The 57,671-nt window shown below is 70.6% G+C and carries 37 protein-coding genes, 3 rRNA genes and 1 pseudogene (2 of these 41 only partly in view); 12 read left to right on the top strand and 29 right to left on the bottom strand.

Annotation, left to right across the window (positions count from 1 at the left end):
* From P3T34_RS26600 to P3T34_RS26590, 3 genes are all read left to right on the top strand, one after another.
* Nucleotides 1-106, top strand: the 3' end of a protein-coding gene (locus P3T34_RS26600; RefSeq protein ID WP_280668557.1) for an amino acid ABC transporter permease. The gene continues 545 nt to the left of window position 1, outside the view; 106 of the gene's 651 nt are visible here — the last part of the coding sequence; the start codon falls outside the window, past its left edge; it ends in the stop codon at nt 104-106.
* Complete coding sequence (locus tag P3T34_RS26595; protein WP_280668556.1) at nt 103-936, top strand: ABC transporter permease subunit; 834 nt, start codon at nt 103-105, stop codon at nt 934-936. The genes P3T34_RS26600 and P3T34_RS26595 overlap by 4 nt, the downstream gene beginning before the upstream one ends.
* A 116-nt stretch (nt 937-1,052) precedes the next feature.
* Complete coding sequence (locus tag P3T34_RS26590) at nt 1,053-2,747, top strand: FAD-dependent monooxygenase (RefSeq protein ID WP_280668555.1); 1,695 nt, start codon at nt 1,053-1,055, stop codon at nt 2,745-2,747.
* Nucleotides 2,748-2,755: 8 nt separating this feature from the next.
* Here the strand turns inward: P3T34_RS26590 and rny are convergent, their stop codons facing one another.
* From rny to P3T34_RS26565, 5 genes are all read right to left on the bottom strand, one after another.
* Nucleotides 2,756-4,231 (bottom strand): ribonuclease Y, encoded by a 1,476-nt coding sequence (gene rny, locus P3T34_RS26585; RefSeq protein WP_280668554.1) that lies wholly within the window; start codon nt 4,229-4,231, stop codon nt 2,756-2,758.
* A 197-nt stretch (nt 4,232-4,428) separates the two neighbouring features.
* Nucleotides 4,429-5,370, bottom strand: coding sequence for a recombination regulator RecX (gene recX / locus P3T34_RS26580; protein ID WP_280668553.1), 942 nt, complete (start codon nt 5,368-5,370; stop codon nt 4,429-4,431).
* Nucleotides 5,371-5,377: 7 nt separating this feature from the next.
* Nucleotides 5,378-6,499, bottom strand: a complete 1,122-nt coding sequence (gene recA / locus P3T34_RS26575) for a recombinase RecA (protein ID WP_280668552.1) — start codon at nt 6,497-6,499, stop codon at nt 5,378-5,380.
* A gap of 345 nt (nt 6,500-6,844) precedes the next feature.
* Entirely contained in the window at nt 6,845-7,039 is a 195-nt protein-coding gene (locus P3T34_RS26570) for a DUF3046 domain-containing protein (RefSeq protein WP_280668551.1), read from the bottom strand.
* Nucleotides 7,040-7,096: 57 nt separating this feature from the next.
* The gene (locus P3T34_RS26565) at nt 7,097-8,641 is read right to left on the bottom strand and encodes a S8 family serine peptidase (RefSeq protein ID WP_280668550.1); all 1,545 of its coding nucleotides are present in this window, start codon (nt 8,639-8,641) and stop codon (nt 7,097-7,099) included.
* Nucleotides 8,642-8,780: 139 nt separating this feature from the next.
* On the opposite strand from P3T34_RS26565, the gene P3T34_RS26560 reads away from it, so the two are divergent.
* Complete coding sequence (locus tag P3T34_RS26560; protein ID WP_280668549.1) at nt 8,781-13,463, top strand: ATP-dependent helicase; 4,683 nt, start codon at nt 8,781-8,783, stop codon at nt 13,461-13,463.
* A gap of 290 nt (nt 13,464-13,753) precedes the next feature.
* On the opposite strand, the gene P3T34_RS26555 is transcribed toward P3T34_RS26560, so the two are convergent.
* The 8 genes from P3T34_RS26555 to P3T34_RS26520 form a co-directional block, all read right to left on the bottom strand.
* Complete coding sequence (locus P3T34_RS26555; protein ID WP_280668548.1) at nt 13,754-14,116, bottom strand: helix-turn-helix transcriptional regulator; 363 nt, start codon at nt 14,114-14,116, stop codon at nt 13,754-13,756.
* 264 nt (nt 14,117-14,380) lie between these two features.
* A complete protein-coding gene (locus tag P3T34_RS26550) occupies nt 14,381-14,893 on the bottom strand; it encodes a CinA family protein (protein WP_280668547.1) in 513 nt (170 codons plus the stop codon).
* On the bottom strand, nt 14,890-15,528 hold the full coding sequence (gene pgsA, locus P3T34_RS26545; protein WP_280668546.1) for a CDP-diacylglycerol--glycerol-3-phosphate 3-phosphatidyltransferase: 639 nt from the start codon (nt 15,526-15,528) through the stop codon (nt 14,890-14,892). Before pgsA ends, P3T34_RS26550 begins: the two co-directional genes overlap by 4 nt.
* The gene (gene rimO, locus P3T34_RS26540) at nt 15,525-16,985 is read right to left on the bottom strand and encodes a 30S ribosomal protein S12 methylthiotransferase RimO (RefSeq protein WP_280668545.1); all 1,461 of its coding nucleotides are present in this window, start codon (nt 16,983-16,985) and stop codon (nt 15,525-15,527) included. Before rimO ends, pgsA begins: the two co-directional genes overlap by 4 nt.
* 86 nt (nt 16,986-17,071) lie before the next feature.
* A complete protein-coding gene (locus tag P3T34_RS26535) occupies nt 17,072-17,938 on the bottom strand; it encodes a RodZ domain-containing protein (protein WP_280668544.1) in 867 nt (288 codons plus the stop codon).
* A 120-nt stretch (nt 17,939-18,058) separates the two neighbouring features.
* Entirely contained in the window at nt 18,059-20,800 is a 2,742-nt protein-coding gene (locus P3T34_RS26530; RefSeq protein WP_280668543.1) for a DNA translocase FtsK, read from the bottom strand.
* 136 nt (nt 20,801-20,936) lie between these two features.
* Nucleotides 20,937-21,578, bottom strand: coding sequence for a response regulator (locus P3T34_RS26525; protein WP_280668542.1), 642 nt, complete (start codon nt 21,576-21,578; stop codon nt 20,937-20,939).
* A 282-nt stretch (nt 21,579-21,860) separates the two neighbouring features.
* The gene (locus tag P3T34_RS26520; RefSeq protein WP_280672409.1) at nt 21,861-26,387 is read right to left on the bottom strand and encodes a hybrid sensor histidine kinase/response regulator; all 4,527 of its coding nucleotides are present in this window, start codon (nt 26,385-26,387) and stop codon (nt 21,861-21,863) included.
* 496 nt (nt 26,388-26,883) lie between these two features.
* On the opposite strand from P3T34_RS26520, the gene P3T34_RS26515 reads away from it, so the two are divergent.
* Together P3T34_RS26515 and P3T34_RS26510 are read left to right on the top strand one after the other, a co-directional pair.
* Nucleotides 26,884-29,436 carry a SpoIIE family protein phosphatase gene (locus P3T34_RS26515; protein WP_348534688.1) on the top strand — a complete coding sequence of 851 codons (2,553 nt, stop codon included), beginning with the start codon at nt 26,884-26,886 and terminating at the stop codon, nt 29,434-29,436.
* Between the two features lie 353 nt (nt 29,437-29,789).
* On the top strand, nt 29,790-30,359 hold the full coding sequence (locus tag P3T34_RS26510; RefSeq protein ID WP_280668540.1) for an acetate uptake transporter: 570 nt from the start codon (nt 29,790-29,792) through the stop codon (nt 30,357-30,359).
* 63 nt (nt 30,360-30,422) lie between these two features.
* On the opposite strand, the gene P3T34_RS26505 is transcribed toward P3T34_RS26510, so the two are convergent.
* The 7 genes from P3T34_RS26505 to P3T34_RS26475 all read right to left on the bottom strand — a co-directional run bounded on the left by P3T34_RS26505 (nt 30,423) and on the right by P3T34_RS26475 (nt 40,988).
* Nucleotides 30,423-31,274, bottom strand: a complete 852-nt coding sequence (locus tag P3T34_RS26505) for a phosphatase PAP2 family protein (RefSeq protein ID WP_280668539.1) — start codon at nt 31,272-31,274, stop codon at nt 30,423-30,425.
* A 116-nt stretch (nt 31,275-31,390) separates the two neighbouring features.
* A 5S ribosomal RNA gene (rrf, locus tag P3T34_RS26500) occupies nt 31,391-31,507 on the bottom strand.
* Nucleotides 31,508-31,591: 84 nt separating this feature from the next.
* Nucleotides 31,592-34,712: ribosomal RNA gene (locus tag P3T34_RS26495) — 23S ribosomal RNA — on the bottom strand.
* Between the two features lie 283 nt (nt 34,713-34,995).
* Nucleotides 34,996-36,517, bottom strand: a 16S ribosomal RNA gene (locus tag P3T34_RS26490).
* The 16S, 23S and 5S rRNA genes sit together here, the layout of an rRNA operon.
* Before the next feature lie 704 nt (nt 36,518-37,221).
* A complete protein-coding gene (locus tag P3T34_RS26485) occupies nt 37,222-38,730 on the bottom strand; it encodes a CoA-acylating methylmalonate-semialdehyde dehydrogenase (RefSeq protein WP_280672407.1) in 1,509 nt (502 codons plus the stop codon).
* Between the two features lie 163 nt (nt 38,731-38,893).
* Nucleotides 38,894-39,355, bottom strand: coding sequence for a hypothetical protein (locus P3T34_RS26480; RefSeq protein WP_280668538.1), 462 nt, complete (start codon nt 39,353-39,355; stop codon nt 38,894-38,896).
* Nucleotides 39,356-39,467: 112 nt separating this feature from the next.
* Nucleotides 39,468-40,988 (bottom strand): gamma-aminobutyraldehyde dehydrogenase, encoded by a 1,521-nt coding sequence (locus tag P3T34_RS26475; protein ID WP_280668537.1) that lies wholly within the window; start codon nt 40,986-40,988, stop codon nt 39,468-39,470.
* Nucleotides 40,989-41,203: 215 nt separating this feature from the next.
* On the opposite strand from P3T34_RS26475, the gene P3T34_RS26470 reads away from it, so the two are divergent.
* Nucleotides 41,204-42,880, top strand: coding sequence for a PucR family transcriptional regulator ligand-binding domain-containing protein (locus P3T34_RS26470; protein WP_280668536.1), 1,677 nt, complete (start codon nt 41,204-41,206; stop codon nt 42,878-42,880).
* A 13-nt stretch (nt 42,881-42,893) separates the two neighbouring features.
* Here P3T34_RS26470 and P3T34_RS26465 read toward each other — a convergent pair whose 3' ends face one another.
* Both P3T34_RS26465 and P3T34_RS26460 read right to left on the bottom strand, forming a co-directional pair.
* Nucleotides 42,894-44,252 carry an aspartate aminotransferase family protein gene (locus P3T34_RS26465; protein ID WP_280668535.1) on the bottom strand — a complete coding sequence of 453 codons (1,359 nt, stop codon included), beginning with the start codon at nt 44,250-44,252 and terminating at the stop codon, nt 42,894-42,896.
* A gap of 150 nt (nt 44,253-44,402) precedes the next feature.
* The gene (locus P3T34_RS26460) at nt 44,403-45,848 is read right to left on the bottom strand and encodes a gamma-aminobutyraldehyde dehydrogenase (RefSeq protein WP_280668534.1); all 1,446 of its coding nucleotides are present in this window, start codon (nt 45,846-45,848) and stop codon (nt 44,403-44,405) included.
* Between the two features lie 318 nt (nt 45,849-46,166).
* Between P3T34_RS26460 and P3T34_RS26455 the strand changes: the two genes are divergently transcribed.
* The 4 genes from P3T34_RS26455 to P3T34_RS26440 all read left to right on the top strand — a co-directional run bounded on the left by P3T34_RS26455 (nt 46,167) and on the right by P3T34_RS26440 (nt 50,177).
* Nucleotides 46,167-46,640, top strand: coding sequence for an Lrp/AsnC family transcriptional regulator (locus P3T34_RS26455; protein ID WP_280668533.1), 474 nt, complete (start codon nt 46,167-46,169; stop codon nt 46,638-46,640).
* Entirely contained in the window at nt 46,637-48,031 is a 1,395-nt protein-coding gene (locus P3T34_RS26450) for an aspartate aminotransferase family protein (RefSeq protein WP_280668532.1), read from the top strand. The genes P3T34_RS26455 and P3T34_RS26450 overlap by 4 nt, the downstream gene beginning before the upstream one ends.
* 243 nt (nt 48,032-48,274) lie before the next feature.
* Nucleotides 48,275-49,000 carry an ATP-binding cassette domain-containing protein gene (locus P3T34_RS26445; RefSeq protein WP_280668531.1) on the top strand — a complete coding sequence of 242 codons (726 nt, stop codon included), beginning with the start codon at nt 48,275-48,277 and terminating at the stop codon, nt 48,998-49,000.
* 19 nt (nt 49,001-49,019) lie between these two features.
* A complete protein-coding gene (locus tag P3T34_RS26440) occupies nt 49,020-50,177 on the top strand; it encodes a hypothetical protein (protein ID WP_280668530.1) in 1,158 nt (385 codons plus the stop codon).
* Nucleotides 50,178-50,196: 19 nt separating this feature from the next.
* Here P3T34_RS26440 and rlmN read toward each other — a convergent pair whose 3' ends face one another.
* The 6 genes from rlmN to rpsB form a co-directional block, all read right to left on the bottom strand.
* Entirely contained in the window at nt 50,197-51,297 is a 1,101-nt protein-coding gene (rlmN, locus tag P3T34_RS26435) for a 23S rRNA (adenine(2503)-C(2))-methyltransferase RlmN (protein WP_280668529.1), read from the bottom strand.
* An 84-nt stretch (nt 51,298-51,381) separates the two neighbouring features.
* Nucleotides 51,382-52,425: a phosphatidate cytidylyltransferase gene (locus tag P3T34_RS26430; protein WP_280668528.1), complete on the bottom strand. Its 1,044-nt coding sequence runs from the start codon at nt 52,423-52,425 to the stop codon at nt 51,382-51,384.
* A 152-nt stretch (nt 52,426-52,577) separates the two neighbouring features.
* Complete coding sequence (gene frr / locus P3T34_RS26425) at nt 52,578-53,135, bottom strand: ribosome recycling factor (RefSeq protein WP_280668527.1); 558 nt, start codon at nt 53,133-53,135, stop codon at nt 52,578-52,580.
* 70 nt (nt 53,136-53,205) lie between these two features.
* The gene (pyrH, locus tag P3T34_RS26420) at nt 53,206-53,961 is read right to left on the bottom strand and encodes a UMP kinase (protein ID WP_280668526.1); all 756 of its coding nucleotides are present in this window, start codon (nt 53,959-53,961) and stop codon (nt 53,206-53,208) included.
* A gap of 203 nt (nt 53,962-54,164) precedes the next feature.
* Complete coding sequence (tsf, locus tag P3T34_RS26415; RefSeq protein WP_280668525.1) at nt 54,165-55,004, bottom strand: translation elongation factor Ts; 840 nt, start codon at nt 55,002-55,004, stop codon at nt 54,165-54,167.
* Between the two features lie 129 nt (nt 55,005-55,133).
* On the bottom strand, nt 55,134-56,024 hold the full coding sequence (rpsB, locus tag P3T34_RS26410; RefSeq protein WP_280668524.1) for a 30S ribosomal protein S2: 891 nt from the start codon (nt 56,022-56,024) through the stop codon (nt 55,134-55,136).
* A 436-nt stretch (nt 56,025-56,460) separates the two neighbouring features.
* Here rpsB and P3T34_RS26405 point away from each other — a divergent pair.
* A pseudogene (locus P3T34_RS26405) lies at nt 56,461-57,048 on the top strand (M23 family metallopeptidase); the annotation flags it as partial.
* Nucleotides 57,049-57,176: 128 nt separating this feature from the next.
* On the opposite strand, the gene P3T34_RS26400 reads toward P3T34_RS26405, so the two are convergent.
* A protein-coding gene (locus P3T34_RS26400) for a helix-turn-helix domain-containing protein (RefSeq protein WP_280672404.1) crosses the window boundary here: on the bottom strand, nt 57,177-57,671 show its 3' portion. 78 nt of this gene lie beyond the right edge of the window; 495 of the gene's 573 nt are visible here — the last part of the coding sequence; its start codon lies beyond the right edge, outside the window; the stop codon is at nt 57,177-57,179.

Below are 57,671 nucleotides of genomic sequence, written 5' to 3'. Positions count from 1 at the left end.
CATCTTCGCCGTCTTCTTCTGGGTCGCGCTCGCCTATCTCTTCCTCAGCGCGCTGGTCGGGCTGGCCTTCCGCGGTCTCGAGCGCCGGCCGGCGGTGGCCCGATGAGCGCCCGCGCGAGCGTGCTGTACGACGTGCCGGGCCCGCGCGCCCGGGCCCGCTACCGGGCGTTCGGCCTGCTCGGGGCGGCGGGCATCGCCGCGCTGCTCTGGTTCGTCTACCGCCAGCTCGCCGCGCACGGCCAGTTCGACCCGGCAATGTGGGCCCCGTTCGAGTACACCGCGGTGCAGCAGCGGATCCTGGACGGTGTGCGGGACACCCTGACCGCGTTCGGGCTGGCCGCCGCCCTGTCGCTGCTGCTCGGCGGGCTGCTGGCGGCCGGGCGGCTGTCCGAGCACCGGCCGCTGCGCTGGGCGGCGTCCGCGGTGGTCGAGTTCTTCCGCGCGATGCCGCTGCTGATCATGATCTTCGCGCTCTACCAGGCGGTCTTCAGCGCCCAGCCGCTCTGGGCCCTGGTGCTCGGCCTCGGCCTCTACAACGGCGCCGTGCAGGCCGAGATCATCCGCAGCGGGGTCGAGGCGGTGCCGCTCGGGCAGCGCGAGGCGGCCTCCGCGCTGGGCCTGCGCAAGACCCAGCTGATGGTGACCGTCCTGGTGCCGCAGGCCGTCCGGGCGATGCTGCCCGCGATGATCGGCCAGCTGGTGGTCACCCTCAAGGACACCTCGCTGGGCTTCGTGATCACCTACACCGAACTGCTCTACGCGGGGAAGCTGATCGCCGGCAACACCAGTACCCCGCAGGGCTACCCCTACATCCCGGTGGTGCTGGTGATCGCGCCGATCTACATCGCGCTCTGCCTTGCGCTGACGGCGCTGGCGAAGTGGATCGAGTCCCGCGGGCGCCGCGGCGCGAACCGGCGCACACCTGCCCCTGCTTGACGGACACCCAGGTGATCTGTTGCATTGCTCTTCGTGACACCACCCGGGACCTCCCTCGCTCCACCTGACACGGGATCGCCCTCGGCCTGCCCGGATACCCGCGACGGGGGCCGATCATGGACCCGGTGATCGTGGTGGGGGCCGGCCCGGTGGGTCTGGCGCTGGCACTGGCACTGGCCCGGCACGAGGTGCCGAGCATCGTCCTGGACCAGGGCAACGGGGTCTGCCCCGAAGGCCCGCGCAGCGCCGTGCTCGGCTCGGAGAGCATCGCCTTCCTGACCCGGCTCGGCTACCTGCGGGCCGCCTCGGACGCCGCGCGCTGGGAGCAACTGACCGTCTGGCGCCGCCGCCAGGAGGTGCTGCGGCTCGAGCTGACGGATCATCCGGTGCTGCACCTGCCGCAGCACCGGCTGCAGCGCGGGCTGCGCGACGCGGTGACCGCCACGCCGCTGATCCAGCTGGTGCCGCTCTCCCGGGTGGAGGAGGTCAACCAGGACCGGGACGGCGTGAGCGTACGCAGCCGGCACCCGCAGGACGGTTCGCAGACCTGGTGGCGGGCCAGCCACCTGGTCGGCTGCGACGGGGCCCGCTCGACCGTGCGCAAGCTGCTGAAGATCCGCTTCCCGGGCCGACCGGCGGTGGACCGGCACGCCATCGCCACCGTCCGGGTCGACCTGCCGTTCGCCGGCGAGGCCCGGCTGCACCGCGAGCCGCCGTGGCGCGGGGACCGCGAGGCCTCGGCCCGCCCGCTGCCGGACGGCCTGTGGCGGCTGGACTGGCGGCTGCCCCCCGGGCGGCCCGCACCCACCGAACCGGTCGATCCGCACGCCACCTGGCCGGGCATCGTCACCGGGGACACCCTGCTCACCCGGGTGAAATCCACCCTGACCGGCTGGTGCGGGGAACTGCCCCACTACGACCTGCTCGCCGCCGCCGACCACACCGCCCAGCAGCGGCTGGCCGCCCGCTTCCGCACCGGACGCTGCTTCCTGGCCGGCGACGCCGCCCACCTGCACGGCGCGCTCGGCATGCAGAACCTCGCGGACGGCCTGCGGGACGCCGACAACCTCGCCTGGCGGCTCGCCGTCGCCTGGCACCTTCACGCGGGCGGCCCGCAGCCCGGCGGCTCACTGCTGGACGGCTACGAGGCGGAGCGGCGCGGCGCGGTCGGCGCCCGGTTGCGCGCGGTGGACCAGACGATGCCGCTGCTGCGCCCGCTGCGCGGCTGGCAGCAGACCCGCCGCTCGCTGCTCACCGGCTCGTTCCGCAAGCACGCGCCGCTCCTGGCGGACGGGCTGCTGGGCACCGGCCGGTTCGGCGGCGCGCCGGCCTACCCGGCCGCGCCCTCCGGGGTTCCGGCCGGCGTGCCGGTGCAGCGCAGCACGCCGCGCGGCCCGGCCCGGGCGACGACGCTCACCGAGAACCTGCCGGCCACCGCGCCCGGGGTGCTGGTCCCGGACCTCCCGGTGGTCACCACCGAGGGCGCCCCCGACCAGCTCTACGCCCGGCTGGGCGCCACCTTCCTGCTGCTGCTGGTCGCGCCCGGCACGGCGGTCTGGTCCTCGGAGCACTGGATGGGCGCCGGGCTGATGCCCCAGCTGGCCGAGGTGGCGGCCGCGCTGCCGGTGCCGGCCGAGGTGCTGGTCACCGAGCAATACCCCGGCGCCAGCCCGCACACCGTGCTGCTGGTACGGCCGGACGGCCACCTGGTCGGGATCACCCAGGGCTGCCGGGCCGAGGACCTCCAGGCGCTGGCCGAGCGGGCGCGGGGCGGACCCGCCTCGCTGACCGGGGCGGAGCAGACCGCCTGACCTCAGGTTCAGCGCGCGAACTCGGTCGCGCGGCTCTCGCGGACCACGGTGATCCGGATCTGGCCGGGGTAGGTGAGCTCCTCGGCCACCTGCTTGGCGACCTCGCGGGCGATCACCTGCGCCCGCAGGTCGTCCACCAGCTCGGGCTGCACCATCACCCGCACCTCGCGGCCGGCCTGCATCGCGAAGACCTTCGCCACCCCCTCGTGCGCGGAGGCTATCTCCTCCAGCCGCTCCAGCCGGCGGACGTACGCCTCCAGTGACTCCCGCCGGGCCCCGGGTCGGCCGCCCGAGCAGGCGTCGGCCGCCTGGGTCAGCACGGCCTCCACCGTGCGCGGTTCCACCTCGCCGTGGTGCGCCTCGATCGCGTGCACCACCTCGGGCGACTCCCCGTGCCGGCGGGCGAACTCCGCACCGATCGCCGCGTGGCTGCCCTCCACCTCGTGGGTCAGCGCCTTGCCGATGTCGTGCAGCAGCGAGCAGCGCTTCACCAGCACCGGATCGACGCCCAGTTCGGCCGCCATCATGCCGGCGATCTGCGCCGACTCCACCAGGTGGCCGAGCACGTTCTGCCCGTACGAGGTGCGGTAGCGCAACCGGCCCAGGGTGCGGACCAGTTCAGGGTGCATGTCGGTGAGCCGCACCGCCAGCAGCGCGTCCTCCCCCGCCCGCACGCAGAGCCGCTCCACCTCGGCCCGGCTGCGGTCGTGCACCTCCTCGATCCGCTGCGGATGGATCCGGCCGTCGGAGAGCAGCGCGGTCAGGGTCAGCCGGGCCGTCTCGCGGCGCACCGGATCGAAGCAGGAGAGCTGGACGGACTCCGGGGTGTCGTCGACGATCAGGTTGACCCCGGTGGCCGCCTCGAACGCCCGGATGTTGCGGCCCTCCCGCCCGATGATCCGGCCCTTGAGGTCGTCGCCGGGCAGCTGGATGACGCTGACCACGGACTCCGCGGTCTGCTCGCCGGCCAGCCGCTGGATCGTGTGGGCGATGATGTCGCGGGCCCGCCCCTCGCCCTCCTGCCTGGCCTGGCGTTCGATCTCCCGCACCGTCAGCGCGGCCTCGTGCTTGGCCTCTTCCTCGACGGCGCGCAGCAGTTCGGTGCGAGCCTGCTCGGCGCTCAGGCCGGCCGCGCGCTCCAGCACCCGGCGGCGCTCGGCCGCCACCTCGGCCAGCTCGACCCGGGTCTGCCGCAGCGCGCCGCTGCGGGCCGCCAACTCCTCGCTCTCGGCCCGCAGTCGGGCCTGCTCGGCGTCCAGCCGGGCCTCCCGCTCGACCAGTCGCTCCTCGCGGCGCTCCACGTCGGCCCGCAGTCTGGCGGCCTCCGCCGCGTGCCGCAGCTCGGCCGCGCCCGCCTCGGCGCGCAAGCGGCGCCGCGCGGAGTGGTACTGACGGATCGCCAGGCCGAAGCCGGCGGCCAGCAGGCAGAGCAGACCGACCAGCAGCAGGGGGCCTACCGATCCGGCACTCAGTGCGATCTTCATCCGGCCCCACATCCGTTCCCGCGCAGCTCGACCGGCGCTGACCGGGTACGGCAACGTCAAGATCGAAATGATCGCTCGCTGCTTGTGAGGCTAGGCGCGGGTTACGAAACGGTCAAGATGTGATCGAATCCTGACCATTGACCGTCACTGACAGGTCATCACCACGACTGGCCGGCATACGCACCGTCAGCATCCGGTCAGCCGTCGCCGAGCGACCAGTCCTCCAGCTCCTGGGTCGACTCGCCCTCCGCGTCCAGGGCTTCGCGCACCGCTCGGAAGGCCAGGCCCTCGGCATAGCCGCGGCGGGCCAGCATCCCGACCAGCCGCCGCATCCGCACCTGGCGGTCCAGGCCCGCCGTCGAGCGCAGCTTGCGGTCCACCAGTGCCCGGGCGGTGGCCACCTCCTCGTCGGGGTCGAGCCCGGCGACCGCCTCCTCGACCACCGCGCCGGCCACCCCGCGAGTGCGCAGCTCCTGGGCCAGCGCCCGGCGGGCCAGCCCGCGCCCGGCGTGCCGGGTCTCGACCCAGGCCGCGGCGAAGGCGGCGTCGTCGATCAGTCCGACGTCCTCGAAGCGAGCCAGTACCTCCTCGGCCACCTCGTCCGGGATCTCCCGCTTGCGCAGGGCGTCGGCGAGTTGCTTGCGGGTCTTGGCGGTGCCGGTGAGCAGGCGCAGGCAGATGTCACGGGCCCGGGCCGCCGGATCGGCCTCCGCGTCGGACGGCCCGGCGCTGCGCGGTGCGCGAGCCCCCCCGGACCCACGCTCCCCGCTGTCACGCCGGCCCGATTCACCGCGACCCGACTCACCGCGACCCGAGCGACGCCCCCCGCGTCGGCCGCCGCGGCCCCCCGTTCGAACCCGCTCGTCCCAGGACCTTTGCTCACCGGCCTGCGCGTCGGGCTCCGCCCCGGCCCCCCCGGCCGCCGCGCGGCGCCCCCCGGCGCCCGTCTGCGAACCGGAGCCCGACTCGGCGGTGTGCCCGTGGTCCGTGAGGTCGAAACTCGCGCCGCCGACGCCGCTGGCACACCAGTCGCGCGGCCCCCACTCGCCCGACTCGTCCTGCCCACCCGGCTCCGGGTCACGCCACGACGGCGCGCCGGAGCCGGAGCCGGCGCCCGCTCGCCTCGACTCGCTCCTCATCAGCTGCTCAGGCCTTGGCCGCTGCGGCTGCCTTCTTCGCGGTGGCCGGCTTGGCCGCCGTGGCGGTGATCGGCTTGGCCGCGCCGTCGACCTCCGGCGTGGCGGCCGGCTCGCCGTCGACCGGGGCGTTCGGGTCGACACCGATCCCCAGCTTCACCTTGATCTTCTTCTCGATCTCCTCGGCCAGCGCCGGGTTGTCGCGCAGGAAGTTGCGGGCGTTCTCCTTGCCCTGGCCCAGCTGGTCGCCCTCGTACGTGTACCAGGCGCCGGCCTTGCGGATGAAGCCGTTCTCGACGCCCATGTCGATCAGGCCGCCCTCCCAGCTGATGCCGTGGCCGTAGAGGATGTCGAACTCGGCCTGCTTGAACGGCGCCGCGACCTTGTTCTTGACGACCTTCACGCGGGTGCGGTTGCCGACCGCCTCGGTGCCGTCCTTCAGGGTCTCGATGCGGCGGATGTCCAGGCGTACCGAGGCGTAGAACTTCAGCGCGCGGCCACCGGTGGTGGTCTCCGGCGAGCCGAACATCACGCCGATCTTCTCGCGCAGCTGGTTGATGAAGATCGCCGTGGTGTTCGACTGGTTCAGCGCACCGGCGATCTTCCGCAGCGCCTGGCTCATCAGCCGGGCCTGCAGACCGACGTGCGAGTCACCCATCTCACCCTCGATCTCGGCGCGCGGCACCAGCGCGGCCACCGAGTCGATGATGATCAGGTCGACCGCGCCGGAGCGGATCAGCATGTCGGTGATCTCCAGCGCCTGCTCACCGGTGTCCGGCTGGGAGACCAGCAGGGCATCGGTGTCGACACCGAGCTTGCGGGCGTACTCGGGGTCGAGCGCGTGCTCCGCGTCGATGAAGGCGACCGTGCCGCCGAGCTTCTGGGCGCTGGCCGCGGCGTGCAGGGTCAGGGTGGTCTTGCCGGAGGACTCGGGGCCGTAGATCTCGATCACCCGGCCACGCGGCAGGCCGCCGACGCCGAGGGCGACGTCCAGCGCGGTGGATCCGGTCGGGATCACGTCGATCGGGGCACGCGACTGGTCGCCCAGGCGCATCACCGAGCCCTTGCCGAACTGCCGCTCGATCTGGGCGAGCGCGTTCTCAAGTGCCTTCTCGCGGTCCGTACCTGCCATGGCTTCCACCCTCGGTTTCTGTGCTGTGCTCTTCATCGTCCTCGACGCTAGCGCCTGCCACCGACAATCAGCCAAGGACCGGCTCCTCCTGTGGAAAACTCCGCAGGGAATTCAGACCGACCGGCGAATGGAGGGCGGCGTCGCGGCCCGATGACTCTCGCCCAGACGGCTTCTCCTCAGTCGCCAGGGCTCCGCCATGGCTCCTTCGTCGGCACCGCCTGGACTCGGCCCTCGACCCGCTCCTTCTCCCACCCTCCATTCGCCCGTCGGTCTCAGTATAGGGAACACCAGTTCGATTAAGCGCCCACGCCTGCCCGCCGCGCTCTGTGCAGCAGCAGGACCGGATCAGCGCAGCAGCGCCGGCACGCCCATCACCTGGCAGACCACCCGCCACACGTCCTTGGCCTCCCAGCCCGCCTCCAGCGCCTGGTGAACCGTCCGGCCGCCGAGCTCGGCCATCACATGGTCACGCGCGAAGGACTCCGCATACCCCGCGCCGAAGTGCTCGTCCATCCGTCGCCAGAACTCGGTCAGCCTCATGGACCCAAGTATCCGACAGGCCGCGCGGACCCCGGTCAGGGCCTTAGACCGCCGGTCTCAATGCGGCAGGGTGACGATCCCGGCGCCGTAGGCCCGCCGGTCCGGGCAGTGGCCGACACCGGGGCCGACACCGGGGCCGGATCCGGGGCCGAGCCCCGGCGGGCAGTCGGTCCTGGCCTGCGCCAGCAGCAGCTCGCGCAGCCGGTCCGGACCCCAGCCCGGGTGGTCGGCCGCCGCGACGGCGATCGCGCCGGTGACATGGGCGGCGCTCATCGAGGTACCGGCCAGCGCCGCGAACCGCCCGCCCGGCCAGTCCGAGACGATCGCCTCCCCAGGGCCGCCGTCCGGATCCCCGCCGGGCGCCGCCAGGGCGATCCGCCCGTCGCCGACGTTCGAATAGCTCGCGATCGCGCCGCTGCGGTCCACCGCGCTGATCGCCAGCACCCCGGGCAGCTCACCGGGCAGCCGGATGCACTCGGTGCCCAACCAGCGGTTCTGCGCCGGCCCGGAGAGCCGGTCGTTGGGACTGCGCTCGTCGGTGCGGAAGGCGGTCAGGTCCTGCGCGTCGTTGCCGGCCGAGGCGACCACCAGCGCGCCGCGCTGCTGGGCGTAGGCGACCGCCCGGCCGACGGCCAGGATGATCGCGGCCTGGTCCGGGTCCTCGGGGCAGTTGTACTTCCACGGGTCGGCGAAGTAGCTGTCGTTGATCGCCGAGGCGCCGTGGTCGGCGGCCCAGAGCAGGCCGCAGACGATGTTCTCCGGGTAGTACTGGCCGAGCGGCCCGAGCAGTCGCACCGCCGCGATCCGCACGCCGGGCGCGACCCCGATGACACCGCGGGCGGCGCCGATGATGCCGGCCACGTGCGTGCCGTGGCCGCTCTCGGTGACGCCGGGGTCCGGCCGCCAGGCGCCGAACCGGGGGTCGGGGCGGCCGTCGGCGCAGGAGGCCGACGCCGCGGGGTTCACGGCGTCGCGCAGGTCGGGGTGGGTGTCGTCGACCCCGGAGTCGAGCACCGCGACGGTCACCCGGCGCAGCGCCGCGGCCGACGGACCGGACCGGCCTGTGGCGACCGCCGTCGGCAGCACGCCGCGGGCCGGCTGCGCGGCGGGCGCGCCCATCATGGCGAGGTTCCAGGCGCCGTGCTCCCCCGGGTCGGGCACCGTCGGCGTGTCGTCCGACTCCAGCCCCTGGACGGCCTCCGACGCCGTGCTGCGGCCGAAGTCCCCGGCGCCGCCGAGCGCCCCCGGCGGATCGGGCACCGGCGCCGTCCGGGTGGCCCCGACGGCGGCGATCCCGGGCCGGCCGCGCAGCCGTCCGGCGAAGGCGCCGTCGGCGGCGTACGCGAGCACGGCGCCGATCTGCGGATACCCCTGGACCACCTGCCCGCCGGCGGCCCGGACGGCGTCGGCGGCGACGGCCTCCCCCGGCGCGTCCAGCCGCTCGGCCAGCACCAGATAGCTGAGGTAGGAGCGCTGCGCCCCGGCGACGTACGGCAGGGCGCCGGCCAGCAGCAGCACGACCGCCAGCAGCGCCGGCGACCCGCGCAGCAGCAACGAGCGGCGTCCGCCGCAGCGACGGGACACCATGCGCACCTCTGCCATGGTGTTCCCTTCACTCATGGGTGATCTGAATCATCACCATATGAGCGGAAAATCCCTATTACGTACATTTACTACTCCTCCTGGTCGCTCCCCGCCCCGCCCGCAACGGCTTGTCAGTGCCAGCGGGCACCATGGGGACATGGCGGACCAGCAGCTCACCTCCGACCCCCTGGACGGCTTCGCCCCGGCCACCAGGGCCTGGTTCGACGCCGCCTTCGACGGCCCGACCAGCGCGCAGGCCGGCGCCTGGGCCGCGATCCGCCGGCAGGCCGACGTCCTGGTGGTCGCCCCCACCGGCTCCGGCAAGACGCTGGCCGCCTTCCTCTCCGCGCTGGACCGGCTCAGCAGCACCCCGCCGCCCGCCGATCCGCGCCGCCGCTGCCGGGTGCTCTACATCTCGCCGCTGAAGGCCCTGGCGGTCGATGTCGAGCGCAATCTGCGCGCCCCGCTGGTCGGCCTGCGGCAAGCCGCCGTGCGTCTTGGCCTGCCCGAGCCGGAGGTCCAGGTCGGCATCCGCTCCGGCGACACCCCGGCCGCCGACCGGCGCCGCTTCCAGAGCCACCCGCCGGACATCCTGATCACCACCCCCGAGTCGCTCTTCCTGCTGCTCACCTCCGCCTCCCGCGAGGCGCTGCGCGGTGTGGACACGGTGATCCTGGACGAGGTGCACGCCGTCGCCGGCACCAAGCGCGGCGCGCATCTGGCGCTCAGCCTGGAGCGGCTGGACGAGCTGCTCGAGCACCCGGCCCGGCGGATCGGCCTGTCCGCCACCGTCCGCCCGGTCGAGGAGGTGGCCCGCTACCTGAGCCCGAGCCGGGACGCGATCATCGTGCAGCCGCCGTCCACCAAGCGCTTCGACCTCTCCGTCGTCGTCCCGGTGGCCGACCTCGCCGAGCTCTCCCCCAGCCCCGCCACCGACGGCGACCCGGTGAAGAAGGCCTCGATCTGGCCCCATGTCGAGGAGCGGATCGTCGACCTGGTCCAGGCGCACCGGTCGACCATCGTCTTCGCCAACTCGCGGCGGCTGGCCGAGCGGCTGTGCAACCGGCTGAACGAGATCGCCCACGAGCGGGCCACCGGCGAGGCGCTGCCCGAGTCGCACGCCCCCGCGCAGCTGATGGCCGAGTCCGGCACCGCCCGGGGAGCGGCCCCGGTGCTGGCCCGGGCCCACCACGGCTCGGTCTCCAAGGAGCAGCGCGCCCTGGTGGAGGAGGAGCTCAAGGCCGGCGTGCTGCCCGCGGTGGTGGCCACCTCCAGCCTGGAGCTGGGCATCGACATGGGCGCGGTCGACCTGGTCGTCCAGGTCGAGTCACCGCCCTCGGTGGCCTCCGGGCTGCAGCGGGTCGGCCGGGCCGGCCACCAGGTGGGCGCGGTCTCCACCGGCGTGGTGTTCCCCAAGTTCCGAGCCGACCTGGTGCAGTCCGCGGTGGTCACCGAGCGGATGCGGGCCGGCCAGATCGAGGCGCTGCGGATCCCCCGCAACCCGCTGGACGTGCTGGCCCAGCAGCTGGTGGCGATCACCGCGCTGGACACCTGGGACGTCGACGAGCTGCTCGCCCTGGTCCGCCGGGCCGCGCCGTTCGCCGCCCTGCCGCAGTCCGCCTTCGACTCGGTGCTCGACATGCTGGCCGGCCGCTACCCCTCGGACGCCTTCGCCGAGCTGCGCCCGCGCCTGGTCTGGGACCGCGTCGCGCGGACGGTCACCGGCCGCCCCGGCGCCCAGCGGCTCGCGGTCACCTCCGGCGGCACCATCCCCGACCGCGGCCTGTTCGGCGTCTTCATCGTCGGCTCGGACCCGAAGAAGGGGGGCGGAAAAGGGGAGGGGCAGCGCGAAGCGCTTCCTCAGAAGGGTGGCGGCGGGCGACGGGTGGGAGAACTGGACGAGGAGATGGTCTACGAGTCCCGGGTGGGCGACGTCTTCACCCTGGGCACCAGCTCCTGGCGGATCCAGGAGATCACCCACGACAAGGTGCTGGTCACCCCCGCGCCGGGGGTCCCCGGCCGACTGCCCTTCTGGAAGGGGGACACGCTCGGGCGCCCGCTGGAGCTGGGCCGCGCCCTGGGCGCCTTCGTCCGCGAGCTGGGCGCGCTGCCCGAGCCGCAGGCCCGGGCCCGCCTGCGGACCGCCGGTCTCGACGACTGGGCCGCCGACAACCTGCTCGGCTACCTCGCCGAGCAGCGCCAGGCCGCCGGCCATCTGCCCGACGACCGGACGATCGTGGTCGAGCGCTTCCGCGACGAGCTGGGCGACTGGCGGATCGTCATCCACTCCCCCTTCGGCGCCCAGGTGCACGCGCCGTGGGCGCTGGCGCTGGGCGCCCGGCTGCGCGAGCAGCACGGCCTGGACCCGCAGGTGATGCACGGCGACGACGGCATCGTGCTGCGCCTGCCGGACGCCGACCTGCTCGACTTCCCCGCCCCGGACGCCCCCACCGCCGACGAGGCTCCGGTCGGGGCCGACACCGCGCTCTTCGACCCTGCCGAGATCGAACAGCTGGTCACCGACCAGGTCGGCGGCTCCGCGCTGTTCGCCTCCCGCTTCCGCGAGTGCGCCGGCCGCGCCCTGCTGCTGCCGCGGCGCAGCCCGGGCCGGCGCACCCCGCTCTGGCAGCAGCGCCAGCGCGCCTCCCAGCTGCTGGCGGTGGCGAGCGAGTTCGGCTCCTTCCCGATCGTCCTGGAGGCCGTCCGGGAGTGCCTGCAGGACGTCTTCGACGTGCCCGGCCTGGTCGAGCTGATGCGCGACCTGGAGTCGCGCGCCGTGCGGCTGGTGGAGGTCACCACCCCCGAGCCCTCGCCGTTCGCCCGCTCGCTGCTCTTCGGCTACGTCGCCCAGTACCTCTACGAGGGCGACTCCCCGCTCGCCGAGCGCCGCGCCGCCGCCCTCGCGCTGGACTCCCGGCTGCTCGCCGAGCTGCTCGGCCAGGCCGAGCTGCGCGAGCTGATCGACCCGGCGGTGCTGGCCGAGCTGGAGGCCGAGCTCCAGCGGCGCACCCCCGAGCGGCGGATCAAGGACGCCGAGGGCGTCGCCGACGCGCTGCGCCTGCTCGGCCCGCTAAGTGCCCAGGAGCTGGCGGACCGCGGCGCCGAGGCCGGCTGGGGCGGCGAGCTGCAGGCCGCCCGGCGGGCCATCCTGGTGCGGATCGCCGGCCAGGACCGCTGGGCGGCGATCGAGGACGCCGGCCGGCTGGCCGACGCGCTGGGCACCCCGCTCCCGGTCGGCATCCCGGAGGCCTTCACCGAGCCGGTGAAGGACCCGCTCGGCGATCTGCTGGCCCGGCACGCCCGCACCCACGGCCCGTTCACCGCCCAGCAGGCCGCCGCCCGGTTCGGGCTCGGCAGCGCCGTGGTCAGCGGCGTCCTGCACCGGCTGACGGCCGCCGGGCGGCTCGTCCAGGGCGAGTTCCGCCCGGTCGAGGCGGGCGGCGGCGGCGAGGCCGAGTGGTGCGACGCCGACGTGCTGCGCCGGTTGCGCCGCCGTTCGCTGGCCGCGCTGCGCCAGGAGGTGGAGGCCGTCCCGCCGCGGGCGCTGGCCGCCTTCCTGCCGCAGTGGCAGCACCTGGGCGGCCACCAGCTGCGCGGCCCGGACGGCCTGCTCCGGGTGGTCGAGCAGCTCCAGGGCGCCGCGCTGCCCGCCTCCGCCCTGGAGAAGCTGGTGCTGCCCGCCCGCCTGACGGACTACCAGCCGGGTCTGCTGGACGAGTTGATGGCGGCCGGCGAGATCGGCTGGTCGGGGGTCGGTGCGCTGCCCGGCAAGGACGGCTGGGTCAGCCTGCAGCTGGCCGACGCCGCCCAGCTGCTGCGCCCGGAGCCCGTCCCGCTCACCCTGACGCCGCTGCACCAGGCCCTGCTGGACGCGCTGGCGGGCGGCTACGGCCTGTTCTTCCGCCAGCTGATGGAGCGGGTCGCGCCCAGCCCTGAGCCCGAGGTGGTCGCCGCCCTCTGGGATCTGGCCTGGTCGGGCCGGGTCACCAATGACACGCTGGCCCCGCTGCGCGCGCTGCTCGGCTCGGGCCGGACACCCGGCTCCACCGCGCACCGCTCGCCGCGGGCCGTCCCGCGCGGCCGGTACGGCGGGCTGGGCCGCAGCACCGGTGCCCGGCAGAGTGACCCGACGGTGGTCGGCCGCTGGTCGCTGCTGGCCGAGCCCGCCGCGGATCCGACCCTGCGGGCCACCGCCCAGGCCCAGCTGCTGCTCGACCGGCACGGGGTGCTCACCCGCGGCGCGGTCCAGGCCGAGCGGATCCAGGGCGGCTTCGCGGGCGTCTACCGGGTGCTCTCGGCGATGGAGGAGCGCGGCCGGGCCCGCCGGGGCTACCTGGTGGAGGGCCTGGGCGGCGCTCAGTTCGCGATGGACGGCGCGGCCGACCGGCTGCGCTCGGTGCACGGCCTGCTGGAGCGGGCGAGCAGCGCCGACTGGTCCCAGGCGCCCCGCGATCGGGGCCGGGAGCCGCAGGTGCAGCTGCTGGCGGCCGCCGATCCGGCCAACGCGTACGGCGCCGCGCTGCCGTGGCCCGAGCCGCCGGGCGAGCAGGCCACCGCGCATCGGCCCGGCCGCAAGGCGGGAGCTCTGGTGGTGCTGGTGGACGGCGCGCTGGTGCTCTATGTGGAGCGCGGCGGCAAGTCGCTGCTGGCCTGGGCCGAGGATCCGGAGCTCCTGGCGGCCGCGACGGGGGCGCTGGTCGGAGCGGTCGAGAAGGGCGCGCTGAGCAGCGTGACGGTGGAGCGGGCGAACGGCGAGGCCGCGCTCACCTCACCGCTGGGCGCTGTCCTGGAGGCCGCCGGCTTCCACCCCACCACTCGGGGCCTGCGCCTGCGCAAGTAGTCGGCGCCTGGGTGCGGTGAGGGTGCGATCGCTGTGCACCGGCAGTACACCGAGACTCCAGCCGCCGAGCGTGAGCAGACCGAGCACCGTGCCGCCGGCACCGGGCGACGGTCCGCCGGTCAGCAGCAGCCACCAGCACAACGCACTGAGCGGTACGGCGACGGCCCACCGCAGCGGGCCGTGCCTGGTCAGATGACGGAGTCGGGCGCCCGGACCTATTCGACCCGGACGCCGCTCGCTGGAACGGCGCACCCGCGGCTCCTTCTCTCGATCCCCCGATCAGGGCGAGGTCAGGCTGCGACGACGTCCACGGCCTTGGAGCTGATCGAACTCATCCGGTCTCCCGGGGCCGGGAGTTGCACCGGTTCGAGCACCGGACGCAGCAGGTCGCCCTCGGAGAGCGCGGCCATCGCGGCGAGCTCGGCCAGCGACAGCTCGTCGCTCACCTCTCGCATGACCTCGGACATCCGGACGTCGAGTGCGTCGCAGATTGCGGAGAGCAGCTCGGAGGAGGCCTCCTTCTGCCCGCGCTCGACCTCGGAGAGGTATCCGAGCGAGACTCGTGCGGCGGCCGACACCTCGCGAAGTGTGCGGCCCTGGCGCTGGCGCTGCCGACGCAGCACGTCACCCAAGAGGCGACGGAGCAGGATCATCGGTGGCTCCCTCCTCGGACTGCGGATCGAGATGTCACGTCCCCACCGTACCGCCTTGCCCGCATCGTGTGCGGGGACCGTGGTCGTGTTCACTCTGGGCTGCAAGTGTTCCCCCACCCCTGTTTGTTCCCGCCCCCGCACTGCGGCACTCCCCGCGCCGGGGGGCATGGGACGAGGGGCGAGCGGCCCGTCCGTTGCCTGAGTTCTTCCCAGCCGCCCCGCGGTTCTCACACCTGCCCCCGATTCTGCCTGTTCAACAAAGATTCAACCGGAGATCATGGTGTCCACCTGGTCCCCGTTCGCCGGGGCACTGGCCAGGAAGAGCTCCAGCGCACCGGTCACCGCCATCCGTCGGATTGTGGCACGGTCCCCCGACAGCCGGGGCGATCTCACGACACTTCCGCCCGGACCGGCGAACCCGAGGTGTACGGTGCCGGCGGGTGCGCCGTCCTGCGGCCCGGGACCGGCCACGCCGGTGGTGGCGAGCCCGAAGGTGGCGCCGAGCAGCCGCCGCACGCCCTCGGCCATCTGCCGGGCCACCAGCGGATGCACCGGGCCGTGCACCGCGAGCAGTCCCTCGTCGACCCCCAGCAGCGAGGCCTTGAGCTCGGTGGCGTACGCCGTGACCGAACCGCGGAAGGTCACCGAGGCGCCGGGCACCTCCACCAGCTGTGCGGCCAGCAGCCCGCCGGTCAGCGACTCGGCGACGGCCAGCGTGCCGCCCAGCGCGCGCAGCTCCTGGTGCACCTGCTCGGCGAGCGGGTAGTACTCGGTCATTCGCTCCTCCTGGCCTTCGCCAGTCCCTCCCGTCGCAGCTGGACGGCCTGGCGCACGTAGTCGGCGCCGGTGGCGACCGTGAGCAGCACCGCTGCGATCATCAGCAGCAGGCGCCCGGTGGCCAGCCAGCCGGTCAGCGGCAACACGTACATGCCGACCGCAATGCCCTGGGTGAGCGTCTTGAGCTTCCCGCCCCGACTGGCCGGGATCACGCTGTAGCGGATCACCCAGAACCGCATCAAGGTGATGCCCAGCTCGCGGGCCAGAATCACCACCGTGATCCACCAGGGCAGGTCGCCCAGGATCGAGAGGCCGATCAGTGCGGCGCCCATGATCGCCTTGTCGGCGATCGGGTCGACGATCTTGCCGAAGTCGGTGACCAGTCCCTTGCGGCGGGCGATCTCGCCATCGAACAGATCGGTGATCATGGCGATCGCGAAGGACGCCCAGGCCACCGCCCGCCACTTGGGGTTGTGCCCGCCGTCGGCGAAGAGCAGGACGACGAAGACCGGCACCAGCGCGAGGCGGAGCATCGTCAGCAGGTTGGCGATGTTCCAGATCGACGGCTCCGCGGGCCGCGCAGCCCCGCTCCGGGCCGGGCGGGCCGCTGCCGGGCTGCCCGGCCCGCCGGTCATTCCGCCGCCGCCTGACGGCAGAGCTCGATCGCCTCGGCGACCAGGTCAACGCCCTCGGAGGCCACCACGCGGGCCCGGTAGAACTGGCCGACCTGCGCGTCCGGCGCGCCGAGCAGCGTGGTCAGGCCGTCCGTCTCGGGTGCCTGGTGGGCGGCCCGGCCCTCGACCACGCCGTCCTCCACCGACTCGACCAGCACCTCGACCAGGGTGTCGATCCGCTGCTCGGCCCGCTGGGCGGTCAGCTCCTCGGCCAGCTTGGAGAGCCTGGCGAGCCGGTCGGACACCACGTCCTCGGGCAGCTTGCCGTCGAAGCCGGCCGCCTCGGTGCCGTCCTCGTCCGAGTAGCCGAAGACGCCGATCGCGTCCAGGCCCGCGTTCGTGATGAAGCGCTCCAGCTCCGCGAAGTCCTCCTCGGTCTCGCCGGGGAAGCCGACGATGAAGTTGGAGCGGGCGCCGGCCTGCGGCGCCTTGTCGCGGATCGTCTTCAGCAGGTCGAGGAACTGGTCGGTGTTGCCGAAGCGCCGCATCCGGCGCAGCACGGCCGGGGCCGAGTGCTGGAAGGACAGGTCGAAGTACGGCACCACGCCGGGCGTGCCGGTCATCACGTCGATCAGCCCGGGCCGCATCTCGGCGGGCTGCAGGTAGCTGACCCGGACCCGCTCGATGCCCTCGACCGCGGCGATCTCGGTCAGCAGCGTCTCCAGCAGGCGGATGTCCCCGAGGTCCTTGCCGTACGAGGTGTTGTTCTCGCTGACCAGGACCACCTCGCGGACGTCCTGCTCGGCCAGCCACTGCGACTCGTGCAGCACGTCGGAGGGGCGGCGGGAGATGAACGAGCCACGGAAGGCCGGGATCGCGCAGAACGAGCAGCGGCGGTCGCAGCCGGAGGCCAGCTTGACCGAGGCCACCGGGCTGTCGTCCAGCCGGCGGCGCAGGGTACGCGGGCCGGAGGCGGGGGCCACCCCGTCCGGCAGGTCGGCGGGGGCGCCGTGGCCCGGCAGGGCGACCTCGGCGGCGGCCGCCTGGCGCGCGACGGGGGTGAGCGGGAGGAGCTTGCGGCGGTCGCGGGGGAGGTGGGCGGCGTGGTGGCCGCCGGCGAGGATGGTCTGCAGGCGGTCGGTGATGTTGGCGTAGTCGTCGAAGCCCAGCACGGCGTCCGCCTCGGGGAGCGCGTCCTGCAGCTCCTTGCCGTAGCGCTCGGCCATGCAGCCGACCGCCACAACCGCCTGGGTGCGGCCGTGACCCTTCAGGTCGTTGGCCTCCAGGAGGGCGTCCACGGAGTCCTTCTTGGCGGCCTCCACGAAGCCGCAGGTGTTCACCACGGCGACATCGGCATCGGCTGCGTCGTCGACCAGCAGCCAACCATCGGCCTCCAGTCGCCCGGCGAGTTCCTCGGAGTCCACCTCGTTGCGGGCGCATCCGAGCGTGACAAGGGCGACAGTACGGCGTTCAGGCATAGGGCCAAGATTAACGCGCGCCCTCCGGTGCCGTTCCCCCCGGAGGCCGTGCCGTGGCGATTCGAAGATCGTCGCAGGTCCGGGGCTCAACCGGTCTGCGGGTCGCCCGGGGTGAAGGTGAGGTGCACCACCTGGCCGTCCTTGCCCGCGGAGCCGAGGTCCTTGCCGTTGACGTACAGGTGCACGGCGGCGGCGTTCCCGATCACCAGCTTGATCTGCTTGGGGTCGGTGAAGGTCTGGTCGGCACCCTGGTCGAGGTCGTTCTGGAAGAGCGACGTGCCGTCGCCGTTCGCGGCCGAGACCCAGCTGGCACCGCCGTCGGCGACCACCTTGACGGTGACCTTGTCCGCCGGGGCCGCCGCGATCGGCGCCACGCTGGGCACCGGGGCGGGCGGCTGGACGGCCGAGGGCGAGGCGCCGATCGAGGCCGCGACGCTGGGCAGCGGCTCGCTGGCCGCCCCGGCGGAGAGCTTGCCGGGCCTGCCGGTGACGAGGTTGTAGCCGATCAGCGCGACCACGGCGAGGATCGCCATGACCATCGCGGCCGTCCAGTTCGGCCGGCCGCCGCGGTCCGCGCGGATCCGCCGGGCGTCGATCGAGGGCGGCGCGGGCAGCTCCACCGGGGCGTTGCCGTGGATCTCGTCGTAGCGGGCCACCAGCGAGTCGCCGTCGGCGCCGACCGCCCGGGCGATGGCCCGGACGTGGCCGCGGGCGTAGAAGGACCCGCCGCACCGGCCGAAGTCGTCCTCCTCGATGGCGTGCACGATCGGCACCCGCACCCGGGTGGAGCCGCTCACCTGGTCGACCGTGAGGCCGGCGCGCCGGCGCGCCTCGGCGAGGACCCGGCCGATGCTCGGACTGCCGTCCTCGGGTCCGGGAGGAGCCCCGACGGGCTCGGCATCGGACGGGGAGGATCGGCGCTGGTCGCGGTGGGAAGACTTGCCGACAGTCACTGGGCGCGCCTTTCGGACGGAGGCCACCTGCTGGAGCAACAGTCTAGGGGTGCAAGAGAATCGTTTCTCAACCGGAGTTCGACCGAACGCGCACCGCCGCTGACCCCTCGTAAGGGGGCGTCAACCGCGGATCACGGCCAGGACCCCGTCCAGTTCGTCCGGCGTGACCAGCACATCGCGCGCCTTGGAGCCCTCGCTGGGGCCCACGATGCCGCGCGACTCCATCAGGTCCATCAGGCGCCCGGCCTTGGCGAAGCCGACCCGCAGCTTGCGCTGCAGCATCGAGGTCGAGCCGAACTGGGTGGAGACCACCAGCTCGGCGGCCTGGATCAGCAGGTCGAGGTCGTCGCCGATCTCCTCGTCGATCTCCTTCTTGGGGCCGCCGCCCACCGTGACGTCGTCCCGGTAGGAGGCCGTCAGCTGGTCCTTGCAGTGCTGGACGACCGCCGCGATCTCGGCCTCGGTGACAAAGGCGCCCTGCATCCGGACCGGCTTGCTGGCGCCCATCGGCAGGAAGAGCGCGTCGCCCTTGCCGATCAGCTTCTCCGCGCCGGGCTGGTCCAGGATGACCCGGGAGTCGGTCATCGCGGAGGTCGCGAAAGCGAGCCGGGACGGCACATTGGCCTTGATCAGACCGGTCACCACGTCCACCGAGGGCCGCTGGGTGGCGAGCACCAGGTGGATGCCGGCCGCGCGGGCCAGCTGGGTGATCCGGACCACCGAGTCCTCGACGTCCCGGGGGGCGACCATCATCAGGTCGGCCAGCTCGTCGACGATCACCAGCAGGTACGGATACGGCGTCAGGACCCGCTCGCTGCCCAGCGGCGGGGTGATCCGGCCGGCCTTGACCGCCGCGTTGAAGTCGTCCACGTGCCGGAAGCCGAACGCCGCCAGGTCGTCGTAGCGCTGGTCCATCTCGCGGACCACCCACTGCAGCGCCTCGGCCGCCTTCTTCGGGTTGGTGATGATCGGGGTGATCAGGTGCGGGATGCCCTCATAGGCCGTCAACTCGACCCGCTTGGGGTCCACCAGCACCATCTTGACCTCCTCCGGGGTGGCCCGGGCCAGGATGGAGGTGATCAGGCAGTTGATGCAGGAGGACTTGCCGGCGCCGGTGGCTCCGGCGACCAGGATGTGCGGCATCTTGGCCAGGTTGGCGAGCACCGTGTGGCCCTCGACGTCCTTGCCCATGCCGACCACCATCGGGTGGGTGTCCTCGGCGGCCGAGCGCGAGCGCAGCAGGTCGCCGAGGTTGACCATCTCGCGGTCCAGGTTGGGGATCTCGATGCCGACCGCCGACTTGCCGGGGATCGGGCTGATGATCCGGACGTCCGCGCTGGCCACCGCGTAGGCGATGTTCTTCGCCAGCGCGGTGATCCGCTCGACCTTGACGGCCGGGCCGAGCTCGACCTCGTAGCGGGTGACCGTCGGGCCGCGGGTGAAGCCGGTGACCCTGGCGTCCACCTTGAACTCGCCGAAGACGCCGGTCAGCTGGGCCACCACGTCGTCGTTGAGCTTGCTGCGGGTCTTGCCCGGGGCGCCGCGCTCCAGCAGGTCGAGCGAGGGCAGCCGGTAGCCGTTGACCGCCTCGGCCGGGAACTGGAGCTGCTCCATCCGGTCGGCGGCCGGGGTGTGCTCCGGCGGCTCGGCGGCCGCGGGGGTGCGGGCGGGCGGCACCGCGGGCTCCTCCGGCGGCGCGGTCCGGTCCTGCACCTGGTGCATCATGCTGGCCACCGCGGGCGAGGCGGGCACGCCGTACTGCAGGGCGCCCTGCAGGTCGGCGGCGACCCCGGCGGCGATGTCGCGGGTCTGGAACGGGTCCTTGACGAACATGTCGGGGACGGCCGGCTCCAACTCGGGCTCGTCCACCTGCTTGCGGCGGCCGCGGCGGCGACGGCGGGCGCCGACCTCGTCCTCGGTGTCCTCCACCGTGTACGGCAGGGCGTCGGGGTCGGCGTCCTCCGGCGGCTCGGTGGAGTACTCCTGCTCTCCGGTGCCGTACCCCTCGTCCAGCCCGTCCAGGTCGTCCGGCTCGGCGCCTTCGACGATGCCCAGCCGCTCGCCGGCCTGGCGCAGCCGCTCGGGGATCCGGTTGACGGGCGTGGCGGTGACCACCAGCACGCCGAAGAAGGCCAGCAGCAGCAGCAGCGGGACGGCCAGCGGCGGACCGGCGGCGGCCATCATCGGGGTGGAGACCGCCCAGCCGAGGATGCCGCCGGCGTGCCGGATCCGGGTGGCGCCGCTCTGCATCCCCGGCGCGCCGCAGCCGATGTGCACCAGGCCGAGGATGCCGAGCACCAGGGTGGTCAGGCCGATGGCAACCCGTCCGTTGGCCTCCGGCAGTTCCGGATGGCGCATCAGGCGCACCGCGACGGCGGCGAACAGCAGCGGGACCAGCACGTCCAGACGCCCGAACAGGCCGCTGACCACGCTGGTGGCGACGGCGCCCAGCCAGCCCTGCGGGCTGAACCAGGTGCCGGCCGCGGTCACCAGGGCGAGCGCCAGCAGCAGCAGCGCCTGCCCGTCCTTGCGGTGCACCGGGTGCAGCCCCTTGGCGCCGTCGCCGAAGCCACGGAAGACCGCGCCGACGCTGTGCGCCAGGCCCAGCCAGCAGGCCCGGGCGGCCCGGAAGAGTATCGGTGGCCGATGGGCGGGCGCCGGCGCGGCCGGCGGCTTGGCAGCAGCCGGCCTCCTGGCGGCGGGTTTCGGGGTCGCAGCCTTCTTCGCCGGGGCCTTGGCCGGCGCCTTCGCCGGGGCCTTGGCGGCGGGCTTCTTCGCCGTCGTCCTCTTCGCTGGGGCGGCCTTCTTCGACGGTCCCGGACTCGGGGTGCGTGCCGCGCTGCCGGGCGTACGTGTGGCCATGGCACCAGAGCCTACCGGCGGCCTCCGGCGCTGGACATGTGACCGACCGCAATGCCCCTGGCGTGTCGCTCCGGCAGGTCGACACACCGTCAGCGGCGCGCGATATCACCCGTCAGGAGGAACGGATGAAGATCGATCAGTTCCCGGCGGCACCCGGGCGCAGCGCCTCCAGCACGGCCCGCACGGCGGTCAGCTTGCGCTCCAACTGCCCGGCGGCGACGGCGGCAGCGGCCTCCGGCGAGTCGTCCAGCTGCTTGGTGAGCGCCTCGGCCTGGTCCTCGACCGCGGCGAGGCGCGCGGAGAGCTCGGCGAGCAGCGGCTCGGCCGACTCGCGGCCCTGCCGGCCGTCCTCGAGCTGCAGGCGCAGCAGCGCGGCCTGCTCCTTCAGCTGGCAGTTCTTCACATAGAGGTCGACGAAGACCGAGACCTTGGCGCGCAGCACCCACGGGTCGAAGGGCTTGGAGATGTAGTCCACCGCGCCGGCCGCGTAGCCGCGGAAGGTGTGGTGCGGCCCGTGGTTGATCGCGGTCAGGAAGATGATCGGGATGTCCCGGGTGCGCTCGCGGCGCTTGATGTGGGCGGCCGTCTCGAAGCCGTCCATCCCGGGCATCTGAACGTCCAGCAGGATCACCGCGAACTCGTCGGTGAGCAGCGCCTTGAGCGCCTCCTCACCGGAGACGGCGCGGACCAGCGTCTGGTCGAGCGCGGAGAGGATGGCCTCCAGGGCCAGCAGGTTCTCCGGCCGGTCATCGACCAGGAGGATCTTCGCTTTCTGCACTCCGACCCGCCCTCCTGTCGCGTATCCGCCCTGTTTGCCGAGCGGAAGCACCCGTGCACCGCCCACCACTGACCCGGTCATGCTAGCCGCACCCCCTTGCCCAGCCCTATCGCACGCATCACTGTCACCGATCACGGCACACCCCACCGGAACCCTGCGGCCCCGGTAACGCCGCCGCGAACCTGCGGACCGTCGCCACCCGGTTACTGTTCGCAACGATGAGTGACCCTAGCGGGTTCCCGGCCGGGCCCGCCAGTGAGGCCGGGATCCGGCGCGCTCCCCCTAACGCTCCCCCAGCCACTGGCGCATCACCCCGAGCAGATGGTCGGTGTCCACCGGCTTGGTCACATGGTCCGAGGCGCCGGCCTCGATGCTCTTCTCCCGGTCGCCCTTCATCGCCTTGGCCGTCAGCGCGATGATCGGCAGGCCGGCGAACTGCGGCATCCGCCGGATCGCCTCGGTGGTCGCGTAGCCGTCCATCTCCGGCATCATGATGTCCATCAGCACCAGCGCGACCTCCTCGTGCTGCTCCAGCACCTCGATGCCCTCGCGGCCGTTCTCGGCGTACAGCACCGTCAGCCCGTACTGCTCCAGCACGCTGGTCAGCGCGAAGACGTTGCGGATGTCGTCGTCGACGATCAGCACCTGCTCGCCGTCGAAGCGGCCCTGGAACTGCGGGCCGACCCCCGCCCTGGGCACCCGCACCTCGTCGGTACGGACCCGCGGCGCCGGGTCGGCGGCCGCCCGCCGGCGCTCGGCGGCGTCCCGGCGGCGCTCCTGGGCGAGTTCGCGGACCTCCTGGGCCCAGTGGTCGGCCGGGTTGGTGCCGACCGGCACCGGCAGGCCGGTGGGCGTCACCCCGACCGAGGCGCGGATCGTACCGGGCGCAGCGGGCAGCGCGGGCAGCGCCGGCGAGGGCGTCCGCTCCAGCGAGATGCCCGGCGCCTCGGAGCGCAGCGGGAGGTAGAGCGTGAAGGTGCTGCCCACGCCCAGCTCGCTCTCGGCGTGGATCTCGCCGCCGAGCAGGCGGGCGATCTCCCGGCTGATCGAGAGCCCCAGGCCGGTACCGGCGTACTTGCGGCTGATGCCGCCGTCCGCCTGCTTGAAGGCCTCGAAGATCTCCCGCAGCTTGTTGCCGGGGACGCCGATCCCGGTGTCGGTCACCGAGAAGGCCACCAGCGCGGCATCCGGGTCGTTGATCTGACCGGACTCCAGCAGCTGCTCGCGCACATGCTGCGGCACGTCCGGACCGGCCGGCTCGATCACCAGGTCGACGGCGCCGGTGTCGGTGAACTTCACCGCGTTGGAGAGCAGGTTGCGCAGCACCTGCTGGAGCCGCTGCTCGTCGGTGTGCAGGGTGGCCGGGAGTTGGGGCGAGACGGTGACCGTGAAGTCCAGGCTCTTGTCCGCGGTCATCGGCCGGAACGCGGCCTCGACGTAGTCGGTCAGCTGGACGAGCGCGATCTTCGCCGGGCGGACGTCCATCTTGCCGGCCTCGACCTTGGAGAGGTCGAGGATGTCGTTGATCAGCTGGAGCAGGTCGGAGCCGGCGCCGTGGATGGTGTCGGCGAACTCGACCTGCTTGGGCGAGAGGTTGCCCTCGTTGTTGTCGGAGAGCAACTTGGCCAGGATCAGCAGCGAGTTGAGCGGGGTGCGCAGCTCGTGCGACATGTTGGCGAGGAACTCGCTCTTGTAGCGCGAGGCGAGCGCGAGCTGCTCGGCACGCTCCTCCAGGACCTTGCGCGCCTCCTCGATCTCGCTGTTCTTGATCTCAATGTCGCGGTTCTGCTGGGCGAGTTGCTCGGCCTTCTCCTGGAGCTCCTCGTTGGTGCGCTCCAGCTCCTCCTGACGGGCCTCCAACTCGGCCGACCGCATCGAGAGTTCGGCGGTCAGCCGCTGCGACTCCAGGAGCAGGCCCTCGGTCTTGGTGTTGACGCTGATGGTGTTCACCGTGACGCCGATCAGGTCGGCGATCTGGTTCAGGAAGTCCATCACCACGGTGGTGAACGAGGCGAAGGTGGCCAGCTCGATCACGCCGAGCAGCCGTCCCTCGAAGAGCACCGGGAGCACCACCACATGCGCGGGCGCGGCCTCGCCGAGCCCGGAGGCGATCCGCAGGTAGCCGGGCGGCGTCTCGGTCAGGCTGATCGGACGCTTCTCCACCGCCGCCTGGCCCACCAGCGACTCGCCCGGCCGGAAGGTGGTCGGCATGGCGCGCCGCTGGTAGCCGTAACTACCGATCAGACGAAGGATGGTGTCGCTCTCGTCGTCGTCCTCGGTGATCATCTCGGCGGTCCGGCCGGCCGGTTGGGCGAGGAAGAAGGCGCCGTGCTGGGCGGAGACCACCGGCGTCAGCTCGGTCATGATCAGCGAGGCGACCGCCTCCAGATCACGCCGGCCCTGCAACAGGCCGGAGAACCGGGCCATGTTGGTCTTGTGCCAGTCCTGCTCCTGGTTGGTCCGCGTGGTCTCGCGCAGGTTGGCGATCATCTGGTTGATGTTGTCCTTGAGCTCGTCGAGCTCGCCGGACGCGTCCACGTCGATCCGCAGGGACAGGTCGCCGCGGGTCACCGCGGTGGCGACCTGGGCGATCGCGCGGACCTGCCTGGTCAGGTTGTTGGCCAGTTCGTTGACCGACTCGGTCAGGTCCTGCCAGGTGCCGTCCACCCCCGGAACCCGGGCCTGGCCGCCGAGCCGCCCGTCGGTGCCCACCTCGCGGGCGACGCGGGTGACCTCGTCCGCGAAGGCGCTCAGCTGGTCGACCATGGTGTTGATGCTGGTCTTGAGCTCCAGGATCTCGCCGCGCGCGTCGACGTCGATCTTCTGCGAGAGGTCGCCGCGGGCCACCGCCGTGATCACCAGGGCGATGTTGCGGACCTGCCCGGTCAGGTTGTTGGCCATCTGGTTGACGTTGTCGGTCAGGTCCTTCCAGATGCCGGCCACGCCCGGAACGCCGGCCTGGCCGCCCAGGATGCCGTCGGTGCCGACCTCGCGGGCGACGCGCGTCACCTCGACGGCGAAGGCGTTCAGCTGGTCGACCATCGTGTTGAGGGTGCCGGCCAGCGCCGCGACCTCGCCCTGCGCCTCGATGGTGATCTTCTTGGAGAGGTCGCCGCGGGCCACCGCGGTCGCCACCTCGGCGATGTTGCGGACCTGGCTGGTCAGATTGGACGCCATGAAGTTGACGTTGTCGGTCAGGTCCTTCCAGATGCCCGACACCCCGCGCACCCGGGCCTGACCGCCGAGGATGCCCTCGGTACCGACCTCGCGGGCGACCCGGGTGACCTCGTCCGCGAAGGCGCTCAGCTGGTCGACCATCGTGTTGACGGTGGTCACCAGCTCCAGGATCTCGCCGCGCGCGTCGACGGTGATCTTCTTGGAGACGTCCCCGAGCGCCACCGCCGTGGTCACCTCGGCGATGTTGCGGACCTGGCTGGTCAGGTTGTTGGCCATCAGGTTGACGCTGTTGGTCAGGTCCTTCCAGGTGCCGGAGACCCCCGGCACGCTGGCCTGACCGCCGAGGATGCCCTCGGTGCCGACGTCCCGGGCGACCCGGGTGACCTCGTCCGCGAAGGCGGAGAGCTGGTCGACCATGGTGTTCATGGTGTTCTTGAGTTCGAGGATCTCGCCCCGGGCGTCCACCTGGATCTTCTGCGACAGGTCACCGCGGGCCACCGCCGTCGTCACCTGCGCGATATTGCGCACCTGATCGGTCAGGTTGTTGGCCATGAAGTTCACCGAGTCGGTCAGATCACGCCACACCCCCGCGACCCCGGGCACCTGCGCCTGACCACCGAGCCGACCCTCGGTCCCCACATCCCGCGCCACCCGCGTCACCTGCGCGGCAAAGGCCGAGAGCTGGTCGACCATGGTGTTGATGGTGTTCTTGAGTTCGAGGATCTCGCCCCGGGCGTCCACCTCGATCTTCTGCGACAGGTCACCGCGGGCCACCGCCGTCGTCACCTGCGCGATATTGCGCACCTGATCGGTCAGGTTGTTGGCCATGAAGTTCACCGAGTCGGTCAGATCACGCCACACCCCCGCGACCCCGGGCACCTGCGCCTGACCACCGAGCCGACCCTCGGTCCCCACATCCCGCGCCACCCGCGTCACCTGCGCGGCAAAGGAGTTCAGCTGGTCCACCATCGTGTTGACGGTGTTCTTCAGCTCCAGCATCTCGCCGGCGACATCGACGGTGACCTTGTGCGACAGGTCGCCCTTGGCGACCGCGGTGGTCACCTCGGCGATGTTGCGGACCTGCGCGGTCAGCCGGCCGGCCATCGTGTTGACCGAGTCGGCGAGGTCCTTCCAGCTACCGGACATGCTGCGCACCCGGGCCTGACCGCCGAGCTTGCCCTCGGTGCCCACCTCGATGGCCACCCGGGTCACCTCGTCGGTGAACTCGGAGAGTTGGTCCACCAGGCCGTTGACGGTCCGGCCGACCTTGAGGAACTCACCGCGCAGCGGGTGGCTGCCACCGTCCGGATGGATCGAGCGCAACTCCATCCGCTGGTCGAGGTCGCCCTCGGCGATCGAGGCCAGCACCCGGCCGACCTCGGCCATCGGGCGGGCCAGGTCGTCGATCAGCGCGTTGCCGTTGTCCACCGCCGAGGCCCAGGCGCCCTCGCCCGCGCCGTTCTCCAGCCGAGCCGTCAACCGCCCCTCGCGGCCGACCGCGCGCCGTACCCGGGCCAACTCACCGGTCAGGTGCTGGTTGCGCTCGGCCACCTCGTTGAACATCGCGGCGATCTCGGCCATCGGGCCGTCACCCGGCACCGTGAGCCGGCGCCGGAAGTTGCCGTCCCGCATCGCGGTCAGCGCGCCCAGCAGCTTGCGCAGTTCGGCGGGCTCCGCGCCCCGGTTGTGGGCAGGGCGGCGGCCCGCCCCGCTTCGCGGCGCCGGTGTCGACCGGCCGCCGCGCACCGCCGGGGGCTTCTGGCCCGTGGTGGTGCCCTGCCCGGCAGCGTCCTTGGTGGCCGAACTCAACTGGACCCTCCCACACACATCGCGACTGGCTCCCGCACGCCTGCGCAGCGGCACGGAGTACTGCGGATCCCCCAGTCTGACAGCACCGACCGACCGTGTAAGGCCGGTTACCCAGGCTTGACACGGGTGCGGGTACCCCGAGGTGGGCAGAATCACCCTCTGGAGCCTGTTTCGGCGCCCCTGGCCCCCGGGGAAACCTCGCGGAAAGTAGGGTGGAGCGCTGCACCTCGCCCTGGCCTGACCCACCGGGACCCGAAATCCCGCGCCGGTGAACCCCAGGTGCCCGGCAGCCGTACCCCGACAAGAGGAGAAGTCGCCCGTGGTCACCGCGCGCGCAGCCGCCACCTTCGACCCGGACGGCCGGTCGGCCTCCGCCGCGCGCCGGTTCGTCCGCGACGCGCTGCTGGGCTGGGGGCTGCCCGAGGTCGTCGACGACGCGGTCGTCCTGGTCAGCGAACTGGTCACCAACGCGGTCGTCCACGCCGGGACAGCCGCCGAGGTGAGCTGCCTGCGCGAGGAGGACTCGGTGCAGATCGGGGTCACCGACCGGCACCCCGAACGCGGTCTGCCCTCCTTCTCCGGCTCACCGAGCGACGACGCGGTCTCCGAGCACTTCGCCGACGCCGAGGGCGAGGGCGGGCGCGGCCTGCTGATGTGCTCGGCACTCTCCAGCCGGTGGGGCGTGGAGTACACCGCCGGGCAGAAGACCGTGTGGTTCCGGCTCCCGCTGCAGCGCAGCTCGCCCGGCACCCGGTACGCGCTGCCGCAGGCGCCCGGCGAGGTGCTGCCGAGCACCGACGGGCCGGTGCTGGTGGCGGTGGTCCAGGTCGACAGCGACGGGATCGTCCGCGCCTGGAACGCCGACGCCGAGGGCCTCTTCCAGCACCCGGCCGACCAGGTGCTCGGCGCGCCCTGGGCGGAGCGGGTGGTCTGGCCGCAGAGCGCGGGGACGGCGAGCGGGCTCGCCGACACCCTGCGGCTGGCCCGCTGGGAGGGCACCTTCGCGGTCCGCCGAGCCGACCAGCGAGCCATCGAGGTCTACGGCTCGCAGGTCCGCGTGCTGGACGCCACCGGCACTCCGTCCACGCTCTGCCTGATGGTCCGCGAGCGCGACCGCGCGGTGCTCTGCGCGCCGCAGCGGCCCACCGCACCCGGGCCCGCCGCGGCGGCCGTCGAGCCGCTGGACCTGCTCGCGGACGGCGTGCGGGCGGACGACCTGGCCGCGCTGCTGCAGCGCACCGTCGAGCGCACCCGCGACCTGCTGGACGGCGACGCCGCCTACCTGCTGCTGACCACCGAGGACGAGAGCGAGTTCGAGGTCCGCGCCTCCACCGGGCTGCCGGCCAACCGCCAGCGCTTCGCCAAGATCCCGGTCGACGGCGGCCACGGCCGCTACGACTCGGCCCGGCTGCCCGCCGTCCACGAGGACCTGGACATCCGGCCCGGCTCCGTCCCGCTGCTCAGCGGCACCGGACTGCGCTCGCTGATCACCGTGCCGCTCAAGGTCGAGGGCCGGCTGACCGGCTCGCTGGGCGTCGCCTCCAGCCGCCCCCACCACTACGACAACGACCAGGCGCTGCGCCTGCAGTTCGCCGCCGACCGGATCGCGCTCTCCGTGGAGAACGCCCGGCTGGCCGAGTTGGAGCGGCTGCGGCGCGGCTCGCTCTCCTTCCTGGTCGAGGCCTCCGACCTGCTGGCCGGCACCCTGGAGCACGAGCAGACGCTCGCCCTGATGGCCCAGATGGCGGTGCCGACGCTGGCCGCCTGGTGCGCGGTCTACACCACGGCCGAGCAGAGCCGCACGGCCCAACTCGCCTTCGTCCTGCACGAGGACGAGGAGCGGATCGACCCGCTGCGAGCGCTGCTGAAGCGCACCACCAAGCCCGAGGCGGTCGCCACGCCGGGCGCCACCAGCTGGGCCGGCCCGGCCTCGGCGCTGACCGCCGCCGAGCCGCCCGGGCTGATCGGCGAGACCGTCGTGCTGCCGCTCTCCGCCCGCAACCGGGTGATCGGACTGCTGGTGCTCGGCACCTCGGCCGGGGTGCGGTTCCGCCAGGAGATCCTGGAACTCGCCGAGGACCTGTCCCGCCGGGCGGCCCTGGCGCTGGACAACTCGCGGCTCTACTCGGAGCGCAACGCCACCAGCCAGGCGCTGCAGCGCAGCCTGCTGCCGCCCGAGCTGCCGAAGATCCCCGGCGTCGAGGTGGAGGTCTACTACCAGGCGGCGGGCGAGGGCAACGAGGTCGGCGGCGACTTCTACGACCTCTTCTCGATCCGCGAGGGAACGTACGGCTTCGCGATCGGCGACGTCTGCGGCACCGGACCGGAGGCCGCCTCGGTCACCGGCCTGGCCCGCCACTCGCTGCGCCTGCTCGCCCGCGAGGGCCTGGACGCCCCGCAGGTGCTCACCCGGCTCAACGCGGCGATCCTCGACGAGGGCAGCCGCAGCCGCTTCCTCACCCTGCTGTACGGCGAGTTGACGCCCCGCCCGGACGGCTGCACCGAGCTCAGCCTGGTCTGCGCCGGGCACCCGCTGCCGCTGCGGCTCCAGGTCGACGGGCAGGTCAGCAGCGCCGCGACCCCGCAGCCGCTGCTCGGGGTGCTCGACGACCTGGAGCTGACCGCCGAGAAGGTGGTGCTGCTGCCGGGCGAGGTCCTGCTCTGCGTCACCGACGGCGTGACGGAGCGCCGCGAGGGCCAGCGGATGCTGGGCGAGGACGGCCTCGCCCAGGTGCTGAGCGGCTGTACCGGGCTGACGGCCGGCGCGGTGGCTGCACGGGTGCAGCGGGCCGTGGAGCGGTTCGCACCCGAGCCGCCGTCCGACGATATGGCGATCATCGCCCTGCGCGTACCGATCCAGCGACAGGGCTGATCAGCAGCCGGTCAGGACTGATCGCAACTCAGCTGACAAACCAACAAATTCAGCGATTCACAAGGGTACAAGCGACTCCAGGCCGGGTAGAACCCAGCTGACCGGGGAGTCCCCCGGCGAACCCCCGTCCCGGCGGCTCTGAGCTGCGGGGACGCCTTCAGGCCGCTGCCGCCTACGCCCTGGGTCCACCAGGCCGCACCGGCGCGGCACAGCGGCGGTTGTCGAAACCCGCCGACGCTGTCAGCACCGTCTCCCCCCTCACACACGCGAATCCTCGCGCCCTCGCCAGGGCCGCTTTCCCTGCGCGGGCGCTCACCTCGTCATGACCTCACACAGCGTGAAAGGAGCCTCCGGTGAGCAATGAAGCTACCGGGGCCGACGCCCGATCCGCGGCACTGGACGCGGGTCCACTCGGTTACCTCGCACTCGGCCTGACCCTTCTCTCCTACGGGGTGCTGCAGACCGGCGTCCTCAGCGGCACCAGCACAGCCCACGCGGCCGGCCTCGCGCACTTCGTCGGCGGGATCGCCCTGTTCATCGCCGGCCTCTGGCAGTTCCGCTCCGGCGACACCTTCGGCGGCACGGCCTTCGCGGGCCTGGGCGCCTTCTGGCTCACCTGGGCGGCCGGAGTCGGCGCCGGCGGGGGCGGAAAGCACGCGGCCGGCCTGTTCCTGCTGGTCTGGACCCTGCTGGCGCTCACTCTCGCAGCGGCGAGCTGGCACTCCGGGCTGTTCAGCCGGGGCGTCTACGGTCTGCTGACGATCTCCCTGCTGCTCGCCGCGATCGGCACCTTCGCGGGCTCGGACGGTCTGGTGAAGGCCGCCGGCTGGGTCGCGGCCGTCTCGGGTCTGATCAGCTGGTACTGGGCCACGGCGGCCCTGACCAACAGTGGCTGGGGACGCGCGGCACTGCCGGTGAAGTGATCAGCTGACCGCACCACGGTTGGGTGGGCGGCACCTCGGCGGAGGTGCCGCTCACCCAACCGGTTAGCGACGGGTGGCGGGCTGGTCCCCCCACGGCCGCGCCGTCGCCTCTGCCCGCCCGGCGGACCCGGCGCGCGCCCGCGCGCGCTGCCAGCCGTACTGCGCGGCGTACGCCAGCAGCAGCAGCCAGACGGCGACCAGGCCATCGGCCCAGAAGTGGTTGGCCGTCACCACGACGACGGCGATGGTCAGCAACGGGTGCAGCAGGATCAGCCAGCGCCAGGGCGACCGAGCGATCCTGATCACCGCGACCGCCACCAGCACGCACCAGGCGACATGGACGGACGGCATCGCGGACAGCTCGTCCGCTCGCACCCCGCCGAACCCCGCGGTGTAGACGGACTGGCCGTACTCCGCGGCGACATCGACGAAGCCGCTGTCAGGCAGCAGGCGGGGCGGGGCAACCGGGATGAACTGGATCAGCAGGCAGGCCGCTGTCACCAGCACCACGGTGGTCCGCACCCACGCGTACCGCGCGCGGTGCCGGAGGAAGACCCAGGCCAGCAGCGCGATCATCGCGGCGAAATGCATGCTCGCGTAGTAGTAGTTGGCCAGCCGCACCAGCAGCGGGTACGGGGTGATCGCCTGCTGCCAGGACGCCTCGTCCGGCAGGCCGAGTCTCAGCTCGGTGTGATGGATCCACTCGGCGCGGTCCAGCGCGTGATTCGTGCTCATCAGGGAGAGCTGACCGACCAGTTGCCAGAGCCCGAACAGCGCCAGGAGCGTGCCGGCCTCCCGCAGGACGGCCACCACGGAGGTACGACGGGGCGCGGCCCGGTGGACGACGTAGGCGGCGGCCAGCAGCGCGGCGCCGGTGCCGCCGGCGCTCTGCCACGAAAGGGTCAGATTCTGCAACGCCCTGTGCCTCTCCGCCGAGCCGAACTGCTGGATGAGAGGGTAACGCCTCGGTGGCAAACGCAGATAACCCCCGTCCGACGAATCGGATGGGGGTTATCTGGTATTCAAAGATTGTTCGGCGGCGTCCTACTCTCCCACAGGGTCCCCCCTGCAGTACCATCGGCGCTGTGAGGCTTAGCTTCCGGGTTCGGAATGTAACCGGGCGTTTCCCTCACGCTATGACCACCGAAACACTATGAAACTGTCAACCGCACCGCCCCATGGCCATGGGACGGGGTCGTTGTTTCAGAACAACACAGTGGACGCGAGCAACTGAGGACAAGCCCTCGGCCTATTAGTACCGGTCAGCTCCACCCATTACTGGGCTTCCACATCCGGCCTATCAACCCAGTCGTCTACTGGGAGCCTTACCCTCTCAAGGAGGTGGGAATACTCATCTCGAAGCAGGCTTCCCGCTTAGATGCTTTCAGCGGTTATCCCTCCCGAACGTAGCCAACCAGCCATGCCCTTGGCAGGACAACTGGCACACCAGAGGTTCGTCCGTCCCGGTCCTCTCGTACTAGGGACAGCCCTTCTCAATATTCCTACGCGCACAGCGGATAGGGACCGAACTGTCTCACGACGTTCTAAACCCAGCTCGCGTACCGCTTTAATGGGCGAACAGCCCAACCCTTGGGACCTACTCCAGCCCCAGGATGCGACGAGCCGACATCGAGGTGCCAAACCATCCCGTCGATATGGACTCTTGGGGAAGATCAGCCTGTTATCCCCGGGGTACCTTTTATCCGTTGAGCGACGGCGCTTCCACAAGCCACCGCCGGATCACTAGTCCCTGCTTTCGCACCTGCTCGACCCGTCGGTCTCACAGTCAAGCTCCCTTGTGCACTTACACTCAACACCTGATTGCCAACCAGGCTGAGGGAACCTTTGGGCGCCTCCGTTACTCTTTAGGAGGCAACCGCCCCAGTTAAACTACCCACCAGACACTGTCCCTGATCCGGATCACGGACCCAGGTTAGACATCCAGCACGACCAGAGTGGTATTTCAACGTCGACTCCACGACAACTGGCGTTGCCGCTTCAAAGTCTCCCACCTATCCTACACAAGCCGAACCGAACACCAATATCAAGCTATAGTAAAGGTCCCGGGGTCTTTCCGTCCTGCTGCGCGAAACGAGCATCTTTACTCGTAATGCAATTTCACCGGGCCTATGGTTGAGACAGTCGAGAAGTCGTTACGCCATTCGTGCAGGTCGGAACTTACCCGACAAGGAATTTCGCTACCTTAGGATGGTTATAGTTACCACCGCCGTTTACTGGCGCTTAAGTTCTCAGCTTCGCCCGACCGAAGTCGGACTAACCGGTCCCCTTAACGTTCCAGCACCGGGCAGGCGTCAGTCCGTATACATCGCCTTACGGCTTCGCACGGACCTGTGTTTTTAGTAAACAGTCGCTTCTCGCTGGTCTCTGCGGCCACCCCCAGCTCACGGAGTAAATCCGATCACCAGGAATGGCCCCCCTTCTCCCGAAGTTACGGGGGCATTTTGCCGAGTTCCTTAACCATAGTTCACCCGAACGCCTCGGTATTCTCTACCTGACCACCTGAGTCGGTTTGGGGTACGGGCCGCCATGAAACTCGCTAGAGGCTTTTCTCGACAGCATAGGATCATCCACTTCACCACAATCGGCTCGGCATCAGGTCTCAGCCTTAATGAGTGACGGATTTGCCTATCACTCGGCCTACACCCTTACCCCGGGACAACCACCGCCCGGGCTGGACTACCTTCCTGCGTCACCCCATCGCTCACCTACTACAGACTTGGGTCACCGGCTCCACCACGTCCTTTTGTCCGAAGACTCCAGGCCGGCTTCGCGGGCTTAGCATCATCTGGTTCGACGTTGGCGCTTCAAAGCGGGTACGGGAATATCAACCCGTTGTCCATCGACTACGCCTGTCGGCCTCGCCTTAGGTCCCGACTTACCCTGGGCAGATCAGCTTGACCCAGGAACCCTTGGTCAATCGGCGCAAGAGTTTCCCACTCTTGTATCGCTACTCATGCCTGCATTCTCACTCGTGAACCGTCCACAACTGGATTCCTCCGCTGCTTCACCCGGCACACGACGCTCCCCTACCCATCACAGCAGGCGTTGGCCCTATTGCTGCAATGACACGACTTCGGTGGTGTGCTTGAGCCCCGCTACATTGTCGGCGCGGAATCACTTGACCAGTGAGCTATTACGCACTCTTTCAAGGATGGCTGCTTCTAAGCCAACCTCCTGGTTGTCTGTGCGACTCCACATCCTTTCCCACTTAGCACACGCTTAGGGACCTTAGTCGGTGTTCTGGGCTGTTTCCCTCTCGACCATGGAGCTTATCCCCCACAGTCTCACTGCCACGCTCTCACTTACCGGCATTCGGAGTTTGGCTAAGGTCAGTAACCCGGTGAGGCCCATCGCCTATCCAGTGCTCTACCTCCGGCAAGAAACACGTGACGCTGCACCTAAATGCATTTCGGGGAGAACCAGCTATCACGGAGTTTGATTGGCCTTTCACCCCTAACCACAGGTCATCCCCCAGGTTTTCAACCCTGGTGGGTTCGGTCCTCCACGAAGTCTTACCTCCGCTTCAACCTGCCCATGGCTAGATCACTCCGCTTCGGGTCTTGGGCGTGCAACTCAAACGCCCTATTCGGACTCGCTTTCGCTACGGCTACCCCACACGGGTTAACCTCGCTACACACCGCAAACTCGCAGGCTCATTCTTCAAAAGGCACGCAGTCACGAGACACACAGCAAGCTGGTGTCCGACGCTCCCACGGCTTGTAGGCACACAGTTTCAGGTACTATTTCACTCCGCTCCCGCGGTACTTTTCACCATTCCCTCACGGTACTATCCGCTATCGGTCACTAGGGAATATTTAGGCTTAGCGGGTGGTCCCGCCAGATTCACACGGAATTTCTCGGGCTCCGTGCTACTTGGGAGAAGCTCAAGTGAGCCGCACAGATTTCGTCTACGGGGGTCTTACCCTCTACGCCGGACCTTTCGCATGTCCTTCGACTATCCATACGGTTTCTGACTCACCCAGCCGCCGGCAGACGACTGAAGAACTTTCCCACGACCCCGCATTGGCAACCCCTGCCGGGTATCACACCAATACGGTTTAGCCTCATCCGGTTTCGCTCGCCACTACTCCCGGAATCACGGTTGTTTTCTCTTCCTGAGGGTACTGAGATGTTTCACTTCCCCTCGTTCCCTCCACATACCCTATATATTCAGGTACGGGTGACAGCCCATGACGACTGCCGGGTTTCCCCATTCGGAAACCCCCGGATCAAAGCCTGGTTGACGGCTCCCCGGGGACTATCGTGGCCTCCCACGTCCTTCATCGGTTCCTAGTGCCAAGGCATCCACCGTGCGCCCTTAAAAACTTGGCCACAGATGCTCGCGTCCACTGTGCAGTTCTCAAACAACGACCAGACACCCACCTACAAAACCCCTTGACAGGGCAGTGTCCGTGGGACCGGCACTGAAGCAACGACCATGACAGCCGTTCCCTCAGGACCCAACAACGTGCCCGACACACCCGACCCGCCGATACGTTCCACGCACCGAAGTGCAGTACTGGTATCAACCAACCGTGTGTGCCGAATAGTCAACGTTCCACCCATGAGCTGACCGTGCGAGACATTTGCTCACAATCGGCCGTGTGCTCCTTAGAAAGGAGGTGATCCAGCCGCACCTTCCGGTACGGCTACCTTGTTACGACTTCGTCCCAATCGCTGGTCCCACCTTCGACGGCTCCTCCCCTTACGGGTTAGGCCACCGGCTTCGGGTGTTACCGACTTTCGTGACGTGACGGGCGGTGTGTACAAGGCCCGGGAACGTATTCACCGCAGCATGCTGATCTGCGATTACTAGCAACTCCAACTTCATGGGGTCGAGTTGCAGACCCCAATCCGAACTGAGGCCGGCTTTTTGGGATTCGCTCCGCCTCGCGGCATCGCAGCCCTTTGTACCGACCATTGTAGCACGTGTGCAGCCCAAGACATAAGGGGCATGATGATTTGACGTCGTCCCCACCTTCCTCCGAGTTGACCCCGGCAGTCTCCTGTGAGTCCCCATCACCCCGAAAGGCATGCTGGCAACACAGAACAAGGGTTGCGCTCGTTGCGGGACTTAACCCAACATCTCACGACACGAGCTGACGACAACCATGCACCACCTGTATACCGACCACAAGGGGGCGACCATCTCTGGCCGTTTCCGGCATATGTCAAGCCTTGGTAAGGTTCTTCGCGTTGCGTCGAATTAAGCCACATGCTCCGCTGCTTGTGCGGGCCCCCGTCAATTCCTTTGAGTTTTAGCCTTGCGGCCGTACTCCCCAGGCGGGGAACTTAATGCGTTAGCTGCGGCACCGACGACGTGGAATGTCGCCAACACCTAGTTCCCACCGTTTACGGCGTGGACTACCAGGGTATCTAATCCTGTTCGCTCCCCACGCTTTCGCTCCTCAGCGTCAGTAATGGCCCAGAGATCCGCCTTCGCCACCGGTGTTCCTCCTGATATCTGCGCATTTCACCGCTACACCAGGAATTCCGATCTCCCCTACCACACTCTAGCCTGCCCGTATCGAATGCAGACCCGGGGTTAAGCCCCGGGCTTTCACATCCGACGCGACAAGCCGCCTACGAGCTCTTTACGCCCAATAATTCCGGACAACGCTCGCACCCTACGTATTACCGCGGCTGCTGGCACGTAGTTAGCCGGTGCTTCTTCTGCAGGTACCGTCACTTGCGCTTCTTCCCTGCTGAAAGAGGTTTACGACCCGAAGGCCTTCATCCCTCACGCGGCGTCGCTGCATCAGGCTTTCGCCCATTGTGCAATATTCCCCACTGCTGCCTCCCGTAGGAGTCTGGGCCGTGTCTCAGTCCCAGTGTGGCCGGTCGCCCTCTCAGGCCGGCTACCCGTCGTCGCCTTGGTAGGCCATTACCCCACCAACAAGCTGATAGGCCGCGGGATCATCCTGCACCGCCGGAGCTTTCCACCCACCCCCATGCGAGGACAGGTCATATCCGGTATTAGACCTCGTTTCCAAGGCTTGTCCCAGAGTGCAGGGCAGATTTCCCACGTGTTACTCACCCGTTCGCCACTAATCCACCCGAAGGCTTCATCGTTCGACTTGCATGTGTTAAGCACGCCGCCAGCGTTCGTCCTGAGCCAGGATCAAACTCTCCGTGAATGTATACCCGTAATCGGGTGACACCCGCGTTGAGCGGCACGACAACCACCGGAATAGGGTGGCAACGTGCACTGCGTCCTCGCTGTGTATTACTTCAAAAGGAATCTCCAACCCCGATCCGAAGATCAAGGCCGGGGATGTCAACATATCTGGCGTTGACTTTTGGCACGCTGTTGAGTTCTCAAGGAACGGACACTTCCTTCGAACTGCCTTCGCAGTATCTCCGGGCGCTTCGTTCAGTACTTCGTTTCGTTCTTCACTCAGCTTATCAGACTCGCCGTTCGGCGTTTCTCACTCGCTTTCCTGCTTCGCGGTTTCCCGCCGCAGTGCCTCCGACCTTACCAGGTCTTCCGCACCGCCTCGGCCCTCAAGTGGCCTTCGCCGTAACCGACCTGACGGCCTGTCCGACGCCTCAAACTCTAGCCCGGCTCCGCCCCGAAAAGCGAATCCGACCCCACTCGCCGAAATGCAGACACAGCAAAACAGAACCCCCTGCGACAAGGCACAGGAATGGCATACGTATTGCTGAGAAAGGTGTTTCAGGAGAGTGGCCGCCCCGGGACCGTCCGCGCCGATGCGTGTCCGGTGCTCCCTGCCGAGCGACTAGGACACGCTACGCCCTACTGGTGGCTGATGCAAACGCGGCCGGCCCACCTGCGCAGACGGGCTGCGGGTGGGCCGGCCGAGGTGCCGTACCAGCGGGATCAACTGTTGGTCGGGAAGCCCAGGTTGATGCCACCGTGCGAGGGGTCGAGCCAGCGCTGGGTGACGGCCTTGCCACGGGTGAAGAACTGCACGCCGTCCGGGCCGTAGGCGTGGGTGTCGCCGAACAGCGAGGCCTTCCAGCCGCCGAAGGAGTAGTAGGCCACCGGCACCGGGATCGGCACGTTGATACCGACCATGCCGACCTCCACCTCGTGCTGGAAGCGCCGGGCAGCGCCGCCGTCGTTGGTGAAGATGGCGGTGCCATTGCCGTACGGGTTGGCGTTGATGAGCTCCAGGCCCTCCTGGTAGGAGGCGACCCGGACGACGGAGAGGATCGGGCCGAAGATCTCGTCGTTGTAGACGGACATGCCCGGCTTCACGTGGTCGAAGAGCGTCGGGCCGAGCCAGAAGCCGTCCGTCGTCATGCCGCCGTTGGTGTCGGCCTCGGTGATCGGGTGCTTCCGGCCGTCCACGGCCAGCTCCGCGCCATCCGCGATACCGGACTCGACGTACGAGGTGACCTTGTCGCGGTGCTGGCCGGTGACCAGCGGGCCCATCTCGGAGTCGCCGTTGCAGCCCGGGCCGACCTTCAGGACGGCCATCCGCTGCTTGATCTTCTCGACCAGCTGGTCGCCGATCGGGTCGACCGCGACCAGCACCGACACCGCCATGCAGCGCTCGCCGGCCGCGCCGAAGCCGGCGTTGATGGCGGCGTCGGCGCTCAGGTCGAGGTCGGCGTCGGGCAGCACGAGCATGTGGTTCTTGGCACCGCCGAGCGCCTGCACCCGCTTGCCGTACCGGGTGCCGGTCTCGTAGACGTACCGGGCGATCGGGGTGGAGCCGACGAAGCTGACCGACTTGATGTCGGGGTGCTCCAGGAGGCGGTCGACCGCGACCTTGTCGCCGTGCACGACGTTGAAGACGCCGTCCGGCAGCCCGGCCTCCTTCCAGAGCTCCGCGATGAAGTTGGCCGCCGACGGGTCCTTCTCCGAGGGCTTGAGGACCACGGTGTTCCCGGCCGCGATCGCGATCGGGAAGAACCACATCGGCACCATCGCCGGGAAGTTGAACGGCGAGATGATCGCGACCGGTCCGAGCGGCTGGCGGATCGAGTAGACGTCCACGCCGGTGGAGGCCTGCTCGGTAAAGCCGCCCTTGATCAGCTGCGGAATCCCGCAGGCGTACTCCACCACCTCCTGGCCGCGGGCCAGCTCGCCCAGCGCGTCCGAATGCACCTTGCCGTGCTCGGACACGATGATCGCGGCCAGCTCGTCCTTGCGGGCGTTGAACAGCTCGCGGAACTTGAAGAGCACCGAGGTGCGCTTGGCGATGGACGCGTCGCGCCACTCGGCGAAGGCGGAGACCGCCGCGCTGACGGCCTGGTCGACCTCCGAGATGCCTGCGAAGTCCACCTGACCCGAGATCCGGCCGGTGGCCGGGTCGTAGAGGTCACCGCGGCGGGGTGCGGCGCCCGCAGTGGGCACCGGCGCGCCGTTGATCCAGTGGATGCAGTGCTTGTTGGTGCTGGGCTTGTTGGTGCTCAAGATCGTCTGCCTCCGAATTCCCGGCGCTACCGCGCTCTGAATCCAGTCTGCTCGCCGGGCCCGCGAGGCTCAACGAGCACAATGCCGGAGATAGCCCAGTTGGCCTTACACCTCGTACATCAAAAACTCACGGGTGCTCGCGCGGCCCTCCGAGGCCGCCCGCTGCCTCGTGCAGCGCCAGTTCCAGCAGCACGGGGTCGTTCAGCGCTCCCGACCCGTCCGGCGGCACCAGCCAGCGCAGCCCCCGGCTTCGGCGGGTCGGGTGCGGCACCAGGACCCAGGTGCCCTCTCCCGCACCGCGCACCCCCGTGCCCACCCACCAGGCGGCCGTGCCGACCGGGACGAAGAAGCCGACGCTCCCGTCTCCGGGGTCCACCAGCACCGGCCCCCGCCCGCCGAGCAGCTGGTCGAGCACCCCCAGCGCCGGGTGCCCCAGCGTTCCGGGCACCAACAGCACGTCCCAGAGCCGGCCGGCCGGCAGCAGCACCACCCCGAGTCCGCTGCGGTGCCACTCCCGTCGGCAGGCCTCCGGGTCGGGTGCGGCAGCCGACAGCCACTCCACCGCGTTGGTGGGTCCGGTGTTCTGCATGGCTCGTCCTCTGCTCGCCCGACGCGGCGGGCATCGAGGCCGCCGTCCACAGGGAGAGAGCGCTGAGCTGCGGTTCTCTTACACGGGTAGCGCACGACCTCTGCGGAACGGGTCAGTCGCGGTCGCCGAAGATCGTCCGGTGCCAGTCCTTCCTGGCCACCGCCGTGATGTCGAACATGACGTGCTTGACCTGGGTGTACTCGTCCAGCGAGTACTGCGACATGTCCTTGCCGAAGCCGGAGGACTTGTAGCCGCCGTGCGGCATCTCGCTGATGATCGGGATGTGGTCGTTCACCCAGACGCAGCCGGCCGCGATCTCCCGGGTCGCCCGCAGCGAGCGGTGGAGGTCGCGGGTCCAGGCCGAGGCGGCCAGCCCGTACGGGGTGTCGTTGGCCAGCCGCAGGCCCTCGTCATCCGAGTCGAACGGCAGCACCACCAGCACCGGGCCGAAGATCTCGCCCTGCACCACCTCGCTGTCCTGGGCGGCGCCGGTGATCAGCGTCGGCAGGTAGTAGGCGCCGCGGCCGAGGTCGGTGCCGTCGTGGCCGACGGTCGGGGCCGCTCCGCCGGTGACCACCCGCGCGCCGTAGCCGCGGGCGCGCTCGACGAAGCCCGCCACCCGGTCGCGGTGGGTGAAGGAGACCAGCGGCCCGAGGTCCGTGCTCGGGTTCAGCGGGTCGCCCAGCCGGATGGCCGCGTACAGCTCGGCCACGCCGTCGACGAAGGCGTCGAAGAGCGGGCGCTGCACATAGGCCCGGGTGGCCGCGGTGCAGTCCTGTCCGCTGTTGATCAGCGAGGCGGCCACCGCGCCGTGCACGGCGGCTGCCAGGTCGGCGTCGTCGAAGACCACGAACGGGGCCTTGCCGCCCAGCTCCAGGTGGGTCCGCTTGACGGTCGCGGTGGCCAGCTCGGCGACCCGCTTGCCGACCGGGGTCGAGCCGGTGAACGAGACCATCGAGACGCCCGGGTGCGACACCAGGTGCTCGCCCGCCGAACGGCCGGCGCCGGTCACCACATTGACCACACCGTCGGGGATGCCCGCCTCGGTGCAGGCCCGGGCGAACATCAGCGAGGTGAGCGGGGTCAGCTCGGCGGGCTTGAGCACGATGGTGTTCCCCGCCGCGATGGCCGGCAGGATCTTCCAGGCCGCCATCTGCAACGGGTAGTTCCACGGCGAGATCGAGCCGACCACGCCGATCGCCTCCCGCCGCACGTAGGAGGTGTGGTCGCCTGAGTACTCGCCGGCCGCCTTGCCCTCCAGGTTGCGGGCGGCGCCCGCGAAGAAGGCGGTGTTGTCGATCGTGCCGGGCACGTCGAACTCCGTGGAGAGCTTGATCGGCTTGCCCGTCTGCGCCGTCTCCACCCGGGCGAAGTCCTCGGCCCGGTCGGCCAGGATCGCGCTCAGCCGCAGCAGCGCCTCGGAACGGCTGCCGGGCGTGGCCCGCGACCAGTCGGGCAGCGCGGCCGCCGCCGCGGCCACCGCGGCGTCGACGTCCGCCGTCGAGGCCAGCCGCACCTGCTCGACGGTGCTGCCGTCCGCCGGGTTGACCACGTCGAAGGACTCGGTGCCGGTCCCACCGGTCAGCCTGCCCGCGATGTACTGCGCACCGTCCGTGAAGCTGGTCAGATCCATTGCTCTGTTCTCCTCCGCGTGCCCATGCCGTCATTGCAACCCGCTCCGGCCCGCCGACGATGCCCGCTCGGCGACAAACCGGACAAGACCCACTCCGAAAGCCGATCCGGCAAGGGCCTTACACAGTGCCAACAGGCGCGCCGGGCAACAGGTCGTCGCCAGGATGCATGATTCACCTGACACCTTGCTCCCCCCACAGCCAGGAGGCCCCCGCCGTGCTGCCCACCGTCGCCCGCGTGCTCGATCTCGACGTGATGCGGCGCGGCCTGCCGCAGGTGGTCGCCGGCGGTGACCAGCTGGAGCGCCCGGTGCGCTGGGTGCACGTCAGCGAGCTGCCCGACGTGGCCGGTGTGCTGCAGGGCGGCGAGCTGGTGCTGACCACCGGCATCGCGCTGCCCGAGGACCGGGAGGGCCTCTCGCGCTACGTCCGGGAGCTGGTGGAGGTCGGCGCCGCCGGATTGGTGGTGGAGTTCGGCCGCCGCTACTTCGACAGCCTGCCGCGCGCCCTGGTGCACGCCGCCGAGCAGCGCGGCCTGCCGGTCATCGTGCTCCGCCGCGAGCTGCGCTTCGTCGCGATCACCGAGGCCGTGCACGCGCTGGTGGTCAACGCCCAGCTGGAGCAGCTGCGCGCCTCCGAAGCCGTGCACCAGGTCTTCAACGAGCTGGCCGTCGAGGGGGCCGAGCCGAGCGAGGTGCTGCGGCAGATCGCCCGGATGGCCGGGGCGCCGGTCGTCCTGGAGAACCTCAGCCACCAGGTGCTGGCGCACGACTCCGCCGGGTGCCCCGAGACCGAGCTGCTGGAGGACTGGGAGCGCCGCTCGCGCGGGGTGCGTCCGGCCGGACGCACCGGGTACGACCCGCGCAGCGGCTGGCTGGTGACCACCGTGGGGGCGCGCGGCCAGGACTGGGGGCGCCTGGTGCTGGTCAACGAGCCGGGCGGGCCGGCGGACGGCGTGCAGGAGCGGCCGTTCGCGATGCTGCTGGAGCGCGGCGCGGCCACCCTCGCGCTGAACCGGCTGCTGGTCCGCGACCGGGAGAGCCTGGAGCGCCAGACCCACCGCACGCTGCTCTCCGGCATCCTGACGCACGCCCTGACCGTCTCCGAGGTCGCCCTGCGGGCCCAGGCACTCGGGGTGCCGCTGGAGAGCCGCCGACTGGTCGGCGTGGTGCTGCGCCAGCGCGGCAGCCTGATCCCGGCCGCGCTCGAGGCGCAGGCCCGGCTGCGCGACTTCACCGAGCTGGCCGCCACCGCCGCGCGCTCCTGCCGGCTGGCGGCACTGGTCGGCGCGCTGGACGACGACGGGGTCGGCCTGCTGATCGCGCTCGGCTCGCAGCAGGACGAGCACACGGCGCTGGAGGCCTTCGCCGCGGCGCTGCGCAAACTGGTGGCGGACAGCGGCAAGGACGGCGTGCAGCGGGAGATCGCGGAGCCGGTGGTGGCGGTGGGCTCCTCGGTGGGCTCGGTGCGCGACGCCCGGCGCACCCTGATGGAGGCCACCCAGGTCGCGGACGCCGCGCTGCACGACGCGCCGGGCGCCCGGGCCGCCTCGTACTACCGGCTGCCGGACGTCCGACTGCGCGGCCTGCTGCACCTGTTGCGCGAGGACGCCCGCCTGCAGACGTACGTGGAGCGCGAGTTGGGGCCGCTGCTGGCGCATGACGCCGAGCACGGCTCGCAGTTGGTGCCGCTGCTGCGGGTCTATCTGGAGCAGGGCCGCAATAAGTCGGCCGCGGCAGACGCGGCGCATCTGTCGCGGCCGTCCTTCTACGATCGGCTGCACAAGGTGGAGCGGATCCTGGCCGTGGACCTGGACCAGGTGGAGTCCTGCCTGTCACTGCACGTGGCCCTGCTGGGGTTGGACGCCGTCCGCCGCCAGCAGGGCCCGCAGTAAGAGGGGCAGCTGATCAGACCGTGTACTTGTCGGCCACCGTGAGCGCCTCGTCCAGCACGGCGAGGCCGGTCTTGGCCTCCTCCTCGCTGACGGTGCACGGCGGCACCACGTGGAAGCGATTCATGTTGGTGAACGGCCAGAGCCCGCGCTGCTTGCAGGCCGCCGCCAGCTCGGCCATCGGCCCGTTGGCCGCGCCCGCCGCGTTGTAGCCGACCAGCGGCTCGCGGGTGCTGCGGTCCTTGACCAGGTCCAGCGCCCAGAAGACGCCGAGCCCGCGCACCTCGCCGATCGACGGGTGCCGCTCGGCCAGCTCGCGCAGGCCGGGGCCGAGCACCTGCTCGCCGATCCGCTTGGCGTTCTCCACGATGCCCTCCTCGGCCATCGCGTTGATGGTGGCGACGGCGGAGGCGCAGGCCAGCGGGTGGCCGGAGTAGGTGAGCCCGCCGGGGAAGGGGCGCTCGGCGAAGGTCGCGGCGATCTCGGCGCTGATCGCCACGCCGCCCAGCGGCACATAGCCGGAGTTGACGCCCTTGGCGAAGGTCAGCAGGTCGGGGACGACACCCCAGTGGTCGGCGGCGAACCACTCGCCGGTGCGGCCGAAGCCGGACATCACCTCGTCCAGGATGAAGACGATCCCGTACCGGTCGCAGATCTCGCGGACCCCGGCCAGGTAGCCGGCCGGCGGGATGAGGATGCCGGCGGTGCCGACCACGCTCTCCAGGATGATCGCCGCGACGGTCTGCGGACCCTCGAAGGCGATCACCTCCTCCAGGTGCGCCAGCGCGCGCTCGCACTCCTGGACCTCGTTCTCGGCGTGGAAGTGCGAGCGGTAGGCGTACGGGCCCCAGAAGTGCACGACGCCGGAGATGCCGGTCTCGCTCGGCCAGCGGCGCGGGTCGCCGGTCAGGGCGATCGCGTTGCCGGTGGCGCCATGGTACGAGCGGTAGGTGGACATCACCTTCTGCCGGCCGGTGTGCAGCCGGGCCATCCGGACGGCGTTCTCGACCGCCTCCGCGCCGCCGTTGGTGAAGAAGATCTTGTCGAGGTCTCCGGGGGTGCGCTCGGCGATCAGCCGGGCGGCCTCGCTGCGCGGCTCGACGGCGAAGCCGGGGGCCAGCGTGCAGAGCTTGGCGGCCTGCTCCTGGATCGCGGCGACGACCTTGGGGTGCTGGTGGCCGATGTTGGTGTTCACCAGCTGGGAGGAGAAGTCGAGGAAGCGGTTGCCCTCGTAGTCCCAGAAGTAGGAGCCCTCGGCACCGGCCACCGCGAGGGGGTCGATCAGGGCCTGTGCGGACCACGAGTGGAAGACGTGCGCGCGGTCGGCGGCCTTGACGGCCAGCCCGGCGGCGGGATCGGCAGTGGGGATGCTCATGCCGCAAGGGTAGGTAAGGGCGGGCGCGACGTGCAGCGGCATCTTGTCAGGCGGTCACCCCAAAGGCGGACAGGGTGACAAGCGGGCAGGCCCGGGAGTGGACTCCCGGGCCTGCTGCGGTAGTTCAGTACGACGAGCGGATCATGGCGATCAGAGGGCCGTCATCACGTGCTTGATCCGGGTGTAGTCCTCGAAGCCGTACGAGGAGAGGTCCTTGCCGTAGCCGGACTTCTTGAAGCCGCCGTGCGGCATCTCGGCGACCAGCGGGATGTGCGTGTTGATCCAGACACAGCCGAAGTCCAGCACCCGGGACATCCGCATGGCGCGGGCGTGGTCCTTGGTCCAGACCGAGGAGGCCAGCGCGAACTCCACCCCGTTGGCGTAGGACACGGCCTGCGCCTCGTCGGTGAACTTCTGCACGGTGATCACCGGGCCGAAGACCTCGTTCTGGATGATCTCGTCGTCCTGGTTGAGGCCGGAGACCACGGTGGGGGCGTAGAAGTAGCCGATCTCGCCGACCTGGTGACCACCCGCCTCGACCTTGGCGTGCGCGGGCAGCCGGTCGATGAAGCCGGCCACCTGCTGCAGCTGGTTGGCGTTGTTCAGCGGACCGTAGAGCACGTCCTCGTCGTCCACCCCGCCGGTCTTGGTCTCGGCGGCGGCCTTGGCCAGCGCCGTCACGAAGGCGTCGTGGATGGACTCGTGCACCAGCACCCGGGTGGCGGCGGTGCAGTCCTGGCCGGCGTTGAAGAAGCCGGCCACCGAGATGCCCTCGACGGCCTCGGCGATGTCGGCGTCCTCGAACACCACAACCGGGGCCTTGCCGCCCAGCTCGAGGTGGACCCGCTTGACGTCCTTGGCGGCGCTGCCGGCCACCTGGATGCCGGCCCGGACCGAACCGGTGATGGAGGCCATCGCCGGAGTCCGGTGCTCGACCATCAGTCGCCCGGTCTCGCGGTCACCGCAGATCACGTTGAAGACGCCGGCCGGCAGCTCCAGCTCGGCCAGGATGCCGCCGACGATCTCGGCCAGCAGCACGGTGGAGGCCGGGGTGGTGTCGGAGGGCTTGAGGACGACGGCGTTGCCCGCGGCGATCGCCGGGGCGAACTTCCACACCGCCATCATCATCGGGTAGTTCCACGGCGCGACCTGGGCGCAGACGCCGACCGGCTCGCGGCGGACGAACGAGGTCATCCCGTCCATGTACTCGCCCCCGGACTTGCCCTCCAGCAGACGGGCGGCGCCGGCGAAGAAGCGGATCTGGTCGGCCATCGGGCCGATCTCCTCGGACTTCGTCAGACCGCGCGGCTTGCCGGTGTTGCGACACTCGGCGTCCACCAGCTCGTCGGCACGTGCCTCGACCGCGTCGGCGATCTTCAGCAGCAGCTTCTGCCGGGTGGACGGCGTGGAGTCGCGCCAGGTCTGGAAGGCGGCGGCGGCCGAAGCCATCGCGGCGTCGACGTCGGCCGCGCCCGACAGCGGGGAGGTCGCGTACGCCTGGCCGGTGGTCGGGTCGACCACCTCCAGGGTGCGGCCGTCCGCCGCGTCGACGAACTCGCCGTTGATGTAGTTGCGCAGCGTACGAAGGTCGCTCACGACTCTCTCCTCGGGTTGCGGATGGCGCAGTGGCGCTGTCCGGCGGGGCGGCTCTGCCTGTGGGGCCCGGGCGGTGACCCGGTGCGGCGCTCGGCCGAACGCCGAGTGGCCGCCTCCGGTGGGACACGGTCCACTGGTGGGGAGCGTACGCCCAGCGGGCGGGCGCGCGGGTGACCTGGCCAGGGTAACCGCATTCTTGCTGGAATCAGCATGCCCGTGCCTGGAAGACGATGAAATCCGCACCGATTTTTGATCCGTGCAACGAAATCAGTACTCGCCCCACTTGCGAACACACCAGCGATCGGGCACAGTGGCGGCGTGGCCAACCGCGACCGGAACAGCAGCGTTCCCCTCGACTCCGTCTCCAAGGCGATCATCGAGCAGCTGCAGGAGGACGGCCGCCGCGCGTACGCGACCATCGGCAAGGCCGTCGGCCTCTCGGAGGCCGCCGTCCGCCAGCGCGTCCAGAAGCTGCTCGACCAGGGCGTGATGCAGATCGTCGCCGTCACGGACCCGCTGACCGTCGGGTTCACCCGGCAGGCCATGGTCGGCATCAGCGTCGAGGGCGACATCGAGCCGGTCGCCGACGCACTGGCCGCCATGGACGAGGTCGACTACGTCGTCTGCACCGCTGGCTCGTTCGATCTGCTGGCCGAGCTGGTGTGCGAGGACGACGAGCACCTGCTTGAAATGATCAACAAGCGAATCCGTGCGCTTCCCGGCGTGCGGAGGACCGAGAGCTTCGTTTACCTGAAGCTCCGGAAACAGACCTACACCTGGGGCACCCGATGAGCGCCGACCCGGCACCGAAGGACCTTTCGAAGACCGCCTACGACCACCTGTGGATGCACTTCACCCGCATGTCGTCGTACGAGAAGTCCCCCGTACCCACGATCGTCAAGGGCGAGGGCACCTACATCTGGGACTCCAACGGCAAGAAGTACCTCGACGGCCTCGCCGGCCTGTTCGTGGTGCAGGCCGGCCACGGCCGCGAGGAGCTGGCCGAGGCCGCTTACAAGCAGGCCAAGGAGCTCGCCTTCTTCCCCGTGTGGAGCTACGCCCACCCCAAGGCCGTCGAGCTGGCCGAGCGGCTGGCGAACTACGCGCCGGGCGACCTGAACAAGGTCTTCTTCTCCACCGGTGGCGGCGAGGCCGTCGAGACCGCCTGGAAGCTCGCCAAGCAGTACTTCAAGCTGGTCGGCAAGCCCACCAAGTACAAGGTCATCTCGCGTGCGGTCGCCTACCACGGCACCCCGCAGGGCGCCCTGTCGATCACCGGTCTGCCGGGCCTGAAGGCGCCGTTCGAGCCGCTGGTGCCGGGTACCCACAAGGCCCCGAACACCAACATCTACCGCGCCCCCGCGTTCCTCCAGGGCCCCGACGGCACCGTCGACCCCGAGGCGTACGGCCGCTGGTGCGCCGACGAGATCGAGGTGGCGATCCTCAACGAGGGTGCCGACACCGTCGCCGCCGTCTTCGTCGAGCCGGTGCAGAACGCCGGTGGCTGCTTCCCGCCGCCGCCCGGCTACTTCCAGCGCCTGCGCGAGATCTGCGACCGCCACGACGTGCTGCTCGTCTCGGACGAGGTCATCTGCGCCTTCGGCCGCCTGGGCACCATGTTCGGCGCCGACAAGTTCGGCTACCAGCCCGACATGATCACCTGCGCCAAGGGCATGACCTCGGGGTACTCCCCGATCGGCGCCACGATCATCTCGGACCGCCTGGCCGAGCCGTTCTACAAGGGTGACAACACCTTCCTGCACGGCTACACCTTCGGTGGCCACCCGGTCTCCTCCGCGGTGGCGCTGGCCAACCTCGACATCTTCGAGCGCGAGGGCCTCAACCAGAAGGTCCTCGACAACGAGGCCAACTTCCTGGGCACCCTGAACAAGCTGCGCGACCTGCCGATCGTCGGCGACGTCCGCGGCAACGGGTACTTCTACGGCATCGAGCTCGTCAAGGACAAGGTCACCAAGGAGTCGTTCAACGACGACGAGGTGGAGCGCGTGCTCTACGGCTTCCTGTCGAAGGCGCTCTACGACAACGGCCTGTACTGCCGCGCCGACGACCGTGGCGACCCGGTCATCCAGCTGGCCCCGCCGCTGATCTCCGACCAGTCGACCTTCGACGAGATCGAGCAGATCCTGCGGGTCAGCCTGACCGACGCATGGAAGAAGATCTGATCATCAGTTCCTTCTGACCCACCCTCCGCCGCGGGGCGGTCCCGAACAGCCTCTTCCTCAGGGCTGCCGGGACCGCCCCGCGGTGTTTTTCCCCTTCGACCGAACCGATCTTCTGATAGTTCATCCAGGTATCACCCGACTCCACCGGGTGCGCCGCAACCTCAACGCGACCTTGTCGTTCTAATCTGACGACTGTCATTCCCTGCATCCGTGCAGGGCCCCCAGGACCGGCGGAGGAACTCCATGTCAGCGGCGCCGCCGGACAACGACGTGCTGTGGGCCCGCGGGATCGTCAAGTCCCACAACGGCACCTTGGCACTGCGCGAGGTCTCGATCGGCGTCCGGGAGGGCGAGGTGCTCGCGATCACCGGGCCGCGCGGCTCCGGGAAGAGCACGCTGCTCGGCTGCCTCTCCGCGCTGCTCCCGGTGGACAAGGGCGAGGTCTGGTTCAACAGCTCCCCGGTGCACACCCTCAGCCGGGCCGGCCGGGAGAAGCTGCGTCGCGACCGCTTCGGCTTCGTCGGCTCCGAGCCCCAGCTGGTGCCGGAGTTGACGGGCCGGGAGAACGTCGCGCTGCCGCTGCTGCTGGCCGGGGCCGGCCACAAGGCCGCGTACGGCGCCGCGGACGACTGGCTGGAGCGCCTGGACGTCACCGACTGCGCGCGCCGCCGCCCCGCCGAGCTGCTGCAGAGCGAGCGGCAGCGGATCGCGGTCGCCCGGGCGCTCGCCCCGCTCCCCCGGGTGGTCTTCGCCGACGACCCGACCGCCCCGCTGCACCGCGAGGCGCAGGACCAGGTGCTGCGGATACTGACCAGCGCGGCGCGCTCCCACCAACTCACCCTGGTGCTGGCCACCCACGACCCGGAGCTCGCGCGCTACGCGGACCGGTCGGTGGCACTGGTCGACGGCCGCACCCCGGTCCCCGCCGCCCCGGTCCGCCGCGGGACGCCCGTTCCGGCAGCGTACTGAAGGGCTGAGGGAGACTCAGGTGTTCTATCTCCGCCTGGTCCGGGGGTACCGGGTCATCGACCTGGGCCGCTGGCTGCTCACCGCCACCGCCGCCGCGGTGGTCGCCGGCTTCCTGCTGCGGGCGCTCGGCCGAGCGCTGGACGATCCGCCGGGCGGCGGATCGGCGGGGCGGCTCCTCTGGTGCCTGCCGCCGCTGGTGGCGGTCGGCTGGTTCGCGGCCGTCGCTGCTCGCGCGCTGCCCGCCCAGCGGCCCGAACGGATGGCCGGCCTGACCGCCGCCGGGGCTGGACCGCGGCGGATCCGGCTGCTGATCGCCGGAGAGATCGTGCTGGCCTGCACGGCGGGCAGTGTCGCCTCGCTGCTGATCTTCCTGGTGCTGCGCAACAACATCGCCGGTGCCACGCTGGCGCCCGAGCTGGGCATGGGCGTTCCGCTCCCGCTCGCCGCGCCGGTCGCCCTGCTCACCGTGCTGCCGCTGGTCGGCGGCCTCGCCGCGGCGGCCGCCGTGCCCGTCCGGGAGGGGCTGGTCGGCAGGGAGGCAGCTGCCGCGACCCGTCGCTTCCACCCGGTCCGGACCGCGCTGGCCGGCCTGCTGGCGCTCGGCGGCACCCTGATCGAGCTGTACGGGCTGCGCCCGGCGGCTCCGGTGGACCCGCACCCGTTGAACCTGCCGGCCGATCTCGGTCACACCAGCGTGAACCTGCTGATCGGCTGGGGGCTCGCCGCGCTGGGGCTCGCGCTGCTGACCGGGCCGCTGCTGGCACTGGCCGGCCGGCTGCTGGCACTCGGACGGCCCAACCCCCGGCGGCTGCTGGCCGGCCGGGGGCTGACCAGCCTGGCGGGCGGGCTCGGCGCGCCGCCGGCCGTGCTGGCGCTGACCACCGCGGTGGTGCTGACCGCGTTCCGGCAGTGGGTGACACCGGGGACCGGGGGCGACGAGCCGCTGCCGGTGGCCGAGGCGCTGCTGATCACCGGCTGCGCGGCCGCGGCCGCGATCGCCCGGCTGACCGAGCTGCGCGCGGGCCGGCGGCCCGTCACGGCCACCCTGCTGCAGCTGGGTGCCTCGCCCCACCTGCTGTTCGGTGCCGCCGCCCTGCGCTGGCTGGCCGGCGGCACCGTCCTGCTGCTGACCGGCGGGCTGACCGCCGCGCTGGCCGCCGGAATCCTGCGCGGCTAGCTCATCTCGCCAGAGCCGGCTAGCCCGCTGCCGCGAGCTGGCCGCAGGCGCCGTCGATCTCCTGGCCGCGGGTGTCGCGGACGGTGGTCGGCACGCCGTGCGCGACCAGCCGCCGGACGAACTCGCGCTCATCCTCGGGGCGGGAGGCGGTCCACTTGGAGCCCGGGGTGGGGTTGAGCGGGATCAGGTTGACGTGCACCCGGTGGTTCTTGATCAACCGGCCGAGCAGGTCGGCGCGCCAGGCCTGGTCGTTGATGTCCTTGATCAGGGCGTACTCGATGGAGATCCGGCGCCCGGACTTCTCCGCGTAGTTCCACGCGGCGTCCAGCACCTCGGCGACCTTCCAGCGAGTGTTCACCGGGACCAGCTCGTCGCGCAGCTCGTCGTCCGGCGCGTGCAGCGAGAGCGCCAGACGCACGCTCAGCTCCTCGTCCGCCAGGCGGTTCATCGCCGGCACCAGGCCGACGGTGGAGACCGTGATGCCGCGCTGGGACATGCCGAAGCCGTCCGGTGCGGGGTCGGTCAGCCGGCGGATCGCGGCCAGCACCCGGTTGAAGTTGGCCAGCGGCTCGCCCATGCCCATGAAGACCACGTTGCTCAGCCGGGCCTCGCCGCCCGGGATCTCGCCGGACTTGAGCGCCCGGATGCCCGCGGCGATCTGCTCGACGATCTCGGCGGTGGACAGGTTGCGGGTCAGGCCCGCCTGTCCGGTGGCGCAGAACGGGCAGTTCATCCCGCAGCCGGCCTGCGAGCTGATACACATCGTCACCCGGTCGGGGTAGCGCATCAGCACGGACTCGACGAGCGTGCCGTCGAAGAGCTTCCACAGCGTCTTGCGGGTGGTGTCGTCGTCGCACGAGACGTGCCGGACCACCGACATCAGCTCGGGCAGCAGCTCCTTGGTCAGCTTCTCGCGGCTCGCGGCCGGGATGTCCGTCCAGGTGGCCGGGTCGTTGCAGATCCGGCCGAAGTAGTGGTTGGACAGCTGCTTGGCGCGGAACGGCTGCTCGCCCAGCTCGGCGACCGCCTCCTTGCGCTGTGCGGGGCTGAGGTCGGCAAGGTGTCGCGGGGGCTTGGCGCCGCGCGGCGCGACGAAGGTGAGTTCTCCGGGTGCAGGCATGGTTGTTCCAGTGTCGCAGATGGCGAAAGCCCCGGACGTCGGTCGCCCGGGGCTCTCGTGGGAGGGGGTTGTCGGCCGCCGTGCTCAGCTGCCGACGAAGGCCGCCAGCAGCAGCCAGACCACCGGAGCGGTCGGCAGCAGCGAGTCGAGGCGGTCCATGATGCCGCCGTGGCCGGGCAGCAGCGTCCCCATGTCCTTGATGCCGAGGTCGCGCTTGATCATGGACTCGGCGAGGTCGCCGAGGGTCGCCACCACCGCCGCGCAGCCGCCCAGGATCAGGCCCTGCCACCAGTGGCCGTCGTCGATGACGTACTGCATCAGCAGCGCTCCGGCCAGCATCGACAGACCGATACCGCCCGCCAGGCCCTCGCGGGTCTTGCCGGGGCTGATCGTCGGGGCCAGCTTGTTGCGCCCGAACTTGTAACCGACCGCGTACGCGCCGGTGTCGCTGCAGACGGTGACCACCAGGAAGAGCACGATCCGCTGCGGCCCGTCGTGGGCCGCCAGCATCAGGGCCACGAAGGTGGCCAGGAACGGCACGTAGAAGGCGGTGAAGACGGCTGCCGTTATGTCGCGCAGGTAGTTCTCCGGCGGCTTGCTCATCCGCCAGATCATCACCGCCAGCGCGGTCAGCGCGAGCGAGACGGCGGCGCCCTGCGGACCGATCCAGTAGCCCGTGGTCAGCATGGCCGCGCCACCGGCCAGCAGCGGCAGCAGCGGCACCTCGACCTGCTTGCGCTCGGCGAGCCGGCTGGTGAGCTCCCAGATCCCGACCGAGACCGCCGCCAGGACCACGAAGAGGAAGAGCACCTTCACCACGAAGAGCGAGACGACGATCACCGCTCCGAGGCCGACCCCGACTCCTATCGCGGCCTGCAGGTTGCGGCCGCCGCGCTGCTTGCGGGGCTGCTGCGGATCGGGCTGGGCCACAGGTGTCTCCTGCCCTGGGTGGGACGGCACGCCGGCCGGCTGGTGGTGTCCGGCACTTTGGCCGCTGTCGGCGGCCACCGGTTGGATCTGCGGTGAACTGTCCGGCCCGGGAATCGGGCCGGACAGCGGGAAGGGTTCGGCTGCCTCGCCGACCGCCGACGGGGGCGGCTCTGCTGAGGAGTCCTGGGCGCGAGACATGAAGGGAGTCTGTGTCGGCCGGGGCTCCTGGTACACCGCGGAGGGCTGCGCGTGACCCGTTCGGTTCTCGGCCTGCTGCCGGAGCTGGTCCGGAGCGGCCGGGGTCTGCTGAGGTCGGCCCCGACTGCCAGGGGCGTTCGGGGCGTCGTTCATCAGACTTCGAGCAGCTCGGCTTCCTTGTGCGTCAGCAGCACGTCGATCTGCGCGACATAGCGCGCGGTGACGTCGTCGAGCTCCTTCTCGGCGCGGCGCACCTCGTCCTCGCCGCTCTCCTTGTCCTTGACCAGCTTGTCGAGGGTCTCCTTGGCCTTGCGGCGGATCGCCCGGATGGAGATCTTGGCGTCCTCGCCCTTGGTGCGGGCGACCTTGATGTACTCCTTGCGGCGTTCCTCGGTCAGCTGCGGGAACGACACCCGGATGATGTTGCCGTCGTTGGACGGGTTGACGCCCAGGTCGGAGTCGCGGATCGCCTGCTCGACGTTGCGCAGCGCGCTCTTGTCGAACGGCGTGATGACCGCCATCCGGGGCTCCGGCACCGAGAACGAGGCGAGCTGGTTGATCGGGGTCAGGGCACCGTAGTACTCGGCCACGATCTTGTTGAACATCGCCGGGTGGGCCCGGCCGGTGCGGATGGCGGCGAAATCGTCCTTCGCGACCACGACGGTCTTCTCCATCTTCTCCTCGGCCTCGAGGAGGATCTCTTCGATCACAGTCTGCTCCCTGTCCGGTTGCCTTGTGGCGTACTGGTGCGCCTCACGAGTGGGCGCGGCTGACTACTGTTCAGGCCCGGACGGAATCCTGGCTGATGAGTGTGCCGATCTTCTCACTCTTGACCGCGCGGGCGATATTGCCCTCCGCCAGCAGCTCGAAAACCAGGATCGGCAGGCCGTTGTCCTTGCACAGGGTGATCGCGGTGAGGTCGGCGACCTTGAGATCCCGCGAGATCACCTCGGAGTACTCCAGTGCGTCGAAGCGCACGGCGTCCGGGTTGGTCTTGGGGTCGGAGTCATAGACGCCGTCGACCCCGTTCTTGCCCATCAGCAGCACCTCGGCGTGGATCTCCAGGGCGCGCTGCACGGCGGTGGTGTCGGTGGAGAAGTAGGGCATCCCCATACCGGCGCCGAAGATCACGACGCGGCCCTTCTCCAGGTGCCGGATGGCACGCAACGGAAGGTAGGGCTCGGCGACCTGACCCATCGTGATCGCGGTCTGCACGCGGGTCTCGATGCCTTCCTTCATCAGGAAGTCCTGGAGCGCCAGGCAGTTCATCACCGTACCGAGCATGCCCATGTAGTCGGAGCGGGCCCGGTCCATGCCGCGGACCTGGAGTTCGGCGCCGCGGAAGAAGTTGCCGCCGCCGATGACGATGGCGACCTCGGTACCGTTGCGGACCACGGTGGCGATCTCGCGGGCGATCTTGTGGACGACGTCGGGATCGACACCGAGGCCACCACCGCCGGCGAAGGCCTCACCCGACAGCTTGAGCAGAACGCGACGACCCGTTCCCCCCGGCGTGGTCTGCTGCGTCTCCTGCATGGACTTCTCCTTCTACCTGCTGCTTCACAGGGCCGAGTGTGCGGGGCTCAGACCTGCGCGTACACGCGAGGAGGCCACTGCCGCGGGAACCGGTACGGTGTCCTGCACGGCAATGGCCTCCTCGTCGTTCATGGTGCCGACGCGCTGGTTCACAGCGAGCGGCGGCGGTTCCTACCTTAGGCGGGAACCCCGGTGAACGTGGATCAGACGCCGACGCGGAAGCGGGCGAAGCGCTTGAGGGAGACGCCGGCCTCGTCGAGGACCTTGGCGACGCTCTTCTTGTTGTCCTTCGCGAAGGCCTGCTCCAGAACGGAGTTCTCCTTGACGAAACCCGTGACGCGACCCTCGACGATCTTCGGCAGGGCAGCCTCGGGCTTGCCCTCCTCGCGAGCGGTGGCCTCGGCGACGCGGCGCTCGTTCTCGATGTCCTCGGCCGGGATGTCCTCGCGGGAGAGGTACTTCGGCGCGAAGGCGGCGATGTGCTGGGCGACGTCCTTGGCGGTCAGGGCGTCTTCCTTGTCCAGCTCGACCAGGACGCCGACCTGCGGCGGGAGGTCGGGCGAGGTGCGGTGCAGGTAGACCGCGACGAAGTTGTCGCCGGCGAACTGCGCGAAGCGGGCCAGGACGATCTTCTCGCCGAGGTTGGCGTTGGCCTCGTCCACGTACTGCTGGACGGTCTTGCCGGCCTCGATCTCGCTGGCCAGGGCGGCCTCGAGGTCGGCCGGGGCGGCGGCGGCGATGTGCTCGGCGATCGTGTCGGCGACGGCGACGAACTTGTCGCTCTTGGCGACGAAGTCGGTCTCGCAGCGCAGCTCGACCAGCACGCCGGCCTTGTTGTCCGCGGCGATCTTGGCGACGACGGCACCGTTGGTGGCGTCGCGGCCCTCGCGCTTGGCGACGCCCTTCTGGCCCTTGATGCGGAGGAGCTCGACGGCCTTGTCGACGTCGCCCTCGGCCTCCTCGATCGCCTTCTTGCAGTCCATCATGCCGGCGCCGGTGAGCTCACGGAGCTTCTTGACGTCCGCGGCGGTGAAGTTCGCCATGGTGTGAATCTCTTCTCACGTCTCGCGTGTCTGCGGGGAGTTGCGCCGGGGCTCGTGGTTCAGCCCCGGCACGTGGAGAGAGGGGCACTCGCCGGTACGTACCGGCGAGTGCCCCTCACCCTTGGTACGTCAGGCCTGCTCGGCCTCGGCGGCCGGGGCCTCGACCTCGGCGGCAGCCTCGGCGACCGGGGCGTCGGCGGCGGGGGCCTCGACCTCGGCGGCGGCGGGGGCCTCGTCAGCGGGCTTGTCGCCGGCCAGGAGGTCCTGCTCCCAGTCGGCCAGCGGCTGGTCGGCGCCCGGCTCGGCCTTGACGTCGGCCTTGGCAACACCCGCACGGGCCTTGAGGCCCTCGGCGACGGCGTCGGCGATCACGCGGGTCAGGCGCGAGACGGAGCGGATCGCGTCGTCGTTGCCCGGGATCTTGTAGTCGACCTCGTCGGGGTCACAGTTGGTGTCGAGGATCGCGACGACCGGGATGTTGAGCTTCCGGGCCTCGCCGACAGCGATGTGCTCCTTCTTGGTGTCAACGATCCAGACAGCGCTGGGAACGCGCTGCATGTCGCGGATACCACCGAGGGTCTTCTCGAGCTTGGTGTGCTCGCGCTCCAGAACCAGGAGCTCCTTCTTGGTGAGACCGGAACCGGCCACATCCGTGAAGTCGATCTCGCCGAGCTCCTTCATCCGCTGAAGGCGCTTGTAGACGGTCTGGAAGTTGGTCAGCATGCCGCCGAGCCAGCGCTGGTTGACGTAGGGCATGCCCACGCGACCGGCCTGCTCAGCGATGGCCTCCTGGGCCTGCTTCTTGGTGCCGACGAAGAGGACGCTGCCGCCGTGGGCAACGGTCTCCTTGACGAACTCGAACGCGCGGTCGATGTAGTTCAGCGACTGCAGCAGGTCGATGATGTAGATGCCGTTGCGCTCCGTGAGGATGAAGCGCTTCATCTTCGGGTTCCAACGACGGGTCTGGTGACCGAAGTGGACGCCGCTCTCCAGCAGCTCCCGCATCGTGACGACGGCCATGGCCGTGCTCCTCGGTGTTGCGCCTGGCGCGTCGACCCGCACGCTTTCGCGCACTCATGGGCGATGACCAGGTCTGGCTCGGTTTTGTCCGTGCCGGTCAGGTGACCGTCACGCCTGACGCCCCGAACGTGCCGAGCCGCTTGGCCTGGGCGGCGGAGCCGCGACAGGCTCGGGCGGACCGAGCGGCACTCGCATCGGGCGGGGGTGGCGAGCAGGGCCTGGGAGGGCGCTGGTTCGCGCACTGATTCGCCGGTGGCGGGGCGTGCGAAGTCGACCCGGCGGACCGGGTCGCGTGAGAAGTGTACGGGAAGCGCCGCGCGACCGGCGACTCTCTGCTGTGGCGGGTGGTGTCGGCGGTGCGCCTGTGGGTGAGGCCGGTTGTCCACAGGGCCCGGGTTGTCCACAGCTTTCAGGAGGGGTCTGGCCAGGCCGAGGGATGGGGCGGAACCTCGCGGTCATGAGGACCTCAGGTTTTTCCGAGTCCTGCGCCGGCCGGGTGCCGATGCCCCCTCCCGCGCCGGACCGACGGCGGCTGACCGCGATGCTGGCGCTGGTTCTGATCACCGCGGTGCTCGCGCTGGCACCCGGACCGTTCGGGGCGGCTACGGCTGCTGCCGCGACTGCGGCCGACCCCGACCCTGCCAGGTCGCGTCTCCCTTCCGGACCGGGGCGGGCCTGGCCCGCGGCTGGGCCGTCCGGCATCCTGCGCCGCTTCGACGCGCCACCCGCGCGCTGGGCTGCCGGGCATCGTGGCGTCGACCTCGCCATCGCGGACGGCGAGGCGGTGCGAGCGGCGGCGGCGGGCGTGATCGCCTTCTCCGGGATGGTGGGCGGCCGGGCCGTGGTGACGGTCGAGCACCCCGGTACCGGTGTTCCGCCGCTGCGCACCACCTATCTACCGGTGGCGGGCAGCGTGCCCGTCGGCACGGCGGTGTCGGCCGGCGAGATCATCGGCCGGCTCGCCCCCGGTGTGGGGCACTGCGCCTCGGGGTGTCTGCACTGGGGGCTGCTCCGCGGCGAGCGCTACCTCGACCCGTTGGCCCTGCTGGGCGCCGGCCGGGCCCGGCTGCTACCGAATCAGGCCAGAGCGAATCAGGCCACAGCTAAGCAGGCCACAGCTAAGCAGGCCAGAGCGAGTCAGGCCCGAGCGAGTCAGACCGGACCGGCACCTGCCGCCAGCCCGTGCAGGGCCAGCTCCACGGCGGCATCCGCGACGGTGCGGCGCTCGTCCTCCGTCGCGCCCTCGGACCGCTTGACCGCGGCCTCGACCACCCCTTGCAGCAGCGCGGCCGCCAGCCGGGGCTGCTCGTGGCCCAGCTCCCCCAGTGCGTTTACCACCAGCGTCACCAGCCCGGTGTGGGCGGCCCGGATCCGTTCGCGCGCGGCGTCGTCAAGCTCCAGGACCGAGATCGCGGAGATGGCTCGGTGCCGCGGGTCCCCGGCGAGCGCGAGCTGACCGCGGACATAGGCCTCGACCTGGCTGAGGGGTGTGGCGCAGGAGGCCATCCCCGCCTCGATCTCGGCCGCCCAGAGCGGGAAGTCACTCTCGCAGAGCTGCTCGACGACATCGGCCCGCGAGCGGAAGTACTCATAGACCGAGGAGCGCGCCAGCCCGGTCCGCGAGGCCAGCGCGGGGAAGGTGAGAGC

Origin of the sequence: Kitasatospora sp. MAP12-44 (assembly GCF_029892095.1) — a bacterium.
Taxonomy (GTDB): Bacteria; Actinomycetota; Actinomycetes; order Streptomycetales; family Streptomycetaceae; genus Kitasatospora.
The sequence above is the reverse complement of the archived record's forward strand: the minus strand, read 5'-3'. Positions and strand labels throughout refer to the sequence as shown.

Coding starts and splice junctions, on each gene's coding strand:
- rny (WP_280668554.1), bottom strand. CDS start 4,231: ATGAAGATCGCACTGAGTGCCGGATCGGTAGGCCCCCTGCTGCTGGTC.
- P3T34_RS26480 (WP_280668538.1), bottom strand. CDS start 39,355: ATGCAGAACACCGGACCCACCAACGCGGTGGAGTGGCTGTCGGCTGCC.
- P3T34_RS26530 (WP_280668543.1), bottom strand. CDS start 20,800: ATGGCCACACGTACGCCCGGCAGCGCGGCACGCACCCCGAGTCCGGGA.
- tsf (WP_280668525.1), bottom strand. CDS start 55,004: ATGGCGAACTTCACCGCCGCGGACGTCAAGAAGCTCCGTGAGCTCACC.
- recA (WP_280668552.1), bottom strand. CDS start 6,499: ATGGCAGGTACGGACCGCGAGAAGGCACTTGAGAACGCGCTCGCCCAG.
- P3T34_RS26550 (WP_280668547.1), bottom strand. CDS start 14,893: ATGACCGAGTACTACCCGCTCGCCGAGCAGGTGCACCAGGAGCTGCGC.
- P3T34_RS26560 (WP_280668549.1), top strand. CDS start 8,781: ATGGCGGACCAGCAGCTCACCTCCGACCCCCTGGACGGCTTCGCCCCG.
- P3T34_RS26590 (WP_280668555.1), top strand. CDS start 1,053: ATGGACCCGGTGATCGTGGTGGGGGCCGGCCCGGTGGGTCTGGCGCTG.
- P3T34_RS26565 (WP_280668550.1), bottom strand. CDS start 8,641: ATGGCAGAGGTGCGCATGGTGTCCCGTCGCTGCGGCGGACGCCGCTCG.
- P3T34_RS26450 (WP_280668532.1), top strand. CDS start 46,637: ATGAGCGCCGACCCGGCACCGAAGGACCTTTCGAAGACCGCCTACGAC.
- P3T34_RS26570 (WP_280668551.1), bottom strand. CDS start 7,039: ATGAGGCTGACCGAGTTCTGGCGACGGATGGACGAGCACTTCGGCGCG.
- P3T34_RS26520 (WP_280672409.1), bottom strand. CDS start 26,387: ATGCGGGACGGCAACTTCCGGCGCCGGCTCACGGTGCCGGGTGACGGC.
- P3T34_RS26430 (WP_280668528.1), bottom strand. CDS start 52,425: ATGTCTCGCGCCCAGGACTCCTCAGCAGAGCCGCCCCCGTCGGCGGTC.
- P3T34_RS26595 (WP_280668556.1), top strand. CDS start 103: ATGAGCGCCCGCGCGAGCGTGCTGTACGACGTGCCGGGCCCGCGCGCC.
- P3T34_RS26475 (WP_280668537.1), bottom strand. CDS start 40,988: ATGGATCTGACCAGCTTCACGGACGGTGCGCAGTACATCGCGGGCAGG.
- P3T34_RS26555 (WP_280668548.1), bottom strand. CDS start 14,116: ATGATCCTGCTCCGTCGCCTCTTGGGTGACGTGCTGCGTCGGCAGCGC.
- rimO (WP_280668545.1), bottom strand. CDS start 16,985: ATGCCTGAACGCCGTACTGTCGCCCTTGTCACGCTCGGATGCGCCCGC.
- P3T34_RS26445 (WP_280668531.1), top strand. CDS start 48,275: ATGTCAGCGGCGCCGCCGGACAACGACGTGCTGTGGGCCCGCGGGATC.
- rlmN (WP_280668529.1), bottom strand. CDS start 51,297: ATGCCTGCACCCGGAGAACTCACCTTCGTCGCGCCGCGCGGCGCCAAG.
- P3T34_RS26465 (WP_280668535.1), bottom strand. CDS start 44,252: ATGAGCATCCCCACTGCCGATCCCGCCGCCGGGCTGGCCGTCAAGGCC.
- pgsA (WP_280668546.1), bottom strand. CDS start 15,528: ATGACCGGCGGGCCGGGCAGCCCGGCAGCGGCCCGCCCGGCCCGGAGC.
- recX (WP_280668553.1), bottom strand. CDS start 5,370: ATGAGGAGCGAGTCGAGGCGAGCGGGCGCCGGCTCCGGCTCCGGCGCG.
- rpsB (WP_280668524.1), bottom strand. CDS start 56,024: ATGGCCGTCGTCACGATGCGGGAGCTGCTGGAGAGCGGCGTCCACTTC.
- pyrH (WP_280668526.1), bottom strand. CDS start 53,961: ATGCAGGAGACGCAGCAGACCACGCCGGGGGGAACGGGTCGTCGCGTT.